This is a genomic window from Streptomyces sp. NPDC111656 (assembly GCF_055656965.1).
Window position 1 is genome coordinate 1 of sequence record NZ_JBVKCA010000028.1, and the last position, 57,131, is coordinate 57,131.

Genomic DNA, 57,131 nt, shown 5'->3' on the forward strand with positions numbered 1-57,131 from the left:
ACCAGGTACGACAAGCTCGCCGTCCGCTACGAGTCGACCGTCCAGCTCACCCTCATACGGCAGGCGCTGTGACCACATCTCAAACACGTCCTAGGTCTCGTCGGGGCGTGACACCGGGCGCGAGTGGCCGGGCGGCCTGGGTCGACGGGGCGTGCCGTGTGCGGCGGGTGGTGCGTCCGTGTCTACGAGGGTGGCTCGCATTCGGGTGAGGGGCGGCGGAGTGGCGGGTGGACTCGGGTGGCGGCGGTGCTGCGGGGGTCTGCGTCGGATGTCGGAGCCCCTCGTCAAGGGGGCATTGACCTCGGTTCGGTCCGTACGGTTGCTCCGTCGGAGGCACCCTGGAGGCTTTGGCCCGGTCAAGGGCCGTACGGCGAAGACGCCCGTCCGAGTGCTCCGGTTCCGCTTCCCGGGGTTCCCGGTAAAAGAATCCAGAACGGCCGAAACCCCCAAGATCCACAGCTAGTCTCTCATTCTGCTCGGGGCACGTGAGCCGCACGACCCCTGTGTCACCCAGGGGGACATGTGCTGTTCGTGCACGGAGGACCCACCACCGCAGTGGTGCGGGGCAGTACGGGAGAGTCCGTCGTCCTCCTCTCCGGTGAGCTGCCCGACATACTGACCGAGGGCGCACTCACCGAACTCCTCGACCTCGCCGCGGCCGTCCTCGACGAGGAGGAGCTGAAGCTCTTCCGGCGCTGCCTGGACGCCCTCGTCCGGGGCGAGGGCGGCACTCCGCGCCGCATCGAACTCGACGGCGTCGTGCTGACCGTTTACGAGGACTGATCCGGGCGTCCGGAACCACTGGATCGGCGGCCGGCACAACCACCCCGCCGACCAGGCGGTCGGCGAGCAGGTCGCCACGATGTTCCCGGTGATCCGCGCCGTGGCCCGGTCCGACCGCGACCCCGCCGATCATCCTCCCGCAGTACGACGCCGTCGCCGTGAAACCCTGACGGGACCGCTCGGGGCGGTCGGGTCCGGTCGGCGTGGTGACGTCCGTGGACGGCCTCCTGGCCCGGCCGAGCGGCGCCACGTAACGTGACACGACATGGAGACAGCCGCTGACCTGTGCCGGAAGGGTGTGTCGTGAAGATCCTCATCAGCGCCGACATGGAGGGCGCCACCGGGGTGACCTGGCCCGCCGACGTGTTGCCGGGGACCCCGCAGTGGGAGCGCTGCCGGCCGATGTTCACCTCGGACGTCAACGCCGCCGTCCTCGGTTTCTTCGACGGCGGCGCCGACGAGGTGCTGATCAACGAGGCCCACTGGTCCATGCGCAATCTGTTGCTGGAGCAGCTCGACGACCGGGCCGAGATGATCACCGGACGGCACAAGACACTGTCCATGGTGGAGGGCGTCCAGCACGGAGACGTCGACGGGATCGCGTTCGTCGGCTACCACACGGGCGCCGGTACGGAGGGTGTGCTCGCCCACACCTACCTCCCCAACTCGATCACCGGCGTGTGGGTGAACGACGCACGGGCCAGCGAGGGACTGCTCAACTCCCACGTCGTCGCCGAGTGCGGGGTGCCCGTCGTGCTCGTCACCGGCGACGACCTGACCTGCGAGGACGCGCTCGGCTACGCGCCGGAGGCACTCAAGGTCGCCGTCAAGGACCATGTGTCGCGGTACACGGCGGTCTGCCGCACACCGGCCAGGACCGCCGCCGACATCCGGGCCGCGGCCAAGGCGGCGGCAGCCCTGGCGGTGCGTCAAGAACCGCTGGTGCGCGGCCCGTTCACGGTGGCACTCGAATTCGACGCCGAACACCTGTCGATGGCGGCCACCGTCGTGCCGGGCGTGCGGCGCGTCGGAGAGCGCAAGGTGGTGTACACCAGCGACACCATGTACGAGGGCATTCGCACCTTCAAGGCGGTCACCACGATCGTCTCGGCCGCGGTGGAGGAGCAGTATGGCTGAGCAGAGAGCCGTGAACGAGTGGGCAGTGGACGAACGGACCACGCACGAACGGGCCGTGGACGAGCAGGCGTTGGACGAGGTCGTACGGTTCACCTCCGATCTCATCCGCTTCGACACCACCAACCGGGGCGGCGGCGACTGCCAGGAGCGCCCCGCCGCCGAGTACGCCGCCGCGCGCCTCGCCGAAGCGGGCCTCGAACCCACACTGCTGGAGCGCACCGAGGGCCGTACGAACGTCGTCGCCCGTCTCGAAGGCACCGACCCGTCCGCCGACGCGCTGCTCGTCCACGGTCACCTCGACGTGGTGCCCGCGCAGGCCGACGACTGGAGCGTGCACCCGTTCTCCGGGGAGATCCGCGACGGGGTTGTGTGGGGCCGCGGCGCGGTAGACATGAAGAACATGGACGCGATGATCCTTGCGGTCGTACGCCTGTGGGCGCGCCTCGGCGTCAGGCCCCGGCGCGACCTGGTGATCGCGTTCACGGCCGACGAGGAGGCGAGCGCGCAGGACGGCTCCGGGTTCCTCGCCGACCGGCATCCGGAGTTGTTCGAGGGCTGTACCGAGGGCATCAGCGAGTCCGGGGCGTTCACCTTCCACGACGGCGCGGGCCGGGAGCTGTACCCGATCGCGGCGGGGGAGCGCGGCACCGGCTGGCTCAAGCTCACCGCGCGCGGGCGGGCGGGCCACGGCTCCAAGGTGAACCGGGCGAACGCGGTGACCCGGCTGGCCGGGGCGATCGCCCGGATCGGCGCGTACGAGTGGCCCCTCAGGCTCACTCCGACCGTCCGCGCCGCTCTCACCGAACTCGCCACGCTGTACGGCGTCGACGCGGACCTGGACGACGTCGACGGGCTCCTCGACAAGCTCGGGCCCGCCGCCGCGCTCGTCGAGGCGACGGTCCGCAACAGTGCCAACCCGACGATGCTCAGCGCCGGTTACAAGGTCAACGTGATTCCGGGGGAAGCCGTCGCCCACGTGGACGGCCGCTACCTGCCGGGCGGCGAGGAGGAGTTCCGCACGACCCTCGACCGGCTCACCGGACCGGACGTGGAGTGGGAGTTCGACCACCACGAAGTGGCCCTCCAGTCGCCGGTGGACTCGCCGACGTACGCCAAGATGCGTGCCGCCGTCGAGGAGTTCGCGCCGGAGGGGCACGTGGTGCCGTACTGCATGTCGGGCGGTACGGACGCCAAGCAGTTCTCGCGCCTCGGCATCACCGGCTACGGCTTCGCCCCGCTCAAGCTCCCCGAGGGCTTCGACTACCAGGCCCTCTTCCACGGAGTCGACGAACGCGTTCCCGTCGAGGCGCTGCACTTCGGCGTCCGCGTCCTCGACCGCTTCCTGCGCACGGCCTAGAGAGGACAGGATGCAGAACCTGGCGTACGGATCGTGGCCCTCGCCCATCGACGCGGCGCTCGCCGCCGCGCACGACGGGCATCCCGAGTTCGTCGGCTTCGTCGGCGACGAGGCGTGGTGGACCGAGCCCCGGCCCGCGGAGGGCGGACGGCGCACGCTGGTACGCCGACGGGTCGACGGCACGCAGGAGCCGGTGCTGCCGGCCCCCTGGAACGTGCGCAGCCGGGTCATCGAGTACGGCGGACAGCCCTGGGTCGGCGAGATGCGCCCCGAGGGGCCGTTCGTGGTGTTCGTGGACTTCGCCGACCAGCGACTCTACGCGTACGAGCCCGATGCCCCGGACGCGCGGCCCCGCCCCTTGACCCCCGTGTCCCCGGTGGGCGGCGGACTGCGCTGGGTGGACCCTCAGTTGCGCCCCGAGCTGGGCGAAGTGTGGTGTGTGCTGGAGGAGTTCATCGGGGACGGACCCACCGACGTACGACGGGTCGTGGCCGCGGTGCCGCTGGACGGGTCGGCGGCGCAGGACCGCGACGCGGTGCGCGAACTCACCGACGGCAGCCACCGGTTCGTCACAGGACCCCGACTCTCGCCCGACGGCGCGCAGGCGGCGTGGCTCGCCTGGGACCACCCGCGCATGCCCTGGGACGGCACCGAACTCATCCTCGCCGACGTCACAGAGCACGGCAGCCTGCGCGGCGCGCGGCCCGTCGCGGGCGGACCGGAGGAGTCGATCGCCCAGGCGGACTGGACCCCCGACGGCACCCTCCTGTACACCAGTGACCGCACCGGCTGGTGGAACCTCTACCGGCTTGGGGAGGACACGCCGGTCTGCCTCCGGGAGGAGGAGTTCGGCGGGCCGCTGTGGAAGATCGGATACCGCTGGTTCGCGCCGCTGGAGAACGGGCTCGTCGCCGTCGTGCACGGCCGGGGCGCCACGGCGCTCGGGATACTCGACCCGGAGACCGGCGAGGTCGTCGACGCGGCCGGCCCCTGGACCGAGTTCACCCCGACACTCGCGGTCCACGGCAGCCGGATCGTGGGCGTCGCCGCCAGCCCCCGCAGCGCGTACGAGGTCGTCGAACTGGACGCCCGCGCCGGCCGCGCCCGCGTGATCGGCGCAGGTCACGCCGACCCGGTGGACCCCGCGCACTACCCGGAGCCGCAGATCCGCACCTTCACTGGCCCCGCCGGGCGCGAGGTCCACGCCCACATCTACCCGCCGCACCACCCCGACCACGTGGCACCCGGCGACGAACTGCCGCCCTACGTCGTGTGGGCGCACGGCGGACCCACCGGCCGCGCGCCCCTCGTCCTCGACCTGGAGATCGCCTACTTCACCTCGCGCGGCGTCGGCGTCGCCGAGGTCAACTACGGGGGATCGGCGGGGCACGGGCGGGAGTACCGCAACCGGCTGCGCGAGCAGTGGGGCGTCGTCGACGTCGAGGACTGCGCGGCCGTCGCGCTCGCCCTCGCCGAGGAGGGCACCGCCGACCGGCGCCGGCTCGCCATCCGCGGCGGCAGTGCGGGCGGCTGGACCACCGCGGCGTCCCTGACCAGCACCGACGTCTACGCCTGCGGCACGATCCTCTATCCGGTCCTCGACCTCGGCGAATGGGGCTCGGGGGAGACCCACGACTTCGAGTCGCAGTACCTGGAGACGCTGATCGGACCGATCGCCGAGGTGCCGGGCCGCTACGTGGAACGCTCGCCCACCGAGCGCGCCGACCGCATCGCCGCGCCCTTCCTCCTCCTCCAGGGCCTGGACGACGTCATCTGTCCGCCCGCGCAGTGCGAACGGTTCCTGGCCAGGCTGGCCCGGTCGTCCGGGCGACGCGTACCGCACGCCTACCTCACCTTCGAGGGAGAGGGGCACGGGTTCCGGCGGGCCGACACCATGGTGCGGGCCCTGGAGGCCGAACTCTCCCTGTACGCCCAGGTCTTCGGCCTGCGTCCGCCGGGCATCCCCACCCTGCGTCTCACCGCCCCAGAAGAGCCTGTCGCGGCGCCGACGGGATCCGTCCCACCGATCGTGGAGTCCACCCAGTGAAAGCCCTGACCCGTCCCGCCCGTCTCGCCCCCGGGGCCCGCGTCGCCGTCGTCGCTCCCAGCGGGCCCGTTGTCGAGGAGCGGCTGGCCGCGGGCCTCGACATCCTGCGCGGCTGGGACCTCGACCCCGTCGTGGCATCACATGTCCTGGACCGGCACCCCGAGTTCAGCTACCTCGCGGGCACCGACGCCGACCGGGCCGCCGACTTCCAGGCCGCCTGGTGCGACCCGGACGTGGCCGCGGTGCTCTGCGCCCGCGGCGGCTACGGCGTCCAGCGCATGGTCGACCTCCTCGACTGGGACGCGATACGGGCCGCCGGCCCCAAGGCGCTCCTCGGCTTCAGCGACATCACGGCGCTGCACGAGGCGTTCGCGGGCCGGGCGGGGCTGGCGACGCTGCACGGGCCGATGGTCGCCGCCGTCGACTTCGTCAAGAACGCGCGGGCACAGGAACACCTGCACGCGACGCTCTTCGAACCGGAGACGGTACGGGTGATCGAGTCCGGCGGGGACGCGGCACCGCTCGTGCCAGGCCGCGCCTCGGGTGTCCTGCTCGGCGGATGCCTGAGCATGCTCGCCGCAGACCTGGGCACCCCGCACGCCCGGACCTCCGCGCGCGGCGGCCTGCTCTGCCTGGAGGACGTGGGCGAGGAGACGTACCGCCTGGACCGGGTGCTCACCCAACTCCTGCGGGCCGGCTGGCTGGACGGGGTCACCGGGATCCTGCTCGGCTCCTGGGCGCGCTGCTCGCCGTACGAGCGCGTGCGGACGCTGCTCACCGACCGGCTCGGCGGGCTCGGGGTGCCGGTCGTCGAGGAGTTCGGATTCGGGCACGGCGAGGGCGCGTTGACGATTCCTTTCGGGGTACGGGCCGAACTCGACGCGGACGCGGGGACCCTGACGCTGGAGGAGCCGGCGCTCACCTAGGTCCTGTCGTCACATTCCCGTCGTCCGCCCGGAGGGCGGGCGCTGCGGGGCAGACGGGAATGTCACGCCAGGGCCTAGGACCTGGCGTGATGGCCGCCGTCGCGTACTGTGTCGGGATGCCTGATAACGCCTCCGTCTATCTTGCCGAGGGCCCCCGCGTCGGCATCCGGCACTTCACCCACGAGGACGGTGCCGAGTTCACCGCACGGGCCCGGGAGAGCAAGGCGCTGCACCAGCCCTGGCTCTTCCCGCCCCGCAGCGTCGACGCCTACGCCGCCTACGCGGGGCGGCTCATCGAGGACCGCACGAAGGCCGGGTTCCTGGTCTGCGAACGGGACAACGGGGCCATCGCCGGTTTCATCAACATCAACAACATCGTCGAGGGCGGCTTCCTGTGCGGGGCGCTGGGCTACGGCGCCTTCGCACACGCCACGGGGCGCGGGCTGATGGCCGAGGGACTCGGGCTCGTGGTCCGGTACGCCTTCGGGGCGATGGGGCTGCACCGGCTGGAGATCAACGTCCAGCCCCGGAACGCGGCCTCGATCGCCCTCGCCCGGCGCTGCGGATTCCGGCTCGAGGGGTTCTCGCCGGACTTCATCTACATCGACGGGGCGTGGCGCGACCACGAGCGATGGGCGATCACCTCGGAGATGCTCCCGTCGAGCTGAACCTCCCGTCGAGTTGAACCTGCCTTCGGCCTGAACCTGCCTGCGAGTTGAACCTCCCCGCGACGAGGGCCTCTTGCGGGAGGACACGGCCGAGAGGAGGCTCAGCCCAGGTAGAAGTCCCTGCGGGCGGCCACGAACGCCTCGATCGTCTGAGCGGGTACGCCCGTCACCCGTTCGACGCCGTCGGCGGTGCGGTCGTAGCGGTTCTCACGGTGCAGTCGGCCCATGACGGCGACGTGCTGTTCGAGGTGCAGCGGCATCCCCAGCTTCGGGAGCTCGGCCTCCCACCTCTCCGGGGGCACGTTCACGTAGGTCACCGGTCGTCCCAGCGCCCGCGAGAACTCCCCGGCCAGCTCCGTCATGTCGACCGAGCGGGGTCCGGTCAGCTCGTGGACCTGCCCGACGTGCGGAGCCGGGTCGCGGAGCACGGTGGCGACCACCCGGGCGACGTCCTCCACGGCGACCGGCGATGTGCGCCCGGTGCCGAACGGCAGCGCGAGCGTGCCGTTCTCCCGGATCGACCGCGCCGCCAGCGAGGTGAACAGCGGAGTGTCCAGGAACGCCGTCGGCCGGATGTGCACCACGGGCAGGCCGGACCAGTTCAGTACCTGCTCCGCCAGCCAGTGCAGGCGCTGCTGGTGCGACTCCTCGGTGCTGGTGGCGGTCATCTGCGACACCGTCAGCTGGGACAGCCCGACCAGGGCGTCCAGCTTCCCGTACTCCCTCGCGACGGAGGCCACCACGGTGGCCGCCAGCAGGTGGTCCGGCGACACGGGCATGGCGAAGTACATCCGCCCGACACCCTCCAGCGCGGCGGCGACGGTCTCGGGTCGGGTCAGATCGCCGATGACGACCTCCGCGCCGAGTGCGCGCAGCCCGGCGGCACGATCGTCGTCGCGGCGGACCATCACGCGCACCGGTACGCCCTGTGCGCGCAGTTGCTCGAGGACCGTGCGGCCCACGCCACCGGCGCCGGCGATGAGAACAAGGTTGCTGGCATTCATCAGTCGATCTCCTTCGGAGTAAGGGAACATCTGGGTTGAGGTGTGTGGAGATGCGTTGAGGTGTTCGGAGCGTCAGCGGGCGGCGACCCGCCGGGACCGCAGGCCCACCAGCAGCGCCCCGATCACGGCCCACAGCGCGAGGGTGATCAGCGGGACGGAGACGTGGGCACCGCCGAAGTAGCTGAGGTCGGCGACGGCCCGTATGGCGGCGCCGGGCGGGAGCAGACCCGAGACGATGCGGGCAAGACGGGGCAGCAGGACGACGCCGATGGTGGCGCCGCTGGTCGAGTTGCCGACGGTGAGGAGCAGCAGGGTGGCCACCGGGACGCCGAGCGGGCCCAGCCAGGTGCCGAGCAGCTTGGTGGTGAACGCTGCCGCGGCCGCCAGCAGCGCGAGCGTGCCCGCCAGCGGCAGGAAGGGTGCCGGCAGGGCTCCCATGACGGGTCCGGCGATGACGGCCGCGATGGTGCCGCAGGCCGCCGAGAAGCCCCAGATCAGCCGGAACCGGTGGCGCAGGGCCAGCACGTTGCCGAGGCCCAGGGTGCTCTGGGCGAGGACGAATCCGGCGAGGGTCACACCGAAGGCCACATAGAAACCGCACAGCCCACGACTGTCGAACTTGGCCAGCGGGACGACGTCCGCGGTCTCCAGGTGCTGCCCCGCCCGGTTCGCATAGGTGGCGGCGAGGCCGGTGACGGCGTTCGTGGTGGACAGGCCGTTGGCTCCGGCCACGTCCAGCAGCAGTCCGCCGTCACCGCTGGGGCCGAGGGCTGCGACGGCGTCACGGTGGAGCACCGCGCGGCGCGCCGCTCCGGCGTCGGCTGCCTGATGCACGTCGACGCGGTCGCCGAGCTTCTGCCGGACCTCGCTGGCGAGCTGCTGCCCGGTCACGGCCAGCGGCACGCCGTGCGGCTCGGGGTTGCGTTGGAGGCCCACGTAACAGGCGACGAAGGCCGATACCACGATCAGTCCGACGATCGCCGGCTGCAGCCAGGCTCGTACCGGCACCGACCGGCGGGCCGACGGTCCGGGCGGCACGGTGGGCGTGGACGCCGCGGGCGTCGAGGACTCGGTGGGGGCGGGTGGCGATGCCAAAGGGGTCTCCGGTGCTGTCGGTGGTTCTGCGGTTGCGGGGCGGAGGAGCAGGAAATAGATGTCGTCAGTAATCTAAACAGGGGCTAGGATAGATGGCAAGTGACATCCATTTGAGGAGAGTGATTCCGTGGGCCGCGTGTCCCAGGCGCAAGCACAGGAGAACCGGCAGCGCGTCGTAGCCACCGCCTCCCGGATGTTCCGCGAGAAAGGCACCGCGGTCAGCGTCGCCGACCTGATGAAGGCCGCCGGGCTCACCCATGGCGGTTTCTACAAGCAGTTCGGCTCCAAGGAGGACCTGGTCGACGAGGCCATCGCGCACGCCTTCGACGAACAGGCGGCACACTCGGCGGTGGCGCCCGAGGAGCAGACAGGGGAGCACGAGGCCGCCCGCCGGACGCTGATCGAGGACTACCTCTCGGTCTGGCATCGCGATCACCCCGGGGAGGGCTGCCCCGTCTCCGGATTCGCCGCCGACCTCGGGCGCGAGCCCGGCCAGGCCGCCCGCGTCCAGGACGTCTACATCAACGGGGTACGCAACCGCGCCGCTCGGCTGGCCACCGGCGACGACGACGGCATGGCCCAGCTCTGCACCATGGTCGGTGCCCTCGTCCTCGCCCGCGCCACCCGGGGCAACCCGATCTCCGACGAACTGCTGCAGGCCGCGCGCACGGCTCTCACCGAGAGCGGCACCGGGCCGTCCGCACCGCAGCAGCGCACGGAATGACCGGGGGCGGCCGACGGGATTACCGACTTGTCGCCAGTTCCTTGTTGTTAGTTCCCTGCTGTCGGCACGGTGGGCGCGCTGTTCACCGATGTGGTCGTCGTCGCCTTTGCGGAATCCTGACCGGATCCTGACGAGCGGACACCCTGGTCAGGTGGCCGATGTCGCTGTTCCATGGTCATCGTGACGACGATCCGACGTGACGTACTGACCCTGCCGGTCGCGGAGCTGGGCCCGGACAACCCGCTGCCACCCCTGCGGCCGCTCGACGAGACACACCGCATCGACGACCGGGTGAGCGCCGACCTGCCGCGCGACATGGCCCGGCAGATCCGCTACGAGCCGCTGCGGAGCGTCCTGCCCGAGCGCATCAGGGACGGATACGACAGACGGCGCGAGCCGCGCGGGATCGACACGATCGTGATCGAGAACGACCGGCTGCGGGCGGTGGTGCTGCCGGGCTACGGCGGCCGGGTGGTCTCGCTGTTCCACAAGCCCTCGCAGCGCGAACTCCTCTACCGCAACCCGGTGGTGCAGCCCGCCTGCTTCGCCCTCAACGGAGCCTGGTTCTCCGGTGGCATCGAGTGGAACATCGGCGCGACCGGCCACACCACCCTGTCCTGCGCCCCCGTGCACGCCGCCCGGGTCCCCGCCCCCGACGGCGGCGAGATGCTCCGCCTGTGGGAATGGGAGAGGCTGCGCGACATGCCCTTCCAGGTCGACCTGTGGCTCCCGGACGGCTCCGACTTCCTCCATGTCGGCGTCCGTGTCCGCAATCCGCACGAGAGGCCCGCGCCCCTGTACTGGTGGTCCAACATCGCCGTCCCCGAGGAACGCCGGGTGCTGGCCCCCGCGGACGAGGCCTGGCACTTCGGGTACGAGCGGCGGCTGCGGAGGGTGCCAGTACCGGAGCACGAGGGGGCGGACCGCACGTATCCGCCGCGCAGCGTCTTCCCCGCCGACTACTTCTACGAGGTGCCCGACGGGCAGCGCCGCTGGATCGCCGCGCTCGACGACAACGGCGACGGGCTCGTGCAGACCTCCACCGACGTGCTGCGCGGGCGCAAGCTGTTCGTCTGGGGCTCCGGTCCGGGCGGACGGCGCTGGCAGGAATGGCTCACCGAACCCGGCACCGGCGGCTACTGCGAGATCCAGGCCGGGCTCGCCCGTACCCAGCTGGAGCATGTCCGGCTGGAGGCGGAGAGCGAGGTGTCCTGGCTGGAGGCGTACGGGCCGCTCGCGACGGACGCGGGAGCGGTGCACGGGACGGACTGGGCGCTCGCGCGCGCGGAGACGGAACGCCGACTGTCGGAGGTCCTGCCGCGCAGGGACGTCGACGCGGCGTACGAGGCGTGGCTGCCGTACGCCGACACCGAGCCCGGTGAGGTGCTGGCCGTCGGGTCCGGCTGGGGTGCGCTCGAAGTGCTGCGCGCCTCCCACAAGTTGCCCGGGACGCCGTTCGAGGAGTCCACGCTGGGGGAGCCGCAGGCACCCTGGGTGGAACTCCTGCGGACCGGCGCCTTCCCGGAGCCTCGGCGCGTCGGGCCACCCGGTGAGAGCCTGGTCGCTCCGCACTGGCGGGACATGCTGGAGACCGCGCCCGCCAAACCGCTCACCGAGTACCACCTCGGCGTCGCGCAGTGGCACGCCGGGGACCTGGCGCAAGCCGTGCGCAGCTGGGAGCGGGCGCTCGAACTCGCCCCGTCGCTCTGGCCGTTGCTGCGGTGTCTGGCCGTCGCCGACCAGGAGGCCGGCAACCGGGAACGGGCCGCCGACCGGTACGCCGAGGCCTTCGACGACCTGTGCCAGGAGCGGCGTGACGACGGTCCGGCCTGGACCGCGGCCACGGCCGCGCTCGGGCGGGAGGCGGTGGGGGCGCTGCTCGCGGTGCGACGTACCGGGGAGGCGCGGCGGGTCTGGGACCGATTGCGGCCCGCCACGCGGGCGCGCGGCCGGTTCCGTCTGCTCGAGGTGGAGCTGCTCCTCGCGCAGGGGGACCGGGACGGGGCGCGGGCCGTCTTCGACGAGGCGTTCGAGGTCGCCGACCTGCGGGAGGGGGCGGAGACCATCACCGCCCTGTGGACCCGTCTGACGGACGAGCCACTCCCGCCCCACTACGACTTCCGCATGCGCCCGACCCCCGACTAGCCTTCCTCGTCCTCAAACGCCGGACGGGCTGAAAGACGCGCGCCGGCGCTCTTGAGGGGCGCGGGGAACTGTGCGATCAGCCCCCGCCGGCCCGCAGTCAAGCGATTCGGGGCGGGGGCGGTCAGGGTGTCGGGGATCCGCGGTCGACGTACTCGTACACCGCGCCGTCCGGATGCATGGCGATCAGGTTGCGCCCGACCGGCGTCCCCACCGGGCCCGCCAGAATCCGCGCGCCCAGTTCACTGAGCACCCGATGCGTGTCCTCGACGTCCTTGACGGCGATGGTCGCGGAGACCTTCCGCAGGACCTCCAGATCGGCCTCGGGTCCACTCATGAGCAGGAAACAGCCCACCGCCGCCACCGACACACCGCCGCGCTCGAACCGCAGGGCCCGCCCACCCGCAAGTCTTTCGTAGAAGGGGACCGAAGCCTCCAGGTCGTCGACGCAGATCCGCAACGTGGCTCCCAGAATCTCCATGCGGACGAGCTTAGTTGGGCGCGCCGGAGGGCGAGATCGATTCGGACGTCTCCGGCGGACGGCGGAGTGACCCCGGGGGTGAGGAGGAAACACCGGAGCCCCCGGGTTTGGGCGCCCCGACCATGGGGACGCGGAAAGCCCCGTACGAGGTACGAGCGACGTCGCCGGAGGCGAAACCGTGAGTCGACCCCGACATCACCCTGCCCGACCCGACCGACTACTTTCTGTATCCGCCCGGCTGCCCCGGGTCGCCGCCGACATCCTGGAGCCACGCCGTGTCACCACGCTGACGTACGATCGTCTCGTGCTGGCCGTCGGCGGCGTGAACAAGCTGCTGCCCGTGCCCGGTGTCGCCGAGTACGCGCACGGCTTCCGTGGACTGCCCGAGGCGCTGTACCTCCGGGACCACGTGACCCGACAGGTGGACCCGGCCGCAATGCCGCCGCCAACCCCCTGGGCATGCCCCTGTCCGGCTCCCTCGCCGGGGCCGTCACCCGCGGCGCTGGACACCGCCTCGCCGGAACCGGCACGGGTGGCCGGTTCCCCCGGCGACTTCGTGAGCCGTCCGGAAGGAGAGTCATGAACACCACCGTGAACGCCATGGAAACCCGTCAACTCAAGGAACTGGCACAGCAGTTGCGCGTCGACAGCGTGCGCGCTGCCGCCGCCGCGGCATCCGGACACCCCACGTCCTCGATGTCGGCGGCCGACCTGATGGCGGTCCTGCTGGCCAAGCATCTGCGCTACGACTTCGAGCGCCCCCAGCACCACGGCAATGACCGTTTCATCCTCTCCAAGGGTCATGCCTCACCGCTCCTGTACGCCGCGTACAGGGCGGCCGGGGCCATCAGCGAGGCCGAACTGCTCACCTTCCGCAGGCTCGGCAGCCGCCTCGAAGGGCATCCGACACCCCGGCGGCTTCCGTGGGTCGAGACCGCCACCGGCTCGCTCGGCCAGGGGTTGCCCGTGGCGGTCGGCGTCGCACTGGCCGGCAAACGGCTCGACCACACCGGCTACCGGGTGTGGGTGCTGTGCGGCGACAGCGAACTCGCCGAGGGATCCGTCTGGGAGGGCGCCGAGCACGCCGGATACGAGCACCTCGACAACCTCGTCGCGATCATCGACGTCAACCGGCTGGGCCAGCGCGGCCCGACCCGGCACGGCCACGACCTCGACGCGTACGCGCGCCGGTTCCAGGCCTTCGGCTGGCACGCCGTGGAGATCGACGGACACGATGTCGACGCCATCGACCGCGCGTACGCCGAGGCCGAGTCCACCGCGGGACAGCCGACCGTGATCATCGCCCGCACGCTCAAGGGCAAGGGTGTCGAGTCCGTCCAGGACCGCGAGGGCCTGCACGGCAAACCGCTGCCGGACGCCGAGGAGGCGATCGCGGAACTCGGCGGAGTGCGCAACCTGCACGTGGAGGTCCAACAGCCGCCCCCGGCAAGGGTGTTGCACGCCGTCCGCTCCGGCCACCTCGAACTGCCCCGCTACGACACCGGGGACAAGGTCGCCACCCGCGACGCCTACGGACAGGCGCTCGCCGCGCTCGGCACCGCCCGCGGTGACGTCGTCGCACTGGACGGCGAGGTGAGCGACTCCACCCGCACCGAACTCTTCGCCAAGGAACACCCCGACCGCTTCTTCGAGTGCTACATCGCCGAGCAGCAACTCGTCGGGGCCGCCGTCGGTATGGCCGCGCGCGACTGGGTGCCGTACGCCACCACGTTCGCGGCGTTCCTCACCCGGGCCCACGACTTCATCCGAATGGCGGCGATCAGCGGCTCCGGCATCAACCTCGTCGGCTCGCACGCGGGCGTCTCGATCGGCCAGGACGGCCCCTCGCAGATGGCCCTGGAGGATCTGGCGATGTTCCGGGCGCTGTACGGCACGACCGTGCTCTACCCGTGCGACGCCAACCAGACGGCCAAGCTCGTCGCCACGATGGCGGACCGTGAGGGCATCCGCTATCTGCGCACCTCACGCGGGGACACCCCGGTGATCTACAGCCCCACCGAGGAGTTCCCCGTCGGCGGCAGCAAGGTCCTGCGCGCCAGTGACGAGGACCGGCTGACGCTCGTCGCCGCGGGTGTCACCCTGCACGAGGCGCTGGCCGCCGCCGAGTCGCTCGACCGCGAGGGCATCCAGGTCAGGGTCATCGACCTCTACTCCGTCAAGCCCGTCGACCGCGACACCCTGCGCGAGGCCGCCGAACAGACCGGCTGCCTCGTCACCGTCGAGGACCACCGCGAGGAGGGCGGCATCGGCGACGCGGTCCTCGACGCCTTCCTCGACGGCCGTCCGGTGCCGCGCCTGGTCCGCCTCGCCGTCCGTACGATGCCGGGCTCGGCGACCCCCGCCGAGCAACTGCACGCCGCGGGCATCGACGCGGAGTCGATCGCGGCGGCGGCGCGGCTGCTGGTGGAGACGGCGATCGTGCGCTGAGCCGCACCCGCTGAATCCGGCGCCGAGGAGAGGCGCAGGCGGATCACGCTTCCTTGCGGCAGAGGATCTCTCCGTGCAGGACGGAGAACCAGCCGTCCTCCTGCCGCGCCCACTCCCGCCACGCCTCCGAAACGGCCCGCAGTTGCGCGGTGGTCGCGTGTCCGCCCTCCGTGGCGCGCTCCGCGTAATCCGAGGCCTGTGTGCGATCGGCCCACAGCCCGCCCCACCACTCCCGCTCGTCCTCGGTGGCGAAGGTCCAGGTGTCCGACGTCGCCGTGATGTCCTTGATGCCGGCCGCCAGTGCCCACGACGTGAGACGGCGGCCGGCCGCCGGTTCGCCGCCGTTGGCTCGGGCGACGCGCAGGTACAGGTCCAGCCAGTCGGTCAGGCCCGGCACCTCGGGGTACCAGGCCATCGCCGAGTAGTCCGCGTCGCGGACGGCGATGAAACCGCCCGGCTTGGTGACCCGGTACATCTCGCGCAGCGCCTGCACCGGGTCGCCCACGTGCTGGAGCACCTGATGGGCGTGGACCACGCAGAAGGTGTCGTCCGGGAAGTCCAGGGCGTGCACGTCGGCGACCCCGAACTCGACGTTGTCCAGGCCGCGTTCGGCGGCCACGGCGCGGGCCTGGTCCAGGATTCCCGGGGCGCGGTCGACGGCGGTGACGTGGCCTTCGGGGACCAGTTCCGCCAGGTCGGCGGTGATGGTGCCCGGGCCGCAGCCGATGTCCAGGATCTTCATGTGGGGCTTCAGCGAGTCGAGCAGGTAGGCGGCCGAGTTGGCGGCCGTGCGCCAGGTGTGCGAGCGCAGTACGGACTCGTGGTGGCCGTGTGTGTAGACGGCGGTCTCCTGCGACTTCGACATGACCGTTTCCCCTTCGCGTCGTCTCGTCGGTTGAGCATCACCGTACGCCCGCATGTCGCATAGTGAGACCCACGTCTTGTTATGTGGACAACTCGAGTGGTGGGGCTCGGACGTTGACGGGGGTGAGGTGTCCGGACGGGTCACGGTCGGTGGTGGCGTGTGAGAAGGCCTCGTACGGCGTACGCGGCTGCCGTGCCCAGCGCCGCGCCCGCGAGGACGTCGCTCGGGAAGTGCGCACCGGTGTAGACGCGGGACAGGGCCACGGCGGTGGCGAGCGGTACCACCGCGGCGCCCCAGCCGTGCGACTCCAGTGCCACGCCCGTGGCGAAGGCGGCGGCCGACGCGGAGTGGCCCGAGGGGAACGAGGTGGTGATCGGCTGTCGCTTCAGCTGCCGGGCCAGGGGGACCGGGGCGAGGGGCGGGCGGGGCCGGCGCACCGAGCGCTTGCCCACGGTGTTGATCGTGGCGGAGGCGAGGGTGAGGGAGGCGAGGCCGGTTGCGGCGGCTCGGCGGGCGTGGGGGGTGCGGGTCGCTGCCAGTGCCGCCGCCGTGGCGAACCACAGCAGGCCGTGGTTCGCGCTGCGGCTCAGTTTGGGCAGGAGGGGGTCGCAGCCCGGCCAGTGGCGGGATGCGATGGCTTCGAAGAGGCGGGAGTCGGCTGTGAGGAAGTGGTTGCGGAGGGTGCGGTGGTTCGGGGGGAAGGTGGCGAGGTCGATGTCCGGGGTGACGGTCATGAACTCCCCGTACCCGCCGAACCGCCCTTTCCTCGCCCCCGCCGCCCCTACCCGTCCCACCCCGAACCTGGGGGCTCCGCCCCAGACCCCCGGGTGGGCGGGGGCTGGTCGCGCAGTTCGCCGCGCCCCTTTCAGCCTGTCCGGCGTTTGAGGACGAGCCCTTCGGGCGATTCGGGGTCGAAGGGGCGGAGCCCCTGGGGATGGGACGGGTAGGGGCGGCGGGGGCGAGGAGAGGCGGGGTGTGGGGGCTCGGGGGGATATGCGTTTGCTCCGTGGGCCGGGTGGCCGGAGAATGCCTCCCCATGGGACATCTCGAAGCCGCGCATCTTGAGTACTACCTTCCCGACGGGAGGGCGCTGCTCGGCGATGTGTCGTTTCGGGTGGGCGAAGGGGCCGTCGTCGCCCTGGTGGGCCCCAACGGAGCGGGCAAGACCACGCTGCTGCGGCTGATCTCGGGGGAGCTGAAGCCGCACGGGGGCACCGTCACCGTGACCGGCGGCCTCGGCGTGATGCGTCAGTTCGTCGGGTCCGTGAGAGACGAGACGACCGTGCGGGACCTGCTCGTCTCCGTGGCGCCGCCCCGCATACAGGAGGCCGCCAAGGCCGTCGACGCGGCCGAGCACGCCATGATGACCGTGGACGACGAGGCCGCCCAGCTCCGCTACGCGCAGGCACTCTCCGACTGGGCCGAGGTACGCGGATACGAGTCCGAGACGCTCTGGGACATGTGCACGATGGCCGCGCTCGGCGTCCCGTACGAGAAGGCGCAGTGGCGACAGGTACGCACCCTCTCCGGAGGAGAGCAGAAGCGGCTGGTGCTGGAGGCCCTGCTGCGCGGCACCGACGAGGTACTGCTCCTCGACGAGCCGGACAACTACCTCGACGTCCCGGGCAAGCGCTGGCTGGAGGAGCGGCTCAAGGAGACCCGCAAGACCGTTCTCTTCGTCTCCCACGACCGGGAGCTGCTGTCCCGCGCCGCCGAGAAGATCGTCAGCGTCGAGCCCAGCCCCACCGGCGCCGACGCATGGGTGCACGGCGGCGGCTTCGCGACGTACCACGAGGCGCGCCAGGAGCGGTTCGCCCGCTTCGAGGAGCTGCGCAGGCGCTGGGACGAGAAGCACGCCCAGCTGAAGAAGCTCGTGCTGAATCTGCGGCAGGCGGCCTCCATCAGCCATGAGTTGGCGTCCCGGTACGCGGCGGCGCAGACCCGGCTGCGGAAGTTCGAGGAGGCCGGCCCGCCGCCGGAGCCGCCGCGCGAGCAGGACATCAAGATGCGTCTGCACGGCGGGCGTACCGGCGTACGGGCGATCACCTGCAAGGGACTTGAGCTCACCGGGCTGATGAACCCGTTCGACCTGGAGGTCTTCTACGGCGAGCGGGTCGCCGTGCTCGGCTCCAACGGCTCCGGCAAGTCGCACTTCCTGCGCCTGCTCGCCGGCGACACCGTCGCGCACACGGGCGAGTGGAAGCTCGGCGCGCGCGTCGTGGCCGGACACTTCGCCCAGACGCACGCCCACCCGGAGCTCCAGGGCCGCGCCCTTCTCGACATCCTGTGGAGCGAGCACTCCCAGGACCGGGGCGCCGCCATGTCCCGGCTGCGCCGCTATGAGCTGACCGCCCAGGCCGAGCAGCGCTTCGAGAAGCTCTCCGGCGGCCAGCAGGCACGCTTCCAGATCCTGCTGCTGGAGCTGGAGGGTTCCACGGCCCTGCTGCTGGACGAGCCCACCGACAACCTCGACCTGGAGTCGGCCGAGGCGCTCCAGGAGGGCCTTGAGGCATACGAGGGAACGGTGCTCGCGGTCACCCACGACCGCTGGTTCGCACGCTCCTTCGACCGCTATCTGGTCTTCGGCTCGGACGGCAGGATCCGGGAGACGGCGGAGCCGGTGTGGGACGAGCGACGCGTCGAGCGGGCCCGGTAGGACTCGGGCCCGTTACGACTCGGGTCCGCCAGGACGCGGTCCCGGTCCCGGTCGTCCGGCGCTTCCCGGAGGACCGGGGGCTCGGAAGTTCGTAGAGTGGAGGGAGGACGGCGAGATCCACGGCTCCCTCCCGGACGCCGCTCGGGCGCCGCGCACGGCAGCGCCTGCCCGGCGGCTGCCCGGACCGCGCCGCAGGACACGACGAGCGGGGTACCACCATGACCGGAGTCGACCCGGACCGGCTGGACGACCAGCAGCTCATGAAAGAGCTCGAGACGATCCACCGCACCCGCCACGACACACTGCTGCACGGTTCGAACGACGCCCTGCGGACCCACAACATGCGCATGGCGCAGCTGGAGGGCGAGTACCTGCGCCGCCATCCGCGCCGCCCCATCGCCTCGGGCCGCACGCGCGACGGGGCCCGGGAGCGGGGCCTCGCGGCGGAGTGCTGAACGACGGGGCGGGGTGACATGACGGGTCGGGGTGTCAGGGAGGGCACGAGAGACGACATCGGGTCAACTCGCCCGGACCGCACACCCGTTGCCGCCCACACCCGTCGTGTCGGATTCCGCTGGGGGGGGGACACCCCGTCAGGCGGCCTGCCGCGCGAACGCTTCCAGGAGCGCCTCGTCGAACGCCTTGAGGTCGCCCGGCTTGCGGCTGGTGATCAGGGTGTTGGGCCCCTGTTCGCACACCTGCACCTGCCGGTCGACCCAGGTGCCGCCCGCGTTGCGGATGTCGGTGCGCAGGCTCGGCCAGGAAGTGAGGACCCGGCCCGAGACCACGTCCGCCTCGACGAGCGTCCAGGGGGCGTGACAGATCGCGGCGACCGGACGGCCGCGCTCGAAGAACGCGCGGACGAACGCCACGGCCCGTTCGTCGAGGCGCAGCGTGTCCGGGTTGGCCACACCGCCCGGTAGCACGAGCCCGTCGAAGGACTCGGCCGACACGTCGGCGACCACCTCGTCGACAGGGAAGGTGTCCGCCTTGTCGAGGTGATGGAAGGCCTGGATCCGACCGTGCTTCGTGGACACGAGGACCGGCTCGCCACCCGCGTCCAGTACCGCCTGCCAGGGATCGGTCAGCTCGACCTGCTCGACGCCCTCGGGCGCCATCAGGAACGCGATACGCATGATTCCTCCGTTTCCTTTCCCGGCCCCCGAGCGGTGGTGCACCGCGCCGGGCCGCTGTTCACCGCGTGCGCCGGGCGCGTACGACCGATTCGGCCAGCTCGTGCACCGTGGCGTAGCGCGCCTTGTGCGGGCGCCGCTCCACGGCCTCGACCAGGGGGTCGGGCGCGTGTTTGTCGCGCAGGGTGTCGGCCAGGTCGCGGGGGCCCGCGGGGAAGGCGGTACGGCTCAGGAACCGGGCCAGGTCCAGGCGCACCGTCTCGATGGAGTCGGGCGCGCGGTTCGGTGCCACGGGGCCGCGCGCGATCTCCGGGTCGTCGTCGGCGGTCGGCTCCGGATCCTGCCACTCCTCGGTCCGGGTCGGGTGACCCGACCTGAGCAGGCCCCGCAGTTCGTGTTTCATCTCGTCGTCCCGGTGGACGCTCAGCCGGTCGCTGCCTCGCTGCATGACTCCCTCCAGGGGATCGGGGACGGTGATCGCGTACCCATGGACCCGGGGTCGACACGTCCGTGAGAAAACGGCACGACGAGCTCCACCGCCAGGCGGCATGATGACGGCCGGAGAACCGGTTCTCCGAGGTCATGGGGGTGGCAGTGACGGGGATATCGCTCGAGGCACTGGACGCGGTGCCGTGGGACCGGCTCGAGTCGGCGCTGCCCCAGCACCCGGTCGAGGGGGTGCCGCGTGCGCTGCGGCGACTGGCACTCGGGGGCGGGGCCGCGACGGAGGAACACTGCTACCCGCTGTCCTTCTGCCTGGCCGCGGGCAACGGCCGGGTGCCCTCCGCGGCGACCGCCGCACTGCCCTTCCTGGTCGCGCTCGCCGCCGACCCGGGGATGGGCGCGCGCGTCGACCTCGTAGGACTGCTGGTGTCCCTGAAGCGGGCGGCCGAGCAGGCCCGGCCGGACCTGGTGGACGAGGGGTGGCCCGCGGCGTGGGGACGCCACCGCGGCGCGGTCCTGGCGCTGCTCGCGGACCCGGACCCCGATGTGCGGCGGGAGGCCATACCCCTCGCGGACGGTGTCGTACCACTCCTGGAGCGGTGGCGGGCCGAGACGGACCCGGCGATGCGTCTGCCGGTGCTGCTGCAGCTGGGATGGGTGGCCGCCGAGGCGGCACAAGCGGATGCCCGGTCGGTCGAGGAGGTACGGGCGGTGCTCGACGGCGTCCTGCGTGACGGCGAGCCCGTCATGAAGGTCGCGGCCGTGATCGCCTGGGCGCAGCTCGACCCGCAGGAGCCGGTCCGGCGGATCGACCTGCTGGTGGAGACACTCTCCGACCTCGCCGTACGGCCCAGGTTCGAGGAGATCTGGTACGTGTCGGACGTCGAGGAACCCTGGAGCCGTGAAGCGGTCGTCACCTGGGCCGCCGTGCTGTTCGACCACGACCCTCAAACGGCCGCCTCCTTCGTGGTCCGGCTGGCCGACGCGGCGGCCCGCACCGGGGACACCGAACTGTCCGAGGCGGTGCTGGACGAGGCATGGCGGCTGCTGGTGCTCAGGCCGTCCGCGGCGCCCGCGCTGTTGCCGGTGGCGGGCCGACTGCTGGACCACCGGGCCGATCCCGTGCGCCTGCGGGCGGCACACCTTCTGGCGGTGCTCGGCCGGCAGTCGGCCCGGTACGCCGACCCGCTCGCCACGCTGCTCGACGACCCGGGGGAGGACCCCTGCCTGGAGGGGACCGTCGGTGACTACGCGCGCTGGGCGCTCACCCGGATCGGCGACCCGCGCGCGATACCAGGGCTTGTCGAGCGCCTCTACGAGCCCTATCGGGAGTACTACGGACGGGGCTACTGCGTCAGCGACCCGCGACTTCCGGACGTCGACGCCGTGCTGGTCCCGCTGCGGGCGCACGCCGACGTCCTGCTGCCCGCACTGCGGGAGGTGATGCGGCATCACGCGGCGCACAACGACGGCCACGGCCAGCTGACCGACGCCTTCCTGAAGGTCCTGAAGGCGTGGGGGCCGGACGCGCTGCCCGCGCTGCCGGAGGTCGTGGCGCTGATGGACGACGCCAGGGGCTCGCTTCCGATCGTCGAGGTGCTGGCCGCGATGGGGCCGGGCGCCGCGTCCGCCGAGCCCGCCCTGCGCGCCTGCAATCCGCTCAACTGGCCGGGATACCAGCGGAACGCGGCATGGGCCGCCTCGCACATGGGCGGAGACCGTACGGCGGCGCTGCGGCTCATCGGCGAGGCGGTGCTGACCGAGGAGGGTCCCTACTACGGGCCCGTCCACCTGCTGACCGACTTCGGTCCCGCGGCCGCGCCGTACGCCGACCGGGTGCGGCACATCATGGAGAACACCGACGGCATGAGCCGGATCGAGGCCGCGCTCGCCCTCTGGTCGGGCACGGGCGAGCCCGAGCCGAGCATCTCCGTCCTGGCGGAGTTCGTCCTGCCGATCGCCGACGGCGGCGACGACTATGGGCTCTTCGGAGAGGCGCTGCGAGCCCTGGCCCGGATCGGCACCCTCACCCCCGCGACACGCGCCGCACTGCGGACGGTACGGGGCTTCGACGGCCGCCTGGCACCGGAACGGAACTACGAGGCCTTCCTCCAGGACGAGGAGCTGCGCGCCACGATCGAGTACCTGCTCGCCCTTCCCTGAGCCCAAGGCGCCGACAGGCGTGGGTGTTTGCCCCGCACAGGCCGGGGCAGGCGGAATTCAAGTGCTTCGGACAGGAGGCACGTCCGTGGGAGCGGGGAAGTACTCGCCACGGGTGTGCCGTTCGACGCACCCGTGCGCTCCCACGGTGACCGTCCAACCCAAGGCACCTGCAAGGGAGTTGCGACGCACCATGCGAAACCAAGTGAGCGCGAAACGTCATCCGCACGACGACGCCCCCGACACCACGGAGGCCTTCCGCAGGCTCGCCTCGCTCCCTCCGGGCCGGCAGCACGACTCGCTCCGCGAGCAGATCGTCGAGGCCTGGCTGCCGATGGCGGACCGGCTCGCGAGCCGGTTCCGCAACCGCGGTGAGAGCCTGGAGGACCTGCGCCAGGTCGCGGCGCTCGGTCTGGTCAAGGCCGTGGACCGCTACGACCCCGAGCTCGGCAACGCCTTCGAGAGCTACGCCGTGCCGACCGTCACCGGCGAGATCAAACGGCACTTCCGCGACCACATGTGGACCCTGCACGTGCCGCGCCGCGTCCAGGACCTGCGCAACCGTGTGCGGTTCGCCGTCCAGGAACTCTCGGGGACCATCTCGGGCCGCAGGCCCACCGTCGCCGAGATCGCCGAGCACGCCCGGATGAGCGAGGAGGACGTCAAGGCCGGCCTGGAGGCCCTGGAGAGCTTCACCGCGCTCTCCCTGGACGCCCAGGTCTCCGGCAGCGACGACGGCTACTCGCTCAGCGATGCCCTCGGCTCGGCCGACCCCGCGCTCGACGTCGTCATCGACCGCGAGGCCGTCAAGCCCCGGCTGCAGGCCCTGCCCGAGCGTGAACGCACCATCCTCTACATGCGGTTCTTCGGCGACATGACGCAGAGCCGGATCGCCGACGAACTCGGGATCTCGCAGATGCACGTGTCGCGGCTGATCAGCCGGTGCTGCCACCGGCTGCGCGACCAGGTGATGCGCGACGCGGCCTAGGTCCTGGCCGGCGCGCTCATCGCCAGGGCCAGGTGGCGGGACATCATGTCCATCGCCTGGGCCTCCGCCATCGAGAACGCCCGGCGGGCGCCGCTGCGGAACAGGGTCAGCACGCCGTGAACGGGGCCGGGCGAGGTGGTCAGGGGCACGCACAGCAGCGACGTCACGTTCGCGCGTACGAGGATCGGGGCGCCCGAGGTGTCACGGCCGAAGGCGTCCGGATCCTCGGGGCGCACCGGCAGCGCAGTGGATCCGCCACGGGCCGCCTCGACGACGAGCGGACACGCGGCGGGATCCTGTGCGGCCACGCCCCGGGCCCCCTCCACGCTGTCGGTGGGGGCCAGCACCGTCGTACGGGACAGCCGCGCCGCTCCCGCCACGTCGGCCACCACCCAGTCGGCGAACCGCCCGTGCAGCACCCCGGCCGCCCGCTCCAGTACCCCGGACGGATCGCCGACCGGACCGCTGAGCAGCGCCGTGGTCATGGCGTCCACCAGGTCCATCAGCGCCGCGTGCCGGGTCGTCTCGGTGAGGGTCGGTACCGGGCCCGGCACGCGCTCGGGGGACGGCACCCGGCTGTCCGCGGGCTGCAGGACGACGAGGACGGCGGTGCGGGGTTCGCCGCTGGGCCGCAGCGCGGTGAGCGTCGCCCGCACCGGCACCGCGGGCTGCTGCTGGAGGTGCACGGTGAGACTGCGGTCGCCATCGCCGCGCGCCACCGCCGCCGCCTGCGAGCGGAACGCGGCACGGTCGGCGTGCGCGAGGAAACCGGTGAGCGGCCGACCCGTCGCGTAGCCGGCCCGTACGCCGGTGAACGAGGTCGCGGCGAAGTTCAGCCTGCGCACCACCGTCTCGCGGTCCACCAGCGCGACAGGCACCGGCACCCGCTGGAAGAGCGCCTTGAGGAGCTGTTGCTCCTGGCGGTCGACCGAGGCGACGCCGGACGGGCCCGTCGAGGACAGACTCTCGTACCAGGGCCACAACTGGCCCGCCACGTGGTCGAGTTCGAAGATCGCCGCGTCGAGCACCGTCGGCAGGTCATCGGCCGGTACCGATCGAGCCGCCTTGAGCTCCGCCACGCGGCGCACGAAATCCGCGAGTTCTTCACCGAATTCGTCCGTCTGCGCCATGCGATGAACGTAACCCGAAGGATCAGTTCCAGGTGTGGCGGGGGTGTAACCCCGCCGGGCCTGTTTTCCGCGCAGATGAGCGGGAAGGCGCGGAGTGAGGAGGGGTGAACCATGCCGAATGCGGGGCGACTTGAGCAACGCGGTCAACTCGGGCACCTGGTAACGCGGTCGCCGGAATCCACGCTTCCGGGCAGGCGGCTGTCGGAGCTCGCCGAGCAGGCCGCCCGCTGCACCATCGACTGCTGCGGCGCCAGCTGCATGGTCTCCGAGGGCGGCCCGGAACGCCCCGCCGCGGTCACCCACCCCGACCTCGCCGCACTCGTCTCGGTCCAACTCCGCTCCGGAGACGGTCCGATCCCCGCCGCGCTGGAACACGGTGAGCCCGTGGACTCGGCGGACCTGCTGCGCGAGGAGCGCTGGCCGGCGTACCGCGCGATGGCCCTCGACTCGGGTGTCCGCTCCAGCGTCACGATTCCCTTCCGGCGTTCCGGGCTGACCGTGACCCTCAGCCTCTACAGCTTCCGCCCCGGCGCCCTGGAGGACGCCCCGCACGGACCCGCCCGCGCGCTCGGCGACCTCGCCGTCACCTGCCTGGTCCGTGACCGCTCCTACCGGGCCGCGCTCACCGAGCTCGACCAGCTCGGCGCCGCGCTGCGCACCCGGCCCGTCGTCGACCAGGCGTGCGGGATCGTCATGCACGTACTGGGCTGCGACGCGGACGCGGCCTTCGGCGTACTGCGCCGCGTCTCGCAGGCGACCCAGCGCAAACTGTCCGACGTGGCCTCGGCCGTCGTGGACAAGCGTGGACGCGGCCTGGAACGGGAGCTCGTCTCCCTGGCGAACTGACTCGGTCGGCCGAGCCGCCGCTGTCACCCACGTCACCCGCTCGGGCGCCCGTGTCGCGCGAATGGTGTCCGGCCGCGCGCGCCCCGAGCCGGGGCAGGCTGTGATGGGGTGGGGGCGCGACGGCCGTGCCCCCTTCAGACAGTGTCTGTCCGAAGGAGTTCGACCCATGTGCCGTACCGTCCGTGTCCTGTCCGCCACCGCCCTGGCCTGCGCCGCCCTGGGGGCGGCCGCCACGGCCGCGTCCGCGGATCCGGGCGCGGAGGTCGATCCTCGTTCCGTGGGCCCCGGTGGCCTCCTCTCCATCTCCGTCACCTGCGACGCGATCGGCGGCACCCCGCCCGAGTCCATCGACGCCCACTCCCAGGGCTTCGAGGGAGGCACGGTCCAGCTGCACCGGATCACCGGCGGCGACGAGAAGACGGGCGGCGCCACCTCGTACCACGGGACGGCCCGCATCCCGGCGAGTGGAACTCCCGACGCTGGATCCGGAGCGGTCGGCGGATCCGGAGGGGTCGGTGGGTTCGGAGTAGCATCGGCGGCCGGCGAGCAGTTCAACAGCGATTCCGTCGCCGGGGACCGTGAAGCCCAATGGGGCGTCAACGGTGTGTGTCCCGTCGCGCCGGGTGGCCAGGAGCGGCCGTGGAACGCCTCGTACACCGTGTCCCACGGCACCGACACCGGCACGGGCACGGGCGCCAGCACCGGCACGGGCATCGGCGCGGGCACCGGCATCGGCACGGGCACCGGCACAAGTACCGGGCGTGACACAGCGACGGGGCGCGAGACCGGTGCGCCTCATGACACGGGCGCGGGTCGTGACACCGGTGCGCCTCATGACACCGGCGCGGGTCGTGACACCGGTGCGACGCACGACACCGGCACGGAGCATGACATGGGTGCGACGCACGACACCGGTACGGGGCATGACACGGGCGCCGGGCGCGAGACCGGTGCGGCTCACGACACAGGTGCGCCTCATGACACGGGTACGGGTCGTGACACCGGTGCGACGCACGACACCGGCACCGGGCGTGACACCGGCGCGGATCACGACACCGAGGAGCGCCCCACCGGTGCCCAGTACGGAGTGCAGGGCGGCGCGGGCGGCACCTTCACCGATTCCGTCCCGGCCCTGATCACCGGCGGCGTCCTGATCGTGGGCGCGCTGGGCGCGGCCCTCCACCGGCTGCGCCAAAGGGGCTCCTCCCACCGCTGACGCAGTGACGGGCGCAATCCGGCCGGGCGCCCATGGCGGGTCGGGAGCCCGGGCAACGACAGGGCACGGCACCACGGACTGCACGGAGGCACGTATGCGGCGGACGGTTCCGGAAGGACACGGTCCGGTCCGCTACGGGCCGCCCCTTCCCGATCAGGGCCTGCCGGTACTGGCCGAGTTGCGCGCCGTGCTCGCCGACGCGGCGGGCCACGCCCACGCCGAGCCCTCCGGCGGCGGCCCCGCGCTTCTCGACGCCGCCTGCGGCTACTGGACCCGCCGGGGTCTGGCCGTCGACCGCGACCGGGTGGTCGCCGCCCCCGGCGCCCCCGCGCTGCTCCTCGCGCTGACCGGCGCACTCGGCGGCGACGTCCTGGTGCCGCGCCCGTGCGCCGCCTGGTGGGCACCGCAGGTTCGCCTCCTGGGCCGGTCCGTGTTCCACGCGGCGACGCCCGCGGAGTGCGGCGGCCTGCCGGATCCGTACGCACTCCTGGAGACCGTCCGCCGGGTCCGCGCCGAGGGCGGCGACCCGCGCCTGCTCGTGCTCTCCGTCGCCGACGACCCCACCGCCACCGTCGCACCGCCCGAGGTGGTGCACGAGACCGTGGAGGCCGCGGTGGGCGAGGGACTGCACGTGGTCAGCGACGAGACGTGGCGCGACACCCTGCACCGGCCGCACGACACCGTGCTGCTCAGCCCCGCCGAGATGCTCCCCGGCGAGGTCACTGTGCTCACGGATCTCGCGGGAGCCTTCCTGCCACAGGGCTGGCCGGCCGCCGTCGCCCGCTTCCCGGACACCGACGAGGGACTTCGGCTGCGTGCCCGCGTCCTCGACGTGCTCACCGTGCTCGGCGCCCGGGTCGCCGAACCGGTAGCGGCGGCGGCCGCGTACGCGCTCGGCGAGCCGGACGCGGTCACCGAGCGGCTGACCGCCGCCGTACGCCTGCACGCGCGCGTGGCTCTCGCCGCGCACCGCGCGGTGATCGGGTCGGGGGCCCTCGCACGGCCGCCGCAGGCCGGCCGACATCTGTACGTCGATCTCGGCCCGTTGAGCTCCGCGCTGACCGCCCTCGGCGTCGGGGACGCACAGGAACTGGAGGACTTCCTCACCGCCCGGCTCGGCATGCCCGCGCCGGGCGGCCACCGCTTCGGGGACGACCTCGAGGCGCTGCGCGTGCGGTTGGAGACCGGACCGCTGCTCGGCGCCACCGACGAGGAGCGGGCGGAATGCCTCAGTTCACCCTCACCGTTGGAACTGCCGCAGGTGCAACGCGCGTTGACCCTCCTGGGGTCGGCGTTCGACGATCTCCGTGACGACGCTCAGCGATGGGAGCCTCCTCGATGACGCAGCAGTCCCAGTCGACCACGAGCACCAGTACGTCCATATCCCCGAGCACGTCCATATCCATGAGTACGTCCGTGTCCACGAACACTCAGGACGCCGTTCCCCTTCGTCCGCTCGTCGAGCCCCCACCTCTCGCCGAACCCCGTCCGCTCGGTGAACGCCGTGCGTGGCCGCGGTCGTTCGTCGACCGGCTGACCGCGCCGCTGCCGGGACTGCGAGCCTTCGCGCGGTTCGCCCGTGAGGGGGCGCTGCGGCCGGGGCCCGAGGGGCTCGCCGACATTCCCGTGCTGCCCTTCGAACCGGGGCCGCTGACGCGGGTGGGCACCCGTACCGTCGCCGTCTCCTGGGCGGGGCACGCGAGTTGGGTGATCCGCATGGGCGGGCTCACCGTCCTCACCGACCCGGTCTGGTCCCGCAGGATCCTCGGCACCCCGGCCCGGATCACCCCGGTCGGCGTGGCCTGGAGCGCGCTGCCGCGCGTCGACGCGGTCGTCATCAGCCACAACCACTACGACCATCTGGACGCGCCGACACTGCGCCGACTCCCGCGCGACACACCGGTGTTCGTGCCGGCCGGGCTCGGGCGCTGGTTCCGGCGCCGCCGGTTCACCCGGGTCACCGAGCTGGACTGGTGGGAGGCGGTCGAACTCGACGGCGTTCGCTTCGACTTCGTCCCCGCGCACCACTGGTCCAAGCGCGGTCTCACCGACACCTGCCGCACGCTGTGGGGCGGCTGGGTGCTGACGGCGCCCGAAGGACAGCGGGTGTACTTCGCGGGGGACACGGGGTACGGGCACTGGTTCGCGGCCATCGGGCAGCGGTACCCGGGGATAGACCTGGCGCTGCTCCCCATCGGGGCGTACGACCCCCGGTGGTGGTTGAGTGACGTCCACTGTGACCCGGAGGAGGCTGTTCGGGCGGCCGTCGACCTGGGGGCTCGTCGGATGGCGCCGATGCACTGGGGGACGTTCGTGCTGTCCGCGGAGCCCGTGCTGGAGCCGTTGATCCGGGTGAAGGCGGCTTGGGAGCGGGTGGGGTTGGAGCGGGGGAATCTGTGGGATCTGGCGGTGGGGGGTTCTCGGGTCCTGGCGTGACGGAGGTGGTGGGAGTGTCTACCGAGGCGCGGTTCGGCGTACCCGCCGCCACACTCCCGGCGCCGCGCTGATCGCCAGTGTCAGGGCCACCGCCGCCACCACACCCTCCCACGGCTCGTCGAAGAGGGAGCCGCCGAGGATGCCGATGACCTGGTAGGTGGCCGCCCAGGCGAGGCAGGCGGGGAGGTCGCCGCGGGCGAAGGTGCGCAGGGGCATCTTCGCCAGCAGACAGGCGAGCATCACCGGTATGCGGCCCGCCGGGACGAGGCGGGACAGGACGAGGACGGCGACGCCGTGGTCGTCCAGTTTTTCCTGGGCCTGGGTGAGGCGGTCCTCCGGGGCGCGCACCCGGATCGCTTCCAGCCAGCGCGAGCCGTTCTTGGATTTCATGCCGCGCCGGCCGAGCCAGTAGAGCGCCACGTCACCGAGGAACGCCGCGAGCGAGCCCACCGCGAAGACCAGCAGCAGGGCGAACGGCGCGGTCTCGTGAAAGGCCACCACGGCCGCCGAACTGACCAGCGCACCCGTCGGCACCACCGGGACCAGCGCGCCGATCAGCACCAGCACGAACAGCGACGGATAGCCGATCGCCTGCTGCGTGCTCTCCGGTGACACGGCCGCGCCCGTGGCGGACAGGAACAGGGCGGGGGCGGCGCTCTTGACGGACAGGAATGCGGACAGGAATATCGCGGGGGCCGCGCCCATGCCGGTCAGAGGCGTCACCGCGCGACCTCCGGGCGCACGCTCTCGCCGTGTTCGAGCCGGTGCACCGCCACCTGGGGCGCACGCTCCCCAGCCAGGCGCACGAACTCATCACCCGGCGCATGGAATTCATGGGGGCGCACGCTGTCCATGCCGATGGGCCAGTACGTGCCGTAGTGCACCGGCACCGCGCTTCTCGGCATCAGCTGGGCCAGCGCCTCTGCGGCCCGCCCCGCGTCCAGGTGTCCCTCTCCGAGGAAGGGGCCCCACCCGCCGACCGGCAGCAGCGCCACGTCGACCGGCCCGACCTCCTCGGCCATCGACTCGAACAGCCCGGTGTCCCCGGCGAAATAGGTCCGCGCCTCGCCCTCCACCACGAAGCCCAGCGCGGGGGAGCGGTGCGGTCCGACCGGCAGTCGCCGCCCGTCGTGCCGCGCCGACACCGTACGTACGACCAGGTCGCCGACCTCGGTCAGGTCCCCGGGCGCCACCTCGACGAACCGCAGATGGTCCAGCCTGCGCAGCGCCGGCACCACGCGCGGCGCGCCCTTCGGCACCAGGACCAGGGTGCCCGGCGCGAGCCGCTGCAACGAGGGCAGATGGAGATGGTCGGCGTGCAGATGCGAGACCAGCGCCACGTCCGCGACCGCCGCCTCGGGAGGGGGCGGCGCCCCGCGCCTGCGCCGCAGGTGCGCGAGCCGGCGCGCGAAGAGCGGATCGGTGAGGACGCGTGTGCCGGAGTCCTCCAGCGTGCAAGTGGCGTGCCCCCACCAGGTGATCTCCACCGGCACTTCTTTGCCTCCTCCGTGCGACTCCCCCCGAGCCTACGTCCAGGAGTAGGGTCGGCGGCGAAACCCGGAGGTGAGGGGGACGCCATGGGACACGCGCGCAGCGCCTCCGCAGTGCCGACCTTGGTCCGCGTCACGGCCATCGCGAGCCTGACGCCCCTGGAGGAGCTCGACGCGGACCCCTTCCTCGTGGACTCCCGCAGCCAGTACGCGATGTGCGCCCGCTGGGCCGCCGAGCGCGGTTACGTCGTCACCCGCGAGCTCCTCGTCCGCGGTCTGCGCCCCGACCACCGCACCCTGTGGGCGGACGTCGAGGCGGGCCTCGTGGACCTGTTCGTCGCGCCGAGCCACCGCGTCCTGGAGCGCGCCCTCGCCTCCGTGGACGAGTTCACCGCCGAGTGCGTCCGCCGCGGCGTACGGATCGAGACGGTCGGGTGCGCGGAACCTTCGTACGACGCCCAGATGAAGGCCCGGGTCCACCGCCGCCTGTCGATGCCGACCGCGGGCTACGACGGCCGCTGAGGGGGACACCGGGGGCCGCTCGACCGTTGTGACAGGGTGGGAGCAGGCCTCGCACACCGGGCGGGCCGGGACGTGAGGTGGACAGGGCGTGGGCGGAAGGCGTTGGCGGCGACTTCTCAGCGGAGTGTGGCGGAGCATCGCGGTGTGGGCCGTGTCCACGGTCACCATGCTCGTCCTCGCCGGTGTGCTGCCCGACTTCCAGCTGGAGTCCACCAACGGCGACAGTGCCACGCGGATCGCCGTCACCGCCGGGGTCGGCGCGGCCGTCTTCGGTCTGCTCTCCTCGCTCGTGTGGCCCCTGCTCGTACGGGCACTGCTCCTGGTGCCCGCCCTCGTGCTCGGTCTGCTCGTCTTCTTCCTGAACGGGTCCTTGCTGCTGATAGCCCTGCGCATCAACCCCTCGGGGCAGGGCGAGGCCGCGCCCGAGACCGCCGTGGTCGTCGCCGCCGTGATGTCCGCGGTCGCGTCGGCCACCGGGGGTGCCCTCGCCGTCCGGGACGACGACGCCTACCGGCGCAGGCTCTACCGGCTCGCCGACCGGCGCCGCAGGCGCGGTGACGGGCAGGCCTGGCCCTCGACCCCCGGTGCCGTCTTCCTCCAGCTCGACGGCGTCGGCCACGACGTGCTGGAGGAGGCGGTCGGCAAGGGGCTGATGCCCACCGTCGCGCAGTGGCTGGAGGGCCCCGGGGAGGGCGGCTGCCCCACCCACCGGCTCACCCCGTGGCGCACCGACTGGTCCAGTCAGACCGGCGCCAGCCAGCTCGGCATCCTGCACGGCAGCAACCACGACGTGCCGGCCTTCCGCTGGTACGAGAAGGACACGCACGAGATCATGGTGTGCAACCGGCCCTCCAGCGCCGCCGAACTCCAGCGCCGGGCCATCGAGCACACCGGCGACGGGGGCCTGCTCACCGTCGACGGCGCCAGCCGCGGCAACCTCTTCAGCGGCGGCGCCGACCAGCTGGCACTGGTGCTGTCCATGGCCGCGCGAAGGGGCCGGGAGAACCGTTCCCGCTCCGGCTACTTCGCCTACTTCAGCGACCCCGCCAACGCCGTCCGTACGGCCATGTCCTTCGTCGCCGAGGTGCTGCGCGAGATGGGCCAGTCCACGTGGGCCCGCATGAACAAGCGGCGGCCCCGGGTCAAGCGCGGCGGGCTGTACCCCTTCGTGCGCGCCTTCGCGACCGTCATCGAGCGGGACGTCGTCGTCGCCGCGGTGATCGGCGACATGCTCGCAGGACGCAACGCGGTCTACGCGGACCTGGTGGCGTACGACGAGGTGGCCCACCACTCCGGGCCGCGCAGCCGGGACGCCGAGAAGGTCCTGGAGCGTCTCGACCGGTCCCTCGCCCTGGTGGCCAAGGTCGCCGAACACGCCCCGCGGCCCTACCGGATCGTGGTGCTGTCGGACCACGGCCAGAGCCCCGGCGAGACCTTCCTGACCCGCTACGGCCTCAGCCTCGGCAACCTGGTCCGGGCCGGCTGCGGGCTGCCCGTGCCGCGCAAGGCACAGCGCACGCACAGCGGCACCGAGGCGCGGGCGGCGGTGCGGGCCGCGCTGCGCAGACCCGTCGAGGAGCGCGGCGAGCGTCACCGTCCCTCGCGCCGCTCCGAGCCCATCGTGCTGGCCTCGGGCAACCTCGGCCTGGTCTCCTTCCCCGACGTGCCGCACCGGATGAGCCGGGAGGAGATCGACCGCCGCCACCCCGCGCTGCTGTCCACCCTCGCCAACCACCCCGGCGTCGGCTTCGTGCTGGTCCGCAGCGAGGAGTACGGCGGACTCGTGCTGGCCGCGAACGGCGCGGAGGTAGCGCTCGACAAGCTCGACGACGCGCGCCCGGGCCCGCTCGCCGACTTCGGCCCCGGCGCCGCCGACGCCGTACGACGTACGCACTCCTTCCCGCACGTCGCCGACATCATGGTCAACTCCTCGTACGACCCGAAGGAGGGCGAGGTCCTCGCCTTCGAGGAGCAGATCGGCTCGCACGGCGGACTCGGCGGGGCCCAGGCCCGCCCCTTCCTGCTGTCACCGGTGGCCCTGTCCCTGCCGGTCGAGGACGACGCGGATCTCGTGGGCGCCGAGCAGGTGCACCGCGTACTGCGGCGCTGGCTGCGTGAGTGCGACGGCCCCCAAGTGCCGCTGGCGGCCCCCGCGGACGAGCGCGCCGCCTGAGCCACGGCCAGGGGGCCGGGCCGGGACGGCGGAAAACGGGCTCGGTCGGTGGCGGCGACGGGCCGCGGTCGGTGGCGGCGGAAAATGGGCTGCGGTCGGCGAGCCCCGCGCACACACTGTTCGCATGGAGCACCGCGCACCCGCGGGGCACTTCCCGACCCCCGAGGATGCTGCGTGCAGGCAGTCGTGACCGTCACCCCCGCCCGGATACCGGAACTGCTGCTCGGTCTCGCGACCGTGCGGCCGGTCTTCCTCTGGGGCGCCCCCGGCATCGGAAAGTCCTCCCTGGTGAGGGAGTTCGCCGAGTCGCTGGGACTGGAGTGCGTCAGCCTGCTCGGCACCCAGCTCGCCCCCGAGGACCTGATCGGCGTCCCGCAGATCCGCGACGGGCGCTCGGTGTTCTGCCCGCCGGAGGCGATCGCCCGGGACGAGCCGTACTGCCTCTTCCTGGACGAGCTGAACGCGGCGACGCCGGATGTGCAGAAGGCGTTCTACTCGCTGATCCTGGACCGCCGCATCGGCAACTACGAGCTGCCCAAGGGCTCGATCGTGATCGGCGCGGGCAACCGCGCCACCGACAACGCGCTGGCCCGCCCGATCGCCTCCGCGCTGATCAACCGCCTCACGCACGTGCACCTGGAGGCCTCCTCCAAGGACTGGCTCGGCTGGGCCGCCGTCAACGGCATTCACCCCTGGGTCGTGGACCACCTCACCGACCGGCCCGACCACCTGTGGTCCAAGCCGCCGAAGACCGAGGAGCCGTTCTCCACGCCCCGCTCCTGGCACATGCTCTCCGACGCGCTGCACTCCTTCGGGCCGGCCCTCGACGAGCCGACCCTGAAGGTGATCGCGCACGGCACCCTGACGCCCGCGCACGCGGTCGCCTTCTGCGGCTATGTGAAGATCGTGCGCAGCCGGTTCGGTATCGAGGCGATCGTCAAGGGCGACGCCCGCTGGCCGCACCGCCCCGAGGACCGCGACCTGCTCTACTACCTCGCCGAGTCCTTCCGCGGCCGGCTCATCAAGGAGCTGCCCGCCAGCAAGGAGCACCTCTCGGCGAGCGGACAGCAGACCGCGTACCGCGCCAAGTCGCTGCTCGTGCAGCTCGCGGAGATCTCCGTGGAGGTCGCGCAGGGCGTCATCGCCCCGGACACCGACGGCAATCCCCTCCTGCCCGCCTGGTTCCTGGTCGAGGCGGCCCGCGACATGCCCCGGCTGGTCGAGGCGCGGCAGTGAGCCGCACCCCGACGAGCCGCGGCAAGGGACAGCCGAAGAAGGACCTGGCGGCGGAGGCCTTCGCGGAGGGCATGCGGCTGGTGCGGGCCAACCGGGCGCTCGCCGCCATCGGGTTCAGCACCTGCCGCCAGGAGGACTGCCCCGACTCGCCCCGCGACGGTCTCGTCCGCGTCGACTCCAACGGCGTGCTGCACGTCCACCCCACCCGCCGCGCCGAACCCGTCGAGTGGGCCTGGGCGGTCGCGCACGCCGTCATCCACCTGGGCTTCGGCCATGTCCCGGCGGCGCCGAAGACGCGCGAGCAGCCCGACCGTCACGCCCTCGCCGCCCGCTGCGCGGTCGTCAACCGCTTCCTGCTCGGCTTCCCCATCGGCCTCACCCCCGAGGACCTGCCGCCCACGTACCCCGACGGCGACGAGGAGCAACTCGCCGCCCGCTGGCGGCGCGGGGGCACTCCGGCCCCGTACGAGCGCTGCGGTACGGCCGGCGGCGAGCCGGACCAGCTGCTGGTGCCGTGGGACACCTGGAAGGGCGGCCGGGCCCCGGACTGGCAGCTCGAGTTCGCGCACGCCCTGACCCGCACCGTGGCCACGGCGATGGACGTGGCCGGCGGCCGCCGCGGCTCGATGCGCGGCGGGCCCACCCGGCTGCAGCCCTGGGAGCGGGCGCTGAGCTGGTTCATCTCCTCCTACCCGCTGCTCGGCGGCATCGCGGCCGGCATCACCCTGGTCGCCGACGCCGAACTGGCCCGCGCCCACGACATCTCCGTCGCCGCCGTGAACGCGGAGGCGGGCGAGATCTACATCAACCCGCTGCGTCAACTGGAGGACGAGGAATGGCGGTTCGTCCTCGCCCACGAGATGCTGCACGCCGCCCTGCGGCACGGCGACCGCTGCGGCCCCCGCGACCCGTACCTCTTCAACATCGCGGCCGACTACGTCATCAACGGCTGGCTGTGCGAGATGCAGGTCGGCACGATGCCCGAAGGCCTCCTGTACGACGCGGAGTTGAAGGACCTCTCGGCGGAGGAGGTGTACGACCGGATCGCCAAGGACCTGCGCCGGATGCGCCGGCTGTCCACGCTGCGCGGCAAGGGCGCGGGTGACATCCTCGGCGCCCCGCTCGGCTCCCCGCGCGACTACGTGGACCTGGACGAGCTCTACCGGCGCGGGCTGAGCCACGGCTTCGACCTGCACCAGCAGCTGGAGCGGGGCTATCTGCCGGGCGGTCTGGTCGAGGAGATCCGCGCGCTCGACCATCCGCCGCTGCCCTGGGACGCCCGCCTGGCCCGTTGGTTCGACGAGTTCGTGCCCCGCCCCGAGCCGGTACGGACGTACGCGCGCCCCTCGCGCCGTCAGGCGTCCACCCCCGACATCCCGCGCGCGGGACGGTACTTCCCGCCCGAGGAGATCGCCCGCTGCACCTTCGGCGTCGTCCTCGACACCTCCGGCTCCATGGACCGCACGCTGCTCGGCAAGGCGCTGGGCGCCATCGCCTCGTACGCCGAGGCCCGGGACGTACCGGCCGCTCGGGTGGTGTTCTGCGACGCGGCGCCGCACGACGCGGGCTATCTCCCGGTCACCGAGATCGCCGGTCGCGTACGGGTGCACGGGCGCGGCGGTACGGTGCTGCAGCCCGGCGTCGATCTGCTGCACCGCGCGGACGACTTCCCGCCGGGCGCGCCGCTGCTGGTCATCACGGACGGCTGGTGCGACGTGCTGCGGGTGCGGCGCGAGCACGCGTATCTGATTCCGCAGGGCGCGCGGCTCCCGTTCACGGCGCGGGGACCGGTCTTCCGGGTGCGGTGAACCGTCTTCGCGGTCTCGGCGAGCCGTCATTCTGGGTGAGTCGCGCGCGGGTGTGATCGGATGGTGCGCACGGACCCCGAAAACGGGACCCCATCGAAGGGAATCATCGTGGCAACCACGCGCACCGCGCACACCGTGTGGGAAGGCAACCTGCTCGAGGGCAGCGGCGTCGTCACCTTCGACTCCTCCGGCATCGGCCAGCAGCCGGTGACGTGGGCGTCGCGGGCGCAGGACGCCAACGGCAAGACCAGCCCCGAGGAGCTGATCGCCGCCGCCCACTCCAGCTGCTTCTCCATGGCGCTGTCGCACGCCCTCGCGGGCGCGGGCACCCCGCCCACCAAGCTCGTCACCAACGCCGACGTCACCTTCCAGCCCGGCGAGGGCATCACTGGCATCCACCTGACGGTGGAGGGCACGGTACCGGGCCTCGACAACGACGGCTTCGTCGCGGCGGCCGAGGACGCGAAGAAGAACTGCCCGGTCAGCGCGGCGCTGGCCGGCACGACGATCACCCTGACGGCCAAGCTGGCCTGACGTCCGGGAGCAGTACGGCGCCGCGGTCCCCGCGCAGGGCCCGCGGCGCTGTCATGTCCGCCCCATTGACAAGAACGCACTCAAGTTTTGTGCTTGAAGGTGGGCAGCGCCCTGGCGGAAGGGGACGGACATGGCACGTGCGGTCGGGATCGACCTCGGTACGACGAACTCGGTGGTGGCCCTCCTGGAGGGCGGCGACCCCACCGTCGTGACCAACGCGGAGGGCGCGCGCACCACCCCCTCCGTGGTGGCCTTCGCCAAGAACGGCGAGGTGCTCGTCGGCGAGGTCGCCAAACGGCAGGCCGTGACGAACGTGGAGCGCACCGCGCGCTCGGTCAAGCGCCACATGGGCGACGCGAGCTGGCGCTTCCCTGAGCAGGGCTCCGTCGACGGCACCCGCTACCGCGCCCAGGAACTGTCGGCGCGCGTCCTGCAGAAGCTGAAGCGGGACGCGGAGGCCTACCTCGGCGAGGACGTCACGGACGCCGTGATCACCGTGCCCGCGTACTTCGACGACGCCCAGCGCCAGGCCACCAAGGAGGCGGGCGAGATCGCGGGCCTGAAGGTGCTGCGCATCATCAACGAGCCGACGGCCGCCGCCCTCGCCTACGGCCTCGACCGGGGCGAGGAGCAGACCGTCCTCGTCTTCGACCTGGGCGGCGGCACCTTCGACGTCTCGCTCCTGGAGATCGGCGACGGCGTCATCGAGGTCAAGGCCACCAACGGCGACACCCGGCTCGGCGGCGACGACTGGGACCAGCGGATCGTCGAACACCTCGCACAGCGCTTCAAGGCCTCGCACGGCATCGATCTCGGCCACGACAAGATGGCGCTGCAGCGGCTGCGCGAGAGCGCCGAGAAGGCCAAGATCGAACTGTCGAGTTCCTCCGAGACCGCCGTCAACCTGCCCTACATCACCGCCACCGCCGACGGCCCCCTGCACCTCGAGGAGAAGCTGACCCGCGCCCAGTTCCAGGAGCTGACCGCCGATCTGCTCGACCGCTGCAAGACCCCCTTCCACCAGGCGGTCAAGGACGCGGGCGTCAAGCTCGCCGCGATCGACCACGTCATCCTGGTCGGCGGCTCGACCCGGATGCCCGCCGTCACGGACCTGGTCAGGGAACTCACCGGCAAGGACCCGCACAAGGGCGTCAACCCGGACGAGGTCGTGGCGCTCGGCGCGGCCCTTCAGGCGGGTGTCATCAGGGGGGACGTGAAGGACGTGCTGCTCCTCGACGTCACCCCGCTGTCCCTCGGCATCGAGACCAAGGGCGGCATCATGACCAGGCTCATCGAGCGCAATACCACGATCCCGACCCGCCGTTCGGAGATCTTCACCACGGCCGCGGACAACCAACCCTCGGTCGGTATCCAGGTCTACCAGGGCGAACGCGAGATCGCCGCGTACAACAAGAAGCTCGGCGTCTTCGACCTCACCGGGCTGCCGCCCGCGCCGCGCGGAGTCCCGCAGATCGAGGTCGCCTTCGACATCGACGCCAACGGGATCATGCACGTCTCCGCGAAGGACCTCGCCACCGGGCGCGAACAGAAGATGACCGTCACGGGCGGCTCCGCGCTCCCCAAGAACGACATCGACCGGATGATGCGCGAGGCCGAGCAGTACGCCGAGGAGGACCGCGCGCGGCGCGAGGCCGCCGAGACCCGCAACCAGGCCGAACAACTCGTCTACCAGACCGAGAAGTTCCTCCGCGAGAACGACGAACGCATCCCCTCCGAGACGAAACCCGAGGTCGAGTCCGCCGTCGCCGACCTCAAGCGCCTCCTGGAGGACTCCGCCACCGACACCACCGCCCTGCGTACCGGCGTCGAGAATCTGGCCTCGGTGAGCCAGAAGATGGGCCAGGCCATGTACGCCCAGGCCCAGCAGACGCCCCGGGAGGAGCCGGCCGCCGAGCACACCACGGCGGCGGAGGAGGACGGTGTGGTGGACGCCGAGATCGTGGACGACGAGAGGGAGACGAGGGGCGGCGCGGCGTAAGGACCCTCGAGGTGAGGGGCTCTCGGAGAGCCCCTCCCTGGGAACTCCTCGCCAAGGACCCCACTCCGGGAACTTCTCAGTAGGAGTCCCGGATCTCCCGCAGGATCTCCCTGGTACGGGGCACGGTGGCGGCGTGGGCGGACATGTGGTCCAGCACTTCCAGGTGCGTGGCCACCTCGGCGCGCGAGTCGAGGTAGATGGCACCGGTCAGGTACTCGCTGTAGACCATGTCGGGCAGTTCCGGCTCCGCGAAGCGGAACAGCGCGAAGGAGGTGTACGTCCCCGGATGCGGGCCGCTCGCGTACTCGGCGACCTGGACGGAGATGTCGTCGCTCTCCATCTCCCGCAGCAACCGGTCGATCTGGTCCCGCATGACCTCGCCCCGGATGCTCACCGGACGCCGCAGCGCGGTCTCGTCCATGATCACCCAGAGGTGGGGCCGGTGCTCGCGCCCCAGCAGCAGCTGCTGCCGCGTCATGCGCAGCGTCACATGCCGCTCGATGGCCTCGGGCCCCGTCTGGCCCACCGTGCCCGCCTCCAGCACGGCGCGCGCGTACTCCTCGGTCTGCAGCAGCCCGGGCACGAAGTGCGGCTCGTACGAGCGGATCAGACGGGCGGCGCCCTCCAGGCTGACGTGCATGCTGAACCAGTCCGGCAGCACATCGTGGAACCGCTGCCACCAGCCCGGCTGGTTCGCCTCCTCGGCGAGCGCGACGAAGGAGGCCACCTCGTCGTCGGCCACGCCGTACGTCGTCAGCAGCACCTGGAGGTACGGGATCTTGAGGGCGACCTCGGCCATCTCCATCCGCCGCACCGTCGCCGGGGCGACACGCAGGACACGCGCGGCTTCTTCCCGCCTCAGCCCGGTGGCCTCCCGCAATTCCTGCAGCCGCCGCCCGAGCACCACTTGCCCCACGGTGGGCGCAGCCCGCCGCTCACTCACGCCACGCCCTCCCCAAGCGCCGAAGCCCCCACTCAAACGGATCGGCGACGCTCCGTCAAGAGACCAGTGACTGAAGGTATTTGACCGTCGCCGGATCCGCCGGCAGAAACGTCTCGATGGCCAGCTCGGCGACGGTGACGTCCATCGGGGTGTTGAAAGTGGAGATGGAGGAGATGAAGGACAGCACGCGCCCGCCGTGCTCGATCTGCAGGGGGAGCGCGAAATGGGGAACGGGCTCGACGCCGCCGTCCGCATCCCCTTCACCTTCCCCTTCCTCGTCATGTTCCTGCTCCGGTACCGGGTAGGCCGCCACCTCCTCGTGGAGCGCACGCAGTGGCGCGGAGCGGTCCAGGGCGATCTGCCGTTCCATCTGCGCGAGCAGGTGGTCGCGCCACTCGCGGTGGTTGCGGATCCGCGGCGCCAGGCCCTCCGGGTGAAGGGTCAGCCGCATCGCGTTCAGCGGCGGCGTGAGCAGCGACTCACAGACGCCCTCCAGGAGCATGGCGATGCCACGGTTGGCGGCGAGCACGGTGTACGTGGCGTCGACCACCAGCGCCGGGTAGGGCTCGTAGCCCTGGATCAGCCGCTCCACGCCCTGGCGCAGGGCGTCCATCGAGGGGTCGTCGAGGGGGGTCTCCGGGTAGTGGGGCGCGTAGCCGGCGGCCAGCAGCAGCGCGTTGCGTTCCCGTACGGGGACGTCGAGGTGTTCGGCCAGCCGCAGCACCATCTCCTCGCTCGGGCGGGAGCGGCCGGTCTCGATGAAGCTGATGTGGCGGGCCGAGGAGTCGGCCCGCAGCGCCAGTTCCAGCTGGCTGACCCGGCGCTGCTCCCGCCAGCCGCGCAGCAGCGGGCCGACGCCCTTGCCGACGGGGTGGGTTGAGGGTCTGGTCGGACCGGACGCGACGATGGACATACGCCGACCGTAACCGAGGAAGACCGTGGGGGGAGCGTGGGCCTTGCCCTCGAACGCCGGACGGCCCGGGTTTCCAGGAGCGCGGGGAACTGCGCGACCGGTCCCCACACACCCGCGGTCGACGACGGGGCGCCGCAGAGCCCTGGTCGAGGGACTGTGGCAGGCTGAGAAACAGCCCCCACCGCATCCCCAGCGCACGAAGAACGGAGCGAGATCATGCCCGTCGAACCCCTGTCGCAGAAGGAGATCGAGGATCAGCTCGCGGAGCTGCCCGGCTGGTCCCTGGACGGCGACCACCTCGCCCGCTCCTACCGCCTCCCCTCCCACTTCGCCGCGACCGCGATGGTCGTACACATCGCCCAGGTACAGGAGGAGCTCGACCACCACTCCGACCTCACCCTCGGCTACAACACCATCTCCCTCACCGTGAACACCCACAGCGTCGGCGGCGCCGTCACCGAGCTCGACCTCAAGCTCGCCCGCAGGGTGGAGGCACTCGCTCCGGGACATGGCGCACACTGATTCACATGCTGGACTACGACAAGGAAGCCGACGCCTACGACGCCAGCAGGGGCGGTGAGCCCAGAGCGGCCGCTGCCGCGGACGCCGTACTCGGCCTCGTCCCCGACGACGTACAGGCCCTGCTCGACGTCGCCTGCGGCACCGGAATCGTCACGCGCCGCCTCGCCACCGCCCGCCCGACGCTCCGGGTGACGGGCGCGGACGCCGCGCAGGGCATGGCCCGGATGGCGGCGGCACGGCTCCCGGGCGCGGTGGTCCGCGCCGACAGCCGCCGACTGCCCTTCCCCGACGCCGCGTTCGACGCCGTCACCAGCGTCTGGCTGCTCCATCTGGTCGACGGCGCCGAGGACGTCCGCGCCATCGTCGCCGAGTGCGCGCGGGTCCTGCGCCCGGGCGGGGTGTACGTCACCACCGTCGACAAGGCCGCCGCACACGACGTGGGCAGCGACATCGACGCCGTACTCGCCTCCCGCCCGCGCCGCCCCGCCCAGGACCGCCCCGAGGACGTCGAGGCGTACGCCGTCGAGCACGGCCTCACCCCGGCCGGTGGGGCCCGTTTCCGGGGTCACGGCCAGGGCCGCAGCCCGCGCAGCACGGTGGCGGACCTGCGCCGCGGCTGGTTCACCCGGATCGCCCCGGACGACCCGCTGGCCGAGCGTTTCGTCACGCTGCTCGAAGCGCTGCCCGATCAGGAAGTCCCACGCCCCGACCCGCAGTTCGCGCTCCGCGCGTTCAGGAAGATCCCCGCCGCGCGAACTCCATGACCCAGTTGGTCACCCACGTCTGCTCCCCGTCCACGGAGAAGGCCTGCTCCCAGCGGGCCGTGGTCGGGGAGATCCCCGACCACACGAACCGCACCCGCACGTCCTTCCCGTCGTGCGTGTCGTCGCCGTGGAACTCACCGCGCCCGTCGGGCCCGAACCGCCCCACCACCGGCGGAAACAGCTTCCCGCTGCGGCTCGACGACCAGTTCAGCGACCACACCCGCGCCGCGGGGTCGAAGAGCCGCAGGGTGAGCCCCTGCCAGCCCTGACCAGGCACCGTCATCTCGTCGATGTTCGCGGCCCCGTCGAACAGGCTCCAGCAGCGGTTCGTGGCCCCGAACTCCTCCCAGCCGCTGTCGGGGTCGAGGAAGTCGGTCAGACGCCTGTGGCGGACGTCCCACTCGCCGTGGAAGAAGTCGAAGTCGTGCGGGCTGCTCATGAGCGGTCTCCAGTCGTGCCCTCGGGGAGGGAGTCGGCAAGGTAGGCGTCGAGGTCGGGGGCGTCGGGCACGAGCATGTGCCGGACCCAGGCGTCGCGTTCGTGCAGGATCGGCGGCAGCTCCCAGACACAACCGATCCAGGGGAGGTCGGGCGTGACGAAGTGCGTGGGGTCCCGGTCGGGGCAGCCCAGGACCGGCTGGCCCGCCGACGCGCCGCGGTAGTGCAGGACGTTGTCCCACACCCAGCTGTACGCGTTGAGGTAGGCGCCGTCGTCGCCGCCCCGGTGCAGTACGACGAAGGTCGCGGGCGGTGTGCCGTCGGGCTCCGGCAGCAGCTTCGGCAGCATCGCGTACGCCGCCGCCTCGACGTCGGGTGGGATACCGGCCGGGTCCGCGGTGACGTGGTAGCGCTTGATCCGTCGCCCCGCCACCTCGATGGGCGGTGGCACGGTCAGCAGTTTCTCCCTGAAGCCCGAGGAGTTCGGCAAGGTCGTGGAAGCCATGACGCGCACGCTAGGCCGACTTCACTGACATCCTGTGTCAGTGAAGTCCAGCCGGCTCGTCTCGATCCTCCTGCTGCTCCAGACCCGCGGCCGGATGACCGCCGCCGACCTCGCCGAGGAACTCGACGTCTCGGTGCGCACGGTCTACCGGGACGTCGAGGCACTGAGCGCGGCGGGCGTCCCGCTGTACGGCGACGCGGGGCACGCCGGCGGCTACCGTCTCCTCGACGGCTATCGCACCCGTCTCACCGGCCTCACGGAGGGGGAGGCCGAGGCCCTCTTCTTGGCCGGCGTTCCCGGCCCCGCCGCCGAGCTGGGCCTCGGCCCGGTTCTGGCCGCCGCCCAGCTGAAGGTGCGCGCCGCCCTCCCGCGCGAGCTGCGCACGCACGCCGACCGGATCAGCGGCCGCTTCCACCTGGACGCCCCCGGCTGGTACGCGGGCGCCGACGACACCCCGCACCTCCCCGCCGTCGCCGACGCCGTCTGGAACGCGCGGGTGCTGCACGTCCTGTACCGCCGCTGGCGCGAGCCCACGGATGTGCGGCGCCGCCTGGAGCCGTACGGCCTGGTCCTGAAGGCGGGCCGCTGGTACGTCGTCGCGGGCCCCGGCCCGCGCACGTTCCGCGTCGACCAGATTCTCGAACTCACCTCGACAGAAGAGGAGTTCGGTCGCCCGGAGACGTTCGACCTGGCCGCGTACTGGACGGCGTACCAACAGGAGTTCCACGACCGGCTGCACCGCGCCGAGGCCGTGATCCGGATCGCGCCGGGAACCGTTCTCACCGGCCCGGCGGGCCGGGCCGTCGAGGTCAACGGCCGGACAGATAGAGACGGTTGGACGCGCGCCACCGTCCCCATCGAATCCATCGACCAGGCCCACGACGCATTCCTCGGACTGGGCGCGGCGATCGAGGTGCTGGAGCCCGCCGAACTGCGGGAGCGCATCGCGCGCACGGTGGCGGCACTGGCCCGCCTGTACGCGTAGAGAGCGCTTGCAAATGCGTGCCGGAAGGCGGCAACCCACCTGCCCGCCGCGGCAACTGAGGGGACAGAAGCAGTCTGTCCTCCCAGGAGGTAACCATCGTGCAGCACCCGCACAGGCAGCACCGCAGACGCGCCATCGGCTCGGCCCTGGCGGCCACGGCCGCCCTCATCGCCGCCGGACTCACCGCCCTCGGCACCGGAACGGCCCATGCGGCCACGGCCCTCCCCCAAGTTCTCGGCTTCGCTCGAACAGGGGGGACCCCCATGGTGGAGGCCCTCGACCGCGGCGTCGTCAGCGTCCACACCGACAGCGGCAACCTGGTCAGCTGGCGCTGGCTCGGCACCGACCCGAACGACGTGTCCTTCAACGTCTACCGGGCCGGTACGTTGGTCAACCCGACGCCGATCACCGGCTCCACGAACTACTTCCACTCGGGCGCACCCGCCCAGGCCGACTACACGGTCCGCGCGATAGTGAACGGCGTCGAGCAGGCCGACTCCGTCCACGCCGTCCAGTTCCGTACCGGATACAAGGACGTGCCCATCACCCCGCCCGCGGGCGGCACCACTCCCGACGGGGTCGCCTACACCTACGAGGCCAACGACGCCTCCGTCGGCGACCTCGACGGGGACGGCCAGCTCGACTTCGTCCTCAAGTGGCAGCCCACCAACGCCAAGGACAACTCCCAGTCCGGCTACACCGGCAACACGATCGTCGACGGCATCAAGCTCGACGGCACCCGCCTGTGGCGCATCGACCTGGGCAGGAACATCCGCTCGGGCGCGCACTACACACAGTTCCAGGTGTACGACTACGACGGCGACGGCGAGGCCGAGGTCGCCATGAAGACCGCGGACGGGACGACGGACGGCCGCGGCACGGTGATCGGCAGCTCCTCCGCCGACTACCGGAACTCCAGCGGATACGTGCTGTCCGGGCCCGAGTACCTGACCATGTTCAACGGACAGACGGGCGCCGCCATGGGCACCGTCGACTACGTCCCGGCGCGTGGCACGGTCTCCTCCTGGGGCGACTCGTACGGCAACCGGGTCGACCGATTCCTCGCGGGAACGGCCTGCTTGGACGGCTCCCGGCCCTCCCTCATCATGGCGCGCGGCTACTACACCCGTACCGTCATCGCCGCCTGGGACTGGCGGGGCGGCGCCTTCACCCGACGCTGGACCTTCGACACCAACTCCTCGACCAACAGCGGCAAGGGCTACGACGGCCAGGGCAACCACCAGTTGTCGGTCGCGGACGTCGACGGGGACGGCAAGGACGAGATCGTGTACGGCTCGATGGCCGTGGACGACAACGGCAACGGCCTGTGGACCACCAAGAACGGGCACGGGGACGCCATGCACGTCGGCGACCTCGACCCTTCCCGTCCCGGCCTGGAGGAGTTCAAGGTCGACGAGGACTCCTCGAAACCGGCGTCCTGGATGGCGGACGCCAAGACGGGCGCGATCCTCTGGTCCACGGCGGCCGACGGCGACAACGGCCGAGGCGTCTCCGGTGACATCTGGGCGGGCGGCGCGGGCGCCGAGTCCTGGTCCTCGCACGCCGACGGCGTCCGCGACCCGCAGGGCACGGTGGTGGCGACCCGCAAGCCGGGCAGCATCAACTTCCTGTCCTGGTGGGACGGCGACCCCGTCCGCGAACTCCTCGACGACACCCACATCGACAAGTACGGCACCTCGTCCGACACCCGCCTGCTGACCGGCTCGGGCGTCCACTCCAACAACACCACCAAGGCGACCCCGTCCCTGTCCGGCGACATCCTCGGAGACTGGCGCGAGGAGGTCGTCTGGCCGACGACCGACAACACCGCCCTCAGGATCTACTCCACGCCGTACGAGACGACCACGAAGATCACCACCCTGCTCCACGACACCCAGTACCGCACGGCCCTGGCCTGGCAAAATACCGCCTACAACCAGCCCCCGCACCCGAGCTTCTACATCGGCGACGGGATGGCGACGGCACCCCGGCCGACGGTGTACGTGCCCTGAGCGGCGTAGGCAGCGCCCACAACTGAACGAGAAGGCGGCCGTTCATCACCTCGGAACGGCCGCCGACGGTCCTGCGCGCGGGCTGCCTCTTCTACGGGCACGTCTCGTCGAACTTGACCGCGTTCAGCGTCACCGGCTGCCCCTTGAGCGCCGTGCCCGTGGACGGCGACTGCGTGCACGCCTTCCAGTTGCTCTCCACGAGAATCCAGCGATCAGAGCCGGAAGCGTCGTTGACGGTGAGCGACGAGCTCGGGTCCAGGGCGGCTCGGGCCGCCTTCACGGACTTGCCCCCGAAGTCCGGCATCGTGCCCTGGGCGGCCTCGGGCGCCTTCTCGTCCTTGGCGGGGCAGCTCTCGGCGAGCTTCACTGCCGCGAAGTCGAGCCGCGTGCTGATCGGGATCGTCTTGCCCGCTTCGTAGTTCTGGCCACACACCTTCCAGTTCCGGTCGAACACCTGGAGCCGATCGCGGCCGAGCGCGTCATGCGACGTGAGCGCGTAGAAGCCCGCTGCCTGCGCCGCGTCCTGTGCCGACTGAAGGCCCATGCCGACGAAGTCCGGCACCGCCTTCCGCTCGGCTTCGGTCGGCTTGTCGTCCGTCGTCTCCTTGGCCCCGGTGGCCGGAGTAGCCGGAGTGGCCGATGCGGTGGGTGAGGAGTCGGCCCGCGCGTGGCCGGTCGTGTCCGGATTGCAGCCGACGAGCGCGCCGGCGGCGGCACACAGCACGGCGGAACTGATGACGTGGAATCGCATGGTTTTCCCCAGGGTGATGCGGGTACAGGCGGATCGTGGCGGACCACTCGTGAACGGGTAACGAGCGCTGAGCCGCGTTGTGACGGCGCGCCGCGCTGACCCTGCTAGCTCCAGCCGCCGAAAAAGTCGCTGCTCAGCTGCGCGGAGCAGATGTTGTAGCCGCCGGACGCGTGCCCCTTCTTGGTCTGGCCATCCACCGTCACCGAACAGTTGATGTCGCCGCCCCCCTGCAACTGGGCGGTCACCTGGAAGTACATGGCATCCGAGTCCGCGGTCAGGGTCTTCGTCATCGGCAGACCGGACCCCTGACGACTGTCGCTGTCGCTGCCGTAGGTGATGTCCGTTCCGGACGGGGCCGATCCCCAGACCTTGAACACGACCTTGCCGTCCGCGGCCGCGTCGTCCGAAGTCGTTGCCTCCTTCTTCGGTGTCGCCTTCGGTGTCGCCTTCGGCTTCGCGGTCTTCGTGACCGTCACCGTCGGAGCGGGCTTCGCCTCGGCCGTCTTCGTGACGGTCACCTGGGGCGTCGGTTCGTCGCTCGCCGTCGCCTTCTGGTCGCTGCCCGACGAACCGATGCCCACACCGACGAACAGCAGAACGATCGCGGCGGGTATGGCTACCCGCTTACGCGCCCACCGCGGCCGAGCCGTCGTCGGCGGCTGCGGCGGTACGGGTCCCCAGCCGGGCTGTTCGGGCATCGGCGGCTGGTTGTGCGACATACGTCCCCCTGAGTGGTTCATGGAGAGATGACCGTAACGGGGGAGGTAAGGGAAGTGTGAGAGTAGCGAGGAGAGAGTGATGAAACCGTGATGAAATGTGAACGTTCAATAAAATAGGTCTCGATCAGTGGGCCCGCATGCCACAGAAGTGGGGGGCGCGTGACGCGCGCCCCTCACCCGTCGTCAACTCACCGAGCAGGCCTGATCTCCCAGCTTGAAGGTGGTGGGTTTGGTGTTCGCACCCGTCCAGCTGCCCGTGAAGCCGAAACTCACCGACGAACCCGCCGCCACGTTCGCGTTCCAGGTCAGGTTCTTCGCGGTGACCGTCGTGCCCGACTGGGTGGCGTCGGCGTTCCAGGCCTGGGTGATCTGCTGGCCGTCCGTGAAGGGCCAGCTCAGGGACCAGCCGCTCCAGGCGGTGGTGCCGGTGTTGGTGAGTGCCACGTCGGCCTGGAAACCGCCCGACCACTGGTTGGTGATCCTGTACGTCACCGCGCAGGCGCCCGTCGGCGGGGGCGTCGGATCCGTACCGCCGCCCCCGCCACCGGTGTCGGAGCTGTCGCCGTAGATGATTCCGCGCCCGTTGGTCGCGATGTACACGCGTCCGTAGATCCGCGGGTCTCCTGTGATCGCGCCGCCGGTCCAACCCCACTGGTGGGCGTCGTCGTTGATGCGGGTCCAGCTCGCGCCCTTGTCCGTCGAGCGGAAGATGCCACGCACCCCGCCGATCTTCGCGCTGGTGTAGAGCGTCTGGTACGAGGCGCCGGCCGCCGCCTTGCCGAAGCCGATGGTGTCGGCCTGGTCGACGTTCGACAGCTTGGTGAAGCTCGCGCCGCCGTCCGTGGAGTGCCACAGCCCGTACGCGCCGTCGCTCGCGCCGCCCGCCAGCCACACGTCGCCCTTCGCACCGGGCAGCGCCTTGAAGCGCACGCTGTCACCGCTCGGCAGGCCGGTGGCGGCGGAGGCGGTGAAGGTGGCGCCGCCGTCCGAACTGACGTAGAACTTGCCGGACTTGAACCCGTAGAAGGTCTTCGGGTCGACCCGGTCCGACTCCACGAGCGCTCCGGACGGGATGCCGCCCGACGCCGACCACGACGTACCGAAGCCGGTCGTGTACTGCACGCCCGCGCCCACCGGGCTCCACACGAAGCGGCTGCCGTCGGACGCCGCCGCGACCGTGCCGCCGCCGCTGACGCCCGAAGGGTCGGTGCCCGCGAACCAGTTGGCGCCGTTGTCCGTGGAGAAGGCGATGTGCGGGCCCGAGTCGAGGTTGCCGACGCGCACCACCGTGTTCGGGTTGGTCTCGGCGTAGTCGAGGCTCGTCGTCGTGGTGAGGTTCGGCGAGGTGTACATCATCGACGGCACCTTGGTGAGGTCCGTGTGCCGGAAGCCGCCGATGTCACCGAGGGCGCTGAGCAGGGTCGCCCCGGAGGGGGGAGAGGCCAGGTCGTTGACGGCCGTCTCCTCCAGGCCCTGGACCATGGGCCGAATGGTGAACTGGCTGTTGCTGTCCCAGTTCGTGAGGTTCTCGGTGCCGTAGATCGTCGCGCCCGTTCCGTACAACATCCGGGCGGAGTTGAACGGGTCGATCTCCAACCCCTCGGTCATCCAGCCGAGTTTGGGGGACTGCTCGGGGGGTGACGGGTTCGCGTCGAAGGACAGCCAGGGCACGGACGACACGTCCATCGTGTAGCGGTTCGAGCGGTTCGAGCGGTTCGGGTACGAGGTGTAGTCCCAGGCCTTCGTCCAGGTGCCGCCACTGTCGGTGGACCGGAAGATCTGGGTGTCCGGCCACCACGAGCTGTACGCCGTGGCCATCACCGTGCCCGGATGCTGCCGGTCGACGGTCAGTCCGCTGAATCCGTAGTAGGTGTCGGCCTCCGCGACCGGGCTGATGTTCGTCCAGGTCCCGGTCCTGGTCGCGTACCGCCACAGCCGGCCCTTGCCGCCGTCGTACGGGCCGCCCTTGTCGCTGTAGGCGAGGTAGAGGTAGCCGTTCGTGGCGTCGAGGACTCCCTTGTGGGCGAGGGAGCCGGTGGGCTGCCCGGCGAGCCGGGACCAGGTCGCGCCGCCGTCCGTCGAGCGGTAGACCGCGTTGTCCTCGTCGGCGACCCCGACGTAGACCGTCTGCGTGGCGCTTCCGGAGGTGCCCGTGGACTCGTCGAAGGTCACCCACACGATGCCCTGGTTGTCGCTGGCGTAGCCGCTCGTGTCGGTCGCGTCCTGAACGTAGTTGCCGACGTTCGGGAAGTTGGTCACCTGAGACCACGTGACACCCGAGTCCGTGGACCGCCACAGGCCCTTGCCGCTCGGCGCGCCGAGGTACAGCACGCTGTCCTTGTTGGGGTCGATCGCGAGGCGCTCGCCCATGCCCCGGCCCGGCATGTTCCCGCCCAGCTTGAAGGGCAGGTCCGTCCTCTGCCAGCTCGCGCCCCGGTCGGTGGAGCGCAGCACGGCACCGTTGCCGGGGTCCCAGCTGTTCGTGTATGTGCCCACTGCCGCGTACACCTTGTTCGGGTCGACGGAGTCGGACGCGAGGCTGACCACCCCGGTGTGACCCCACCGGTCCCAGCCGATCGAGTCCGTGAGCGGGGTCCAGGTCTTCGTCGACTCCTGCCAGCGGTAGGCGCCACCGATGTCCGTACGGGCGTAGGCGAGGTTCTTCTCGGAGCGGTTGAAGACGATGCCGGGGACGAATCCGCCGCCGTCGATCCGGGCGTTCTTCCAGGTGTACGTGTCGGCGGCGAGCGTCGTTGTCGGGGTGCTCACGGCGAGGGCGGACGGACTGCCCGCCAGAAGGCCGGCGGCCAGTGCCAGCACGGCCGTGAGGATACGGGTTCTTCGCACGGTGGGGTCCTTTCTGAAGGAGGGCATGACGACCGGGCGGCCCCCAGTGCGGGTGGGGGCCGCCCGGCCAGGTGGCCTCGTCGTCAGGTGACGAGACCGCGCACGCGGAGCTTTCAAGCGGTTCCGGTGAAGCGCGGCGAGTTACCGGGCCCCTTCAGGGGCGCGGGGAACTGCGCGACCAGCCACAGACGGCCCGCAGTTCTGGTAGCGCCCATCCCGCGGAGCGCTTGGCGGGGACTATTCGAGAAGCTCCGCGTACGAGCCCATGGCCAGGGCGATGTCCGCCTGGGCCCAGAACCGGTGGTACGTGAAGGAGGGCGCGGCTCCGCCCGCCAGATAGGCCTCGATCTTCGACCAGTTCGGGTCGTTCTTGTAGAAGGACCTGAGCGAGGTGAAGGTCGAGGAGGAATTGATCGTGTCGCCGTTCGGCATCTTGCCGCTCCAGCCGCTCGGCACGTAGACCGTGTCGTCGAAGCGGTTGTAGTCGGCGCGGGTCTCCGGGACGGCGATGCCCAGGCTGTCCTGGTAGTTGCTCCACATGCCGTCGAGGAGTGCCTTCGCCGTCGTCCTCGCCTGGGCGTTGCCGGACTTGGCGGCGTAGTACGACAGGGTCTTGGCGTACGCGGCGGCCACACCGACGTCGTTGGTGTAGTCGGCGACGGTCACGTGAAGTCCGGTGTTTGCGGCGGGACTTGAAGCGTTCCAGGTGTCGGGCGCGCCGGACCACTGGAGCGTGGAGGGGATCTGGTAGGTGCCGTCCGGGTTGATCGTGGTCTTGGACAGTGCCCAAGAGACCCACTTGTCGAGGATCGCCTTCGCGCTCGCGTTCCCCGTCTGCTGGTAGTACTCGGCGACCCGCTCCATGGACCAGGCCTGGAAGCCGAACCACTGGTTGGACGGCGGGTCGTGATACACCGGCTGCTGGTCGTAGTACATGCCGTAGAAGGTCGGTGTCCCGGCCGGCGGGGTCGCGTAACGGCCCGCCCAGCTGTTGGTCGCGCCGCCCGCGATGGCACCCTCGTTGGACTGCAGCCAGCGGTAGAACTCCAGCTGCCGGGTCAGGGAGGTCCCCCAATCGGTCGCCCCCGTCGAGGACTTGGGTTTCAGATCGGCGTACGAGCTGAGCGCGTACGCGGCCAGCGGGTTCTGGTAGCCGCCGTGGACATGGCTGGAGCCGATGCGCCAGGCCCAGCCCGCCGAGGTGTCGGTCGCGCCGCCCCAGGCGTAGTACCAGGAGAGCAGATAGTGCGAGGCGTCCTTGCCGGTGCCGGCCGCGCAGGTCGACGGGCCGACACAGTTGCCGATCTTCTTGAAGTACTTGTCGTACATGGCGTAGCGCAGATAGTCGCCCATCTTCGCCGCCTTGCCGACGGTCGTGGACACGTCGCCGCCCTTGCCCTGCGCCTTGGCCCACACGTCGGCCCAGTACGCGGCCTGCACGGCCCGCGCGTCGGCGTCCGGCGCGTCGGTGTACTTCCACTGCTTGGCGTACGAGGAATCCCCGGTGAAGAGGTCCAGATAGCCGTTCGTGGAGCCGTACTTGAAGGCGTCGCAGGTCGGCTGCGGCACCGTCTCCCACACCGACTCCTGCGCGCCGCGCTGGAAGGTGTTGATGTACGACGGTCCGGTCGCGGTCGGTCCTGCCTCGCACTTGCCGGGCTCGTTGCCGTAGCCGTAGACGTTGTCGACGTCCTGCAGCCAGTGCATGCCGTACACGTCGTCCGTGCCGTACGCGCTCTTCAGCTCGGCCGCGATCGGGTCCGAGCCGACGGAGACGCCCGTGTCGAGCTTGGCCGGATACTCGTTCGGGGTGTCCAGCTCGGGCGCGTACGTGGCCGGTTTCGAGGCGTTGTAGAAGGAGTTCGTCGGCTGGTCGGCGTGGGTGGGGATCATGTACGTCTCCATGGTCGTCCACGCGGCGTTGAACTTGGACCAGTCGCCGGTGACCTTCCCGTACATCGCCTGCAGCCAGATCAGATAGCTGTACGCCTCCGAGGTCGTCTCATGCCCCTGGTCCGGCGCCTCGACGATCAGCGTCTCCACCGAGTGGTAGGGGATGCCCTCCGGCGAGAAGTAGCCGTTCGCCGGGTTGGTGATCCTGCCGTAGAGGTCAAGGAAACGCGCGTCGTACGCCTTGGACGCGGCCAGCTCCGTCACGGTGACGCTCGCCTTGGCGTACCCGGTCGCCGAGGCCGTGAAGGTCGCGGCGCCCGTCCCGGAGGCGTCGGCGGTGACGGTGACGTTCTGTGCCGTGTTCCAGTTGGCCGGGGTGAAGGTGAGCGAGGCGCCGCCGGTGACGGAAAGGCCCGTATTGCCGTCCGTACGGGCGGTCGTCACCGTCACGCTCGCGGCCGGCTGTTTCGAAAGTTGCACGGCAAAGGTGCCCGACTTGCTCTGCTGAAGGCCGAGTTGGGTCGGCGAAGCCACCACGGCGGGACCCGAGGCGACCGTGATGCCGACGGGTGTGGACGCCGCGGAGGCGCCCAGGCTGTCGTACGCCTTGGCCACCAGCGAATGACTGCCCACGGCCAGGCTGGACGTCGACAGCGTGTAGGGGGAGCTGGTGTCCGTGCCCAGCAGGGTCGTGTCGTCGTAGAACTCGACTTTGGCGATCGTCGCGTTGTCGGCGGCCGCCGCGGTCGCGGCCAGCGGGATCGCGTCGCCCTGCGTGTAGACCGCGCCCGCGGCCGGGCTGGTCAGCACGGTGACCGGCGGCTGGTGGGCGCCGGTGCAGGTGGTGCCGTTGATCGCGAAGGAGGCGGGCGCCGTGTTGGTGCCGCTGTAGGTGAACTGCGCGCCCGTGGAGACCGCTGCCCCGGCGGCGATCGTCCCGTTCCAGGAGGCGTTCTTCGCGGTGACCGTCCTGCCGGACTGCGACCAGGTCCCGTTCCAGCCGCTGGTCAGCGTCTGGTTGCCCGTGTAGTCGTACGTCAGGGTCCAGCCGTTGATCGGGTCCGTGCCCCGGTTGGTGAGCGTGAGATCCGCGGTGAAGCCGGAGCCCCAGTCATTGGTCTTGTAGTCGACACTGCACTGAATTCCCGCCGCCTGAGCGGGAGTTGAGCCATTCGCGAGCATCGTGAGCGGAAGCGCGAGGGCGGCCACCACGGCGGTCCACAGCCGCCGGGTCCTCCGGCGTCTGCTTCCGGAACTTGGGTGCATGTCCTGGTTCCTCCTTGCGGCTCGGAGAAGTGGGGGGCGGAGCAGCAACAAGCCTTGAACCAGTGGGAGCGCTCCCATATTGGAGAGGGGGGTCGAAGGGGTCAAGGTGCTTGAAGAGTCGAAATTGTTCGATTGATCAACAGTGCGACGCCTCTGTCCTTTACCGACACTTGGCGCTAACTTCATCCGCACCAGTGGGAGCGGTTCCATCAGTCGACGCGTCCGTCACGACGCGCCCGAGCTGCAAGGAGTCGCTCATGCGACACCCTCCGCGTTCAGGACTTTTAGTGGTCGGCGCCGCGGTCGCCCTCGTGGGCACCGCGATCGCGCCGGTCGTCACGGCTTCAGGAGCCACACCCGCGTGCACGGTGGACTACTCCGTCACGAGCCGGTGGGACACCGGCTTCCAGGGCGCCGTGAAGATCACCAACAACAGGGCCGCGCTCAGCGGTTGGAGTCTCACCTTCGACTTCGCGAACGGTCAGAAGGTCAGCCAGGGCTGGAACGCCAAGTGGTCCCAGTCCGCCACGACGGTCACCGCGGCCAACGAGAGCTGGAACGGCTCGCTGGGCTCAGGGGCCAGTGCCAGCGCCGGGTTCCTCGCCTCGTGGTCGGGGAGCAACGCCGTACCCACGACGTTCAAGCTCAACGGGACCACGTGCAACGTGGACACGGAGCCGTCGCCGACCCCGACGGACCCGCCGCCCACGACCGGTACGGCACCCGAGCTGCACGTCTCGGGGAACAAGCTCGTCGACGCCGACGGTACGACGCGGCGGCTGCTCGGCGTCAACCGCTCCGGCGGCGAGTTCATGTGTGTCCAGGGATACGGCATCTTCGACGGCCCCGTCGACGACGCCTCGGTCAAGGCGATCGCCGACTGGAAGGCCAACACGGTCCGCATTCCGCTCAACGAGGAGTGCTGGCTCGGCCTGTCCAACATCAAACCGGAGTACGCGGGCGCCAACTACCTCTCCGCCGTCAAGGACCTGGTCGCCAAGGTCGAGGCGCACGGGATGACCCCGATCGTCGAACTGCACTGGAACTACGGGCAGTACACCGGAAACTCGGCGGGCTGCTCGGACGTGCACGCCACCTGCCAGAAGCCGATGCCGGACGCGCGGTACGGCCCGGCGTTCTGGTCCTCGGTCGCCAGTACGTTCAAGGACGACCAGGCCGTCGCCTTCGACCTGTTCAACGAGCCCTACCCGGATCGCGCGACCTCCACCACCGCCCAGGCGTGGGCCTGCTGGAAGGACGGCGGGACCTGCCCCGGCATCGGCTACGAGGTCGCCGGGATGCAGGACCTGGTCGACGCGGTGCGCGGCACCGGCGCCAGGAACCTGATCCTGGCCGGCGGGCTCGCGTACTCCAACGACCTGAGCCAGTGGCTGACGTACAGGCCGAGCGATCCGACGGGCAACCTCGTCGCGGCCTTCCACACCTACAACTTCAACACGTGCGCCAGTGAGAGCTGCTGGAACTCGACGCTCGCCCCGGTGGCGGCCCAAGTCCCGCTCGTGGCGGGGGAGATCGGCGAGAACACCTGCTCCCACGGTTTCGTCGACACCGCGATGAAGTGGTTCGACGACCGGGGGCTCTCCTACCTCGGCTGGACCTGGAACACCTGGGACTGCTCATCCGGTCCCTCCCTGATCTCCGACTACGACGGCACTCCCACGTCGTACGGAGTCGGGCTGCGTGATCATCTGCGCGCCCTCAACGGATAACCGGCGCAGGAATCAGACGCACACCCGCGCAGGAATCACACGCACACCCGCGCAGGAACCAGACGTACACCCGCGCAGGAATTCAACGGACCCCCGCACAAGAAGAGATGGGAACCCGCACTCATGAGTCGTACCAAATCCGCGCTCTTAGGGGCGCTCGTCCTGCTCGCCGGCGCTTCGGGAACCGCCGTGGCGGCCGTTCCCGCGGACCCCGCCGGGATCGCCGCCATCCCCTGCACCGTCGACTACAAGGTGCAGAACCAGTGGGACACCGGCTTCACCGCCGCCGTCACGGTCACCAACAACAGCGCCGCCAAGACCTCCTGGGCGGTGAAGTGGGCGTACGCCGGGAACCAGAAGGTGACCTCGGGCTGGAACGCGAAGATCAGCCAGAGCGGCACCGCCGTCGCCGCGGCCAACGAGGCCTACAACGGAACGCTGACGACCGGCGGTTCGGTCAGCTTCGGCTTCAACGCCTCCTACAGCGGCACCAACGCGCTGCCCACCTCCTTCACCCTTGACGGGGTGACCTGCAACGTCGACGACGGAAGCGGTGGCGGAGGAGGGGGCAGTGACCCCTCCGGGAGAGTCGACAACCCGTACGCCGGTGCCAAGGTGTACGTGAACCCGGAGTGGTCCGCGAAGGCGGCGGCGGAGACCGGCGGCAGCCGGATCTCCAACCAGCCCACCGGTGTCTGGCTCGACCGGATCGCCGCGATCAACGGGGCGAGCGGCAGCATGGGCCTGCGCGCCCACCTCGACGCGGCGCTCGCGCAGAAGGGCAGCGGCGAAGAGGTCGTCCAGCTGGTCGTCTACGATCTGCCCGGACGTGACTGCGCGGCCCTCGCCTCCAACGGGGAGCTCGGCCCGACGGAGATCGACAAGTACAAGACGCAGTTCATCGACCCGATCGCGGCGATCCTCTCGGACAGCAAGTACGCGAGTCTGCGGATCGTCACGACCATCGAGATCGACTCGCTGCCGAACCTCGTCACCAACACCGGCAGCCGGGCCACCGCCACCCCGCAGTGCGACACCATGCTCGCCAACGGCAACTACGTGAAGGGCGTGGGCTACGCGCTCGCCAAGCTCGGCGCGATTCCGAACGTCTACAACTACCTCGACGCCGGTCACCACGGCTGGATCGGCTGGGACGACAACTTCGGTGCGTCCGCCACCCTGTTCAAGCAGGCGGCCACCAGTGAGGGCGCCACGGTCGACGACGTCGCCGGGTTCATCACCAACACGGCGAACTACAGCGCCCTGAAGGAGAACAACTTCACCATCAACGACACGGTGAACGGCACCTCCGTCCGCCTGTCCAAGTGGATCGACTACAACCGGTACGTCGATGAACTGTCCTTCGCCCAGGCCTTCCGCAACCAGCTCGTCTCGGTCGGCTTCAACTCCGGCATCGGCATGCTGATCGACACGTCCAGGAACGGCTGGGGCGGCACCGCCCGGCCCACCGGTCCCGGCGCGACGACCAGCGTGGACACCTACGTCAACGGTGGACGCTACGACCGCCGTATCCACGTCGGGAACTGGTGCAACCAGGCCGGAGCCGGTCTCGGCGAGCGCCCGCAGGCCTCCCCGGCCCCCGGGATCGACGCCTATGTGTGGATGAAGCCCCCGGGTGAGTCCGACGGCTCCAGCTCCGCCATCGCCAACGACGAGGGCAAGGGCTTCGACCGGATGTGCGACCCGACGTACACGGGCAACCCCCGGAACAACAACAACATGTCCGGCGCGCTGCCGAACGCCCCCCTGTCGGGGCACTGGTTCTCGGCACAGTTCCAGCAGCTGATGACGAACGCGTATCCGCCGCTGTAGGGCGTCCGACCCGGTGATCCGCCGGGGGTCAGGCCTCCTGGGCCAGCCCCCGGCGGATCGCGAACTCCACCGCCGAGTAGTCGCCGTCCGCCCGCTCCAGCTCGTAGGGCACCGCCGGACACAGCGGCGGCTGCGCCATGAAACGCGGGCGCGTGCCGTGGTGCGGCTGCGCCGCGTGCACCAGGAACGGGTGGCAGAGATACACGTCGCCGGGGCGGCCGGTGGCGTGGGCGAGCGGGCGGTGCGCGGAGGCCTCGGCCACCTTCGGACCGAGTTCGAGGAACGAGGCCCCCGCCTCGCCGTACGGCTCCAGGACCGGCGGCACATCGAGGTGCGAGCCCACCCTGATACGGGTCGGGGCGTCGGTCTCCGTCACCTCGCTGAACAGGAAGAGCATCAGCAGGGCCCGGCCCCGCGAGCGGAGATTGGAGTGGTAGAGCGTCTCACCGTCGGGGAGGTAACTGCCTTCGATGTGCCAGCCCGCGTCGTCCGGCTCCTGCGTGTGCGGGAACCGCAGCGGGAAGCTGCCCAGCGCGTAGCGCGGATCCCAGCGTCTCTCGCCG

The 57,131-nt window shown here is 71.2% G+C and carries 47 protein-coding genes and 2 pseudogenes (1 of these 49 running past the window's edge); 30 read left to right on the forward strand and 19 right to left on the reverse strand.

Annotated elements, in window-relative coordinates; all coding sequences use genetic code 11:
* The first annotated feature begins 531 nt into the window (after positions 1-531).
* The 6 genes from ACZ7M3_RS45780 (at position 532) to ACZ7M3_RS45805 (ending at position 6,918) form a co-directional block, all read left to right on the forward strand.
* Positions 532-783 carry a hypothetical protein gene (locus ACZ7M3_RS45780; protein ID WP_225900559.1) on the forward strand — a complete coding sequence of 84 codons (252 nt, stop codon included), beginning with the start codon at positions 532-534 and terminating at the stop codon, positions 781-783.
* 303 nt (positions 784-1,086) lie between these two features.
* Positions 1,087-1,920 (forward strand): M55 family metallopeptidase, encoded by an 834-nt coding sequence (locus ACZ7M3_RS45785; RefSeq protein ID WP_472071811.1) that lies wholly within the window; start codon positions 1,087-1,089, stop codon positions 1,918-1,920.
* A complete protein-coding gene (locus ACZ7M3_RS45790; RefSeq protein ID WP_472071813.1) occupies positions 1,913-3,277 on the forward strand; it encodes a M20/M25/M40 family metallo-hydrolase in 1,365 nt (454 codons plus the stop codon). The genes ACZ7M3_RS45785 and ACZ7M3_RS45790 overlap by 8 nt, the downstream gene beginning before the upstream one ends.
* A 10-nt stretch (positions 3,278-3,287) precedes the next feature.
* Positions 3,288-5,324: a prolyl oligopeptidase family serine peptidase gene (locus ACZ7M3_RS45795; RefSeq protein WP_472071815.1), complete on the forward strand. Its 2,037-nt coding sequence runs from the start codon at positions 3,288-3,290 to the stop codon at positions 5,322-5,324.
* Positions 5,321-6,250, forward strand: coding sequence for a S66 peptidase family protein (locus tag ACZ7M3_RS45800; RefSeq protein ID WP_472071817.1), 930 nt, complete (start codon positions 5,321-5,323; stop codon positions 6,248-6,250). Before ACZ7M3_RS45795 ends, ACZ7M3_RS45800 begins: the two co-directional genes overlap by 4 nt.
* Before the next feature lie 116 nt (positions 6,251-6,366).
* On the forward strand, positions 6,367-6,918 hold the full coding sequence (locus tag ACZ7M3_RS45805) for a GNAT family N-acetyltransferase (protein WP_472071819.1): 552 nt from the start codon (positions 6,367-6,369) through the stop codon (positions 6,916-6,918).
* Between the two features lie 101 nt (positions 6,919-7,019).
* Here ACZ7M3_RS45805 and ACZ7M3_RS45810 read toward each other — a convergent pair whose 3' ends face one another.
* On the reverse strand, positions 7,020-7,922 hold the full coding sequence (locus tag ACZ7M3_RS45810; RefSeq protein ID WP_472071821.1) for an NmrA family NAD(P)-binding protein: 903 nt from the start codon (positions 7,920-7,922) through the stop codon (positions 7,020-7,022).
* Between the two features lie 72 nt (positions 7,923-7,994).
* The gene (locus ACZ7M3_RS45815; protein WP_472071823.1) at positions 7,995-9,017 is read right to left on the reverse strand and encodes a hypothetical protein; all 1,023 of its coding nucleotides are present in this window, start codon (positions 9,015-9,017) and stop codon (positions 7,995-7,997) included.
* Positions 9,018-9,144: 127 nt separating this feature from the next.
* Here ACZ7M3_RS45815 and ACZ7M3_RS45820 point away from each other — a divergent pair, with 127 nt between their 5' ends.
* Both ACZ7M3_RS45820 and ACZ7M3_RS45825 read left to right on the forward strand, forming a co-directional pair.
* Positions 9,145-9,741: a TetR/AcrR family transcriptional regulator gene (locus ACZ7M3_RS45820; protein ID WP_472071825.1), complete on the forward strand. Its 597-nt coding sequence runs from the start codon at positions 9,145-9,147 to the stop codon at positions 9,739-9,741.
* A gap of 171 nt (positions 9,742-9,912) precedes the next feature.
* Positions 9,913-11,886 carry a DUF5107 domain-containing protein gene (locus ACZ7M3_RS45825; RefSeq protein WP_472071827.1) on the forward strand — a complete coding sequence of 658 codons (1,974 nt, stop codon included), beginning with the start codon at positions 9,913-9,915 and terminating at the stop codon, positions 11,884-11,886.
* Between the two features lie 121 nt (positions 11,887-12,007).
* Here ACZ7M3_RS45825 and ACZ7M3_RS45830 read toward each other — a convergent pair whose 3' ends face one another.
* On the reverse strand, positions 12,008-12,364 hold the full coding sequence (locus ACZ7M3_RS45830) for a VOC family protein (RefSeq protein WP_472071829.1): 357 nt from the start codon (positions 12,362-12,364) through the stop codon (positions 12,008-12,010).
* Between the two features lie 191 nt (positions 12,365-12,555).
* Here ACZ7M3_RS45830 and ACZ7M3_RS45835 point away from each other — a divergent pair.
* A pseudogene (locus ACZ7M3_RS45835) lies at positions 12,556-12,800 on the forward strand (NAD(P)/FAD-dependent oxidoreductase); the annotation flags it as partial.
* 164 nt (positions 12,801-12,964) lie between these two features.
* The gene (locus ACZ7M3_RS45840; RefSeq protein ID WP_472071949.1) at positions 12,965-14,812 is read left to right on the forward strand and encodes a transketolase; all 1,848 of its coding nucleotides are present in this window, start codon (positions 12,965-12,967) and stop codon (positions 14,810-14,812) included.
* A gap of 43 nt (positions 14,813-14,855) precedes the next feature.
* Here ACZ7M3_RS45840 and ACZ7M3_RS45845 read toward each other — a convergent pair whose 3' ends face one another.
* Together ACZ7M3_RS45845 and ACZ7M3_RS45850 are read right to left on the reverse strand one after the other, a co-directional pair.
* Positions 14,856-15,677: a class I SAM-dependent methyltransferase gene (locus tag ACZ7M3_RS45845; protein ID WP_472071831.1), complete on the reverse strand. Its 822-nt coding sequence runs from the start codon at positions 15,675-15,677 to the stop codon at positions 14,856-14,858.
* Between the two features lie 161 nt (positions 15,678-15,838).
* Positions 15,839-16,411 (reverse strand): annotated as a pseudogene (locus ACZ7M3_RS45850) (phosphatase PAP2 family protein); the annotation flags it as partial.
* 302 nt (positions 16,412-16,713) lie between these two features.
* Here ACZ7M3_RS45850 and ACZ7M3_RS45855 point away from each other — a divergent pair.
* Entirely contained in the window at positions 16,714-18,333 is a 1,620-nt protein-coding gene (locus ACZ7M3_RS45855; RefSeq protein ID WP_472071833.1) for an ABC-F family ATP-binding cassette domain-containing protein, read from the forward strand.
* 218 nt (positions 18,334-18,551) lie between these two features.
* On the forward strand, positions 18,552-18,788 hold the full coding sequence (locus ACZ7M3_RS45860) for a DUF6158 family protein (RefSeq protein WP_472071835.1): 237 nt from the start codon (positions 18,552-18,554) through the stop codon (positions 18,786-18,788).
* A 138-nt stretch (positions 18,789-18,926) separates the two neighbouring features.
* Here the strand turns inward: ACZ7M3_RS45860 and ACZ7M3_RS45865 are convergent, their stop codons facing one another.
* The gene (locus tag ACZ7M3_RS45865) at positions 18,927-19,469 is read right to left on the reverse strand and encodes a type 1 glutamine amidotransferase domain-containing protein (protein ID WP_472071837.1); all 543 of its coding nucleotides are present in this window, start codon (positions 19,467-19,469) and stop codon (positions 18,927-18,929) included.
* A 58-nt stretch (positions 19,470-19,527) separates the two neighbouring features.
* The gene (locus ACZ7M3_RS45870; protein ID WP_472071839.1) at positions 19,528-19,914 is read right to left on the reverse strand and encodes a DUF2795 domain-containing protein; all 387 of its coding nucleotides are present in this window, start codon (positions 19,912-19,914) and stop codon (positions 19,528-19,530) included.
* Between the two features lie 146 nt (positions 19,915-20,060).
* On the opposite strand from ACZ7M3_RS45870, the gene ACZ7M3_RS45875 reads away from it, so the two are divergent.
* Together ACZ7M3_RS45875 and ACZ7M3_RS45880 are read left to right on the forward strand one after the other, a co-directional pair.
* Positions 20,061-22,073, forward strand: coding sequence for a hypothetical protein (locus tag ACZ7M3_RS45875; protein WP_472071841.1), 2,013 nt, complete (start codon positions 20,061-20,063; stop codon positions 22,071-22,073).
* Between the two features lie 190 nt (positions 22,074-22,263).
* On the forward strand, positions 22,264-23,058 hold the full coding sequence (locus ACZ7M3_RS45880) for an RNA polymerase sigma factor SigF (RefSeq protein WP_472071843.1): 795 nt from the start codon (positions 22,264-22,266) through the stop codon (positions 23,056-23,058).
* Here the strand turns inward: ACZ7M3_RS45880 and ACZ7M3_RS45885 are convergent.
* On the reverse strand, positions 23,055-24,188 hold the full coding sequence (locus ACZ7M3_RS45885) for a PAS domain-containing protein (protein ID WP_472071845.1): 1,134 nt from the start codon (positions 24,186-24,188) through the stop codon (positions 23,055-23,057). The two genes, ACZ7M3_RS45880 and ACZ7M3_RS45885, sit on opposite strands and share 4 nt — an antisense overlap.
* Positions 24,189-24,299: 111 nt before the next feature.
* On the opposite strand from ACZ7M3_RS45885, the gene ACZ7M3_RS45890 reads away from it, so the two are divergent.
* From ACZ7M3_RS45890 to ACZ7M3_RS45905, 4 genes are all read left to right on the forward strand, one after another.
* Positions 24,300-25,034, forward strand: coding sequence for an ANTAR domain-containing response regulator (locus ACZ7M3_RS45890; protein WP_472071847.1), 735 nt, complete (start codon positions 24,300-24,302; stop codon positions 25,032-25,034).
* A gap of 166 nt (positions 25,035-25,200) precedes the next feature.
* Positions 25,201-26,250, forward strand: coding sequence for a hypothetical protein (locus ACZ7M3_RS45895; RefSeq protein ID WP_472071849.1), 1,050 nt, complete (start codon positions 25,201-25,203; stop codon positions 26,248-26,250).
* 94 nt (positions 26,251-26,344) lie between these two features.
* Positions 26,345-27,592 (forward strand): aminotransferase class I/II-fold pyridoxal phosphate-dependent enzyme, encoded by a 1,248-nt coding sequence (locus ACZ7M3_RS45900; RefSeq protein ID WP_472071851.1) that lies wholly within the window; start codon positions 26,345-26,347, stop codon positions 27,590-27,592.
* A gap of 62 nt (positions 27,593-27,654) precedes the next feature.
* Positions 27,655-28,686: an MBL fold metallo-hydrolase gene (locus ACZ7M3_RS45905; protein ID WP_472071951.1), complete on the forward strand. Its 1,032-nt coding sequence runs from the start codon at positions 27,655-27,657 to the stop codon at positions 28,684-28,686.
* An 18-nt stretch (positions 28,687-28,704) separates the two neighbouring features.
* Here the strand turns inward: ACZ7M3_RS45905 and ACZ7M3_RS45910 are convergent, their stop codons facing one another.
* Together ACZ7M3_RS45910 and ACZ7M3_RS45915 are read right to left on the reverse strand one after the other, a co-directional pair.
* Positions 28,705-29,391, reverse strand: coding sequence for a DedA family protein (locus ACZ7M3_RS45910; protein WP_472071953.1), 687 nt, complete (start codon positions 29,389-29,391; stop codon positions 28,705-28,707).
* Positions 29,392-29,405: 14 nt separating this feature from the next.
* Positions 29,406-30,179 (reverse strand): MBL fold metallo-hydrolase, encoded by a 774-nt coding sequence (locus ACZ7M3_RS45915; protein WP_450485713.1) that lies wholly within the window; start codon positions 30,177-30,179, stop codon positions 29,406-29,408.
* A gap of 84 nt (positions 30,180-30,263) precedes the next feature.
* On the opposite strand from ACZ7M3_RS45915, the gene ACZ7M3_RS45920 reads away from it, so the two are divergent.
* From ACZ7M3_RS45920 to dnaK, 6 genes are all read left to right on the forward strand, one after another.
* On the forward strand, positions 30,264-30,698 hold the full coding sequence (locus tag ACZ7M3_RS45920; protein WP_095851659.1) for a hypothetical protein: 435 nt from the start codon (positions 30,264-30,266) through the stop codon (positions 30,696-30,698).
* An 88-nt stretch (positions 30,699-30,786) separates the two neighbouring features.
* Positions 30,787-32,871: a phage holin family protein gene (locus ACZ7M3_RS45925; RefSeq protein WP_472071853.1), complete on the forward strand. Its 2,085-nt coding sequence runs from the start codon at positions 30,787-30,789 to the stop codon at positions 32,869-32,871.
* Between the two features lie 174 nt (positions 32,872-33,045).
* Positions 33,046-34,107, forward strand: coding sequence for an ATP-binding protein (locus ACZ7M3_RS45930; protein ID WP_452965077.1), 1,062 nt, complete (start codon positions 33,046-33,048; stop codon positions 34,105-34,107).
* Positions 34,108-34,178: 71 nt separating this feature from the next.
* A complete protein-coding gene (locus tag ACZ7M3_RS45935) occupies positions 34,179-35,915 on the forward strand; it encodes a vWA domain-containing protein (RefSeq protein ID WP_472071955.1) in 1,737 nt (578 codons plus the stop codon).
* 108 nt (positions 35,916-36,023) lie between these two features.
* Positions 36,024-36,449: an OsmC family protein gene (locus tag ACZ7M3_RS45940; protein WP_472071855.1), complete on the forward strand. Its 426-nt coding sequence runs from the start codon at positions 36,024-36,026 to the stop codon at positions 36,447-36,449.
* A gap of 130 nt (positions 36,450-36,579) precedes the next feature.
* The gene (gene dnaK, locus ACZ7M3_RS45945; RefSeq protein ID WP_472071857.1) at positions 36,580-38,448 is read left to right on the forward strand and encodes a molecular chaperone DnaK; all 1,869 of its coding nucleotides are present in this window, start codon (positions 36,580-36,582) and stop codon (positions 38,446-38,448) included.
* 76 nt (positions 38,449-38,524) lie between these two features.
* Here dnaK and ACZ7M3_RS45950 read toward each other — a convergent pair whose 3' ends face one another.
* Complete coding sequence (locus ACZ7M3_RS45950) at positions 38,525-39,391, reverse strand: helix-turn-helix domain-containing protein (RefSeq protein WP_472071859.1); 867 nt, start codon at positions 39,389-39,391, stop codon at positions 38,525-38,527.
* 55 nt (positions 39,392-39,446) lie between these two features.
* Positions 39,447-40,304 (reverse strand): helix-turn-helix domain-containing protein, encoded by an 858-nt coding sequence (locus ACZ7M3_RS45955; protein ID WP_472071861.1) that lies wholly within the window; start codon positions 40,302-40,304, stop codon positions 39,447-39,449.
* Between the two features lie 216 nt (positions 40,305-40,520).
* Here ACZ7M3_RS45955 and ACZ7M3_RS45960 point away from each other — a divergent pair, with 216 nt between their 5' ends.
* Positions 40,521-40,826, forward strand: a complete 306-nt coding sequence (locus ACZ7M3_RS45960) for a 4a-hydroxytetrahydrobiopterin dehydratase (RefSeq protein ID WP_099919776.1) — start codon at positions 40,521-40,523, stop codon at positions 40,824-40,826.
* 5 nt (positions 40,827-40,831) lie between these two features.
* A complete protein-coding gene (locus ACZ7M3_RS45965) occupies positions 40,832-41,590 on the forward strand; it encodes a class I SAM-dependent methyltransferase (protein WP_472071863.1) in 759 nt (252 codons plus the stop codon).
* Here ACZ7M3_RS45965 and ACZ7M3_RS45970 read toward each other — a convergent pair.
* The gene (locus ACZ7M3_RS45970; RefSeq protein WP_355309849.1) at positions 41,559-42,029 is read right to left on the reverse strand and encodes a hypothetical protein; all 471 of its coding nucleotides are present in this window, start codon (positions 42,027-42,029) and stop codon (positions 41,559-41,561) included. The genes ACZ7M3_RS45965 and ACZ7M3_RS45970 overlap by 32 nt on opposite strands.
* Positions 42,026-42,532 (reverse strand): hypothetical protein, encoded by a 507-nt coding sequence (locus tag ACZ7M3_RS45975; RefSeq protein ID WP_472071865.1) that lies wholly within the window; start codon positions 42,530-42,532, stop codon positions 42,026-42,028. Before ACZ7M3_RS45975 ends, ACZ7M3_RS45970 begins: the two co-directional genes overlap by 4 nt.
* A 40-nt stretch (positions 42,533-42,572) precedes the next feature.
* On the opposite strand from ACZ7M3_RS45975, the gene ACZ7M3_RS45980 reads away from it, so the two are divergent.
* Both ACZ7M3_RS45980 and ACZ7M3_RS45985 read left to right on the forward strand, forming a co-directional pair.
* Positions 42,573-43,517 carry a helix-turn-helix transcriptional regulator gene (locus ACZ7M3_RS45980; protein WP_472071867.1) on the forward strand — a complete coding sequence of 315 codons (945 nt, stop codon included), beginning with the start codon at positions 42,573-42,575 and terminating at the stop codon, positions 43,515-43,517.
* Between the two features lie 98 nt (positions 43,518-43,615).
* The gene (locus ACZ7M3_RS45985) at positions 43,616-45,529 is read left to right on the forward strand and encodes a rhamnogalacturonan lyase (protein WP_472071869.1); all 1,914 of its coding nucleotides are present in this window, start codon (positions 43,616-43,618) and stop codon (positions 45,527-45,529) included.
* A 91-nt stretch (positions 45,530-45,620) separates the two neighbouring features.
* On the opposite strand, the gene ACZ7M3_RS45990 is transcribed toward ACZ7M3_RS45985, so the two are convergent.
* From ACZ7M3_RS45990 to ACZ7M3_RS46005, 4 genes are all read right to left on the reverse strand, one after another.
* Positions 45,621-46,280: a hypothetical protein gene (locus ACZ7M3_RS45990; RefSeq protein WP_472071871.1), complete on the reverse strand. Its 660-nt coding sequence runs from the start codon at positions 46,278-46,280 to the stop codon at positions 45,621-45,623.
* 104 nt (positions 46,281-46,384) lie between these two features.
* Complete coding sequence (locus ACZ7M3_RS45995) at positions 46,385-46,999, reverse strand: MmpS family transport accessory protein (RefSeq protein ID WP_472071873.1); 615 nt, start codon at positions 46,997-46,999, stop codon at positions 46,385-46,387.
* Positions 47,000-47,182: 183 nt separating this feature from the next.
* Positions 47,183-49,846: a cellulose binding domain-containing protein gene (locus tag ACZ7M3_RS46000; RefSeq protein ID WP_472071875.1), complete on the reverse strand. Its 2,664-nt coding sequence runs from the start codon at positions 49,844-49,846 to the stop codon at positions 47,183-47,185.
* 237 nt (positions 49,847-50,083) lie between these two features.
* Complete coding sequence (locus ACZ7M3_RS46005) at positions 50,084-53,005, reverse strand: glycoside hydrolase family 48 protein (RefSeq protein WP_472071877.1); 2,922 nt, start codon at positions 53,003-53,005, stop codon at positions 50,084-50,086.
* Between the two features lie 257 nt (positions 53,006-53,262).
* Between ACZ7M3_RS46005 and ACZ7M3_RS46010 the strand changes: the two genes are divergently transcribed.
* Both ACZ7M3_RS46010 and ACZ7M3_RS46015 read left to right on the forward strand, forming a co-directional pair.
* Complete coding sequence (locus tag ACZ7M3_RS46010; RefSeq protein WP_472071879.1) at positions 53,263-54,735, forward strand: cellulase family glycosylhydrolase; 1,473 nt, start codon at positions 53,263-53,265, stop codon at positions 54,733-54,735.
* A gap of 123 nt (positions 54,736-54,858) precedes the next feature.
* Positions 54,859-56,568: a glycoside hydrolase family 6 protein gene (locus tag ACZ7M3_RS46015; RefSeq protein WP_472071881.1), complete on the forward strand. Its 1,710-nt coding sequence runs from the start codon at positions 54,859-54,861 to the stop codon at positions 56,566-56,568.
* Between the two features lie 28 nt (positions 56,569-56,596).
* On the opposite strand, the gene ACZ7M3_RS46020 is transcribed toward ACZ7M3_RS46015, so the two are convergent.
* Positions 56,597-57,131, reverse strand: the 3' portion of a protein-coding gene (locus ACZ7M3_RS46020; RefSeq protein WP_472071883.1) for a phytanoyl-CoA dioxygenase family protein. 236 nt of this gene lie beyond the right edge of the window; the window shows 535 of its 771 coding nt (coding positions 237-771); its start codon lies off the right edge, out of view; its stop codon occupies positions 56,597-56,599.

What these genes read in the sequence shown, in the direction of transcription:
- ACZ7M3_RS45865 (WP_472071837.1), bottom strand. Translation starts at nt 19,469, where the DNA reads ATGCGTATCGCGTTCCTGATGGCGCCCGAGGGCGTCGAGCAGGTCGAG.
- ACZ7M3_RS45965 (WP_472071863.1), top strand. Translation starts at nt 40,832, where the DNA reads ATGCTGGACTACGACAAGGAAGCCGACGCCTACGACGCCAGCAGGGGC.
- ACZ7M3_RS45890 (WP_472071847.1), top strand. Translation starts at nt 24,300, where the DNA reads ATGCCGAATGCGGGGCGACTTGAGCAACGCGGTCAACTCGGGCACCTG.
- ACZ7M3_RS45895 (WP_472071849.1), top strand. Translation starts at nt 25,201, where the DNA reads ATGTGCCGTACCGTCCGTGTCCTGTCCGCCACCGCCCTGGCCTGCGCC.
- ACZ7M3_RS45955 (WP_472071861.1), bottom strand. Translation starts at nt 40,304, where the DNA reads ATGTCCATCGTCGCGTCCGGTCCGACCAGACCCTCAACCCACCCCGTC.
- ACZ7M3_RS45990 (WP_472071871.1), bottom strand. Translation starts at nt 46,280, where the DNA reads ATGCGATTCCACGTCATCAGTTCCGCCGTGCTGTGTGCCGCCGCCGGC.
- ACZ7M3_RS45870 (WP_472071839.1), bottom strand. Translation starts at nt 19,914, where the DNA reads ATGCAGCGAGGCAGCGACCGGCTGAGCGTCCACCGGGACGACGAGATG.
- ACZ7M3_RS45795 (WP_472071815.1), top strand. Translation starts at nt 3,288, where the DNA reads ATGCAGAACCTGGCGTACGGATCGTGGCCCTCGCCCATCGACGCGGCG.
- ACZ7M3_RS45845 (WP_472071831.1), bottom strand. Translation starts at nt 15,677, where the DNA reads ATGTCGAAGTCGCAGGAGACCGCCGTCTACACACACGGCCACCACGAG.
- ACZ7M3_RS45970 (WP_355309849.1), bottom strand. Translation starts at nt 42,029, where the DNA reads ATGAGCAGCCCGCACGACTTCGACTTCTTCCACGGCGAGTGGGACGTC.
- ACZ7M3_RS45790 (WP_472071813.1), top strand. Translation starts at nt 1,913, where the DNA reads ATGGCTGAGCAGAGAGCCGTGAACGAGTGGGCAGTGGACGAACGGACC.
- ACZ7M3_RS45935 (WP_472071955.1), top strand. Translation starts at nt 34,179, where the DNA reads ATGCGGCTGGTGCGGGCCAACCGGGCGCTCGCCGCCATCGGGTTCAGC.
- ACZ7M3_RS45860 (WP_472071835.1), top strand. Translation starts at nt 18,552, where the DNA reads ATGACCGGAGTCGACCCGGACCGGCTGGACGACCAGCAGCTCATGAAA.
- ACZ7M3_RS45995 (WP_472071873.1), bottom strand. Translation starts at nt 46,999, where the DNA reads ATGTCGCACAACCAGCCGCCGATGCCCGAACAGCCCGGCTGGGGACCC.
- ACZ7M3_RS45960 (WP_099919776.1), top strand. Translation starts at nt 40,521, where the DNA reads ATGCCCGTCGAACCCCTGTCGCAGAAGGAGATCGAGGATCAGCTCGCG.
- ACZ7M3_RS45805 (WP_472071819.1), top strand. Translation starts at nt 6,367, where the DNA reads ATGCCTGATAACGCCTCCGTCTATCTTGCCGAGGGCCCCCGCGTCGGC.
- ACZ7M3_RS45810 (WP_472071821.1), bottom strand. Translation starts at nt 7,922, where the DNA reads ATGAATGCCAGCAACCTTGTTCTCATCGCCGGCGCCGGTGGCGTGGGC.
- dnaK (WP_472071857.1), top strand. Translation starts at nt 36,580, where the DNA reads ATGGCACGTGCGGTCGGGATCGACCTCGGTACGACGAACTCGGTGGTG.
- ACZ7M3_RS45975 (WP_472071865.1), bottom strand. Translation starts at nt 42,532, where the DNA reads ATGGCTTCCACGACCTTGCCGAACTCCTCGGGCTTCAGGGAGAAACTG.
- ACZ7M3_RS45905 (WP_472071951.1), top strand. Translation starts at nt 27,655, where the DNA reads ATGAGTACGTCCGTGTCCACGAACACTCAGGACGCCGTTCCCCTTCGT.
- ACZ7M3_RS45830 (WP_472071829.1), bottom strand. Translation starts at nt 12,364, where the DNA reads ATGGAGATTCTGGGAGCCACGTTGCGGATCTGCGTCGACGACCTGGAG.
- ACZ7M3_RS46010 (WP_472071879.1), top strand. Translation starts at nt 53,263, where the DNA reads ATGCGACACCCTCCGCGTTCAGGACTTTTAGTGGTCGGCGCCGCGGTC.
- ACZ7M3_RS45900 (WP_472071851.1), top strand. Translation starts at nt 26,345, where the DNA reads ATGCGGCGGACGGTTCCGGAAGGACACGGTCCGGTCCGCTACGGGCCG.
- ACZ7M3_RS45840 (WP_472071949.1), top strand. Translation starts at nt 12,965, where the DNA reads ATGGAAACCCGTCAACTCAAGGAACTGGCACAGCAGTTGCGCGTCGAC.
- ACZ7M3_RS45855 (WP_472071833.1), top strand. Translation starts at nt 16,714, where the DNA reads ATGGGACATCTCGAAGCCGCGCATCTTGAGTACTACCTTCCCGACGGG.
- ACZ7M3_RS46005 (WP_472071877.1), bottom strand. Translation starts at nt 53,005, where the DNA reads ATGCACCCAAGTTCCGGAAGCAGACGCCGGAGGACCCGGCGGCTGTGG.
- ACZ7M3_RS45885 (WP_472071845.1), bottom strand. Translation starts at nt 24,188, where the DNA reads ATGGCGCAGACGGACGAATTCGGTGAAGAACTCGCGGATTTCGTGCGC.
- ACZ7M3_RS46015 (WP_472071881.1), top strand. Translation starts at nt 54,859, where the DNA reads ATGAGTCGTACCAAATCCGCGCTCTTAGGGGCGCTCGTCCTGCTCGCC.
- ACZ7M3_RS45920 (WP_095851659.1), top strand. Translation starts at nt 30,264, where the DNA reads ATGGGACACGCGCGCAGCGCCTCCGCAGTGCCGACCTTGGTCCGCGTC.
- ACZ7M3_RS45880 (WP_472071843.1), top strand. Translation starts at nt 22,264, where the DNA reads ATGCGAAACCAAGTGAGCGCGAAACGTCATCCGCACGACGACGCCCCC.
- ACZ7M3_RS45825 (WP_472071827.1), top strand. Translation starts at nt 9,913, where the DNA reads ATGGTCATCGTGACGACGATCCGACGTGACGTACTGACCCTGCCGGTC.
- ACZ7M3_RS45910 (WP_472071953.1), bottom strand. Translation starts at nt 29,391, where the DNA reads ATGGGCGCGGCCCCCGCGATATTCCTGTCCGCATTCCTGTCCGTCAAG.